This is a genomic window from Roseovarius tolerans, from assembly GCF_900109855.1.
Classification (GTDB): domain Bacteria; phylum Pseudomonadota; class Alphaproteobacteria; order Rhodobacterales; family Rhodobacteraceae; genus Roseovarius; species Roseovarius tolerans.
Genome location: NZ_FOBO01000018.1, coordinates 1 through 55,258 on the forward strand (window position 1 = coordinate 1; position 55,258 = coordinate 55,258).

Genomic DNA, 55,258 nt, shown 5'->3' on the forward strand with positions numbered 1-55,258 from the left:
TGTGGTCGACGCCTTGACCGACCTGTTCATCCTGCGCGGTCCGCCGGAATACATAAGATCCGACAATGGCGCGGAATTTATCGCCAAAAAGGTACGCGCTTGGATCGGCGCGGTGGGCGCCAAGACGGCCTTTATTGCGCCAGGATCTCCGTGGGAGAACGGCTACTGCGAAAGCTTCAATGCCAGGTTCCGGGATGAGCTTCTGAACGGTGAGGTCTTCTACTCGCTACGCGAGGCCCAGATTCTGATCGAGAAGTGGCGCCGCCACTACAACACAGTCAGACCGCACAGCGCTCTGGGATACCGCCCACCAGCGCCCGAAAGCATCGTTCCGATAGACCAAAGGCCGACCATGCACTAACATTTAAAACGGACCACTCAGTGGGGGCAGACCACCCGCCCGAGCCCGAGGCAGAGCCGAACCGCATCCTGATCGACGGCTCCAACGTCATGCACTGGAAGGACAACACCCCGCAGATCGCGACGCTGCGCGAGGTCATCGGGCATCTGCGCGGCCTGGGCTTTGCCCCCGGCGTCGTTTTTGACGCCAATGCGGGCTATCTGTTGAAAGGCAAGTACAAGCACGATGACGCCATGGCCGGGTATCTGGGGCTGGCCGAGGATTGGGTGATGGTCGTGCCCAAGGGCACGATTGCCGACAGCTATCTGCTGACCGTCGCGCGCGACGTGGATGCCCCCATCGTCACCAATGACCGCTACCGCGATTGGGCCGGGGAGTATCCCGAGATCGCCAAACCGGGGCGGCTCATCCGGGGCGGCTATCGCGACGGCGTGCTCTGGCTCGACGAAATCGCCGCGCCGGTGCCCGCCTGAGGGCAATTTAGGCCTCGTTTTTCGACACCGACGCAATACCGACAGAATACCGACGTGATACAGCCCGGGCGGAAAGCGCTTTTCTCTCCCCCCGTTTCACGCGAGGAAGGAGGCATGCCGATTCTCGCCTTCCTCCGCGACAACGCGCCCTGGCTCACCGCCGGGGTGCTGCTGACCTTCCTCAGCAGTTTCGGGCAGACCTATTTCATCTCGGTCTTCGCCGGGGAAATCCGCGAAGGATTCGGGCTAAGTCACGGAGAATGGGGCGGAATTTACACCCTCGGCACCACCGCCTCGGCGCTTGTCATGGTCTGGGCCGGGGGCCTCACCGACCATTTCCGCGTCCGCGTGCTCGCCCCCATCGTGCTCCTCCTGATGACCGCCGCCTGCCTGTCGATGGCCCTCAACCCGGTCTGGTGGCTATTACCGCTGGTCATCTTCGCCCTCCGCTTCACAGGCCAAGGCATGATGAGCCACCTGGCCGTAGTCGCCATGGCCCGCTGGTTCATCGCCAGCCGGGGAAAAGCCTTATCTATCGCGACCTTAGGCAACTCGGTGGGGGAGTCTTTGCTGCCCCTGATCTTCGTTTCACTGCTGATTTTCCATGACTGGCGGGTGCTGTGGGTGGCCGCTGCGGTGATGGCCCTGATCGGCATTCCGCTCCTCCTCCTCCTCCTGCGCCGCGAACGCACACCGCAAAGCTGGGCCCAGACCAGCCAGTCGCTCGGCATGGACGGGCGGCACTGGACGCGTTCCCAGACCCTTCGGCATTTCCTGTTCTGGTTCATGATCCCGGCGCTTCTGGGGCCCTCGGCCTTCAACACCGCGTTCTTCTTTCATCAGGTGCATATCGCTGAAATCAAAGCGATTTCCCACGTCGAACTGGTGGCGATGTTCCCGCTTTATACGGTGGTGGGGATCGGGGCGATGGTGCTGTCGGGCTGGGCGCTTGACCGATTGGGCACGGCGCGACTCTTGCCGTTCATGCAACTGCCGATGGTCGTGGCCTTCACCCTCTTTGCGTTTTCCGAGGGGCCAGTGATGCTGATCCTCGGCTTCGTGTTTCTCGCACTCACAACCGGGGCGAACAGCACCCTGCCCAACGCGTTCTGGGCAGAATTCTACGGCACCGCCCATATGGGCAGCATCAAGGCGATGGCGGCGGCGATCATGGTCTTCGGCTCGGCTATCGGGCCAGGGCTGACCGGGCTCGGCATCGATCTCGGCCTCGCGATCGAGGCGCAGTTCCTGCTGATCGCGAGTTATTTCGTCTTTACCAGCGTGATGATGGCCATCGGTGTGACCCGCGCGCGCCCACAGCTATCGCTGACGTCTTAGGTAGACGTAATAGGCCCCGCCGCCGCCATGTTTCAGATGCGCTTCGCTGATCTGGAGGACCAGCGGGGCGAGTGGCATCATCTTGAGCCATTGCGGCACATTATGCCGCAGCACCCCGTGACGGACCGGGATCGGTCCGCCCGGATCACGATGCTTACCCTTGCCGGTCACCACCAGCACAAGCCTGAGGCCAGCGGCATGCGACCGCTGGATGAAATTGTTCAGAGCGGGATGCGCCTGATCAAGGGTCATGCCGTGCAGATCGAGCTTGGCCTCGGGCATCAGCTTGCCACGTTTCAGGCGGGCATGGGCCTTCTTGTCCATCTTCACCGGCGCGTTGCCAACGCGCTCGGCAATGCCGGGCAACACGTCATGGCCGCGCGGCTGCCCATTGGCGGATTGACCGACGCTGAATGGCTCGATCGGGGCAGGGCGCGGTGTGACAGGCTTGGGTTTGCGCGGCGCGGTGTCGGTCAGAGTGCCCGGTTGCGGCTTGCGTTCGGGTGCGAGCGGTGTCGCCTTGCGTGCCACTTCTTCCCAGAGCGCTAGCTCATCCGGGCGTAAGCGCCGACGGCTCATGGCTCTTGTTCCGTGAGCATGGCGTAAGCGCGCTGAATAGGCATCAGCACAATCATGCGCCCCGGGTCGCGCAGCTTTCCAGCGGCGCGCCCCGCTGCATCGCCGGTGCCAAAGAAAATATCAGCGCGTTGGGCCCCCTTGATCGCAGATCCGGTATCCTGCGCAATCATCAGGCGGTGCATTGGGTTTGCGCCTGCCTTCTCGATCCAGACCGGTGCGCCGAGCGGCACAAACGCAGGATCGACCGCCACTGTCCGTCCGGTGGTAACGGAGCGGTTCATAGCGCCCAAGGGCCCTCGTTCGGCAGGCACCTGATCAATCCGACGAAAGAACACGTAGGACGGATTGTGCATCAAAAGCTCGTGCCCTTCGACCGGGTTGCGCCGCACCCAGTTCTTGATCACCTCGGCGCTGACTTGGTGTACATCGTAGACTCCGCGTCGCACCAGCTCGACCCCGATAGAGCGATATTCGTGTCCGTTCGCCCCGCCATAACCCACGCGGATCACACGGCCATCGGGCAGCCTGATCCGGCCCGATCCTTGGATTTGAAGGAAGAACAGCTCTACCGGATCGTCGACCCAGGCGATTTCAAGTCCCCGATCGCGCATCACGTCTGTCCCAAGTATCTGCCGCCGCGTCAGCCAAGGATTGCTGCGCTTGGCTTCGGGCGGTTGACGATAGACAGGATAGCGATATCGCGGATTGGGGCGCAGGGCACCGTTGAGTTCCGGCTCGAAATAGCCGGTAAATAGGGCAGGCTTGCCGTCGTTGATCACGACCGGTCGAAAGAACAACTCGAAGAACGCACGCGCATCGGGGCGCTGCCCAGCCAAGGCACAAAGCGCTGTCCAGTCGGGATCATCGAGATCAGCACAGGTGTTGAGAAACACCTCAAGGGCGGCGGCGTGATCATCAGCCTCCCACCCCTGTAAATCCGAGAAATCCAGGATGTCGTGGCGGATCTCCTGCGCACTTGCGGGCGGGACCAGCCCCGAGAGGACCAGCGCCAATATGACCGCCTGCAGCGCGCCCGTCATTCGCCAGTGGCAACAAGCCGCCAGTTTGGATCGTCCGAGCCCATGACGCGCTCGTAGGTCCAGATATCTTTCTGACGCTTGCTTTGTCCCGGCGCGCCCTCGATGATCTCGCCATTGGCGTCACGCACGACCGAGATCAACTCGCCCACACAGCGAACATCAATCTCGGCACTCTTGGTGTCGGAATTGAACCTCGCATCGACAAGGGAAAGATCACGGACACCGAGAAATTCCGCCTCGATGGTCAGGCCCTGTTTTTCACGATCATCGACGACCTGCGCAAATGCCTCGTAGACATCGCGATCCATGAACGGCATCACCTCGTCAAGCTTTCCCCGCTCAAAGGCCATGAGTATCATCTCATAAGCACCTCGCGCGCCCTGCAAGAAGCCTGTTACGCTGAAATCGGGCTCAATGCGCTTCATCTCCGCCAAGGCTGCGGCGGCATCGGAATCTTCAGGCACATGATCGATGATGTCATGATCAGGGCCGCCCTCGATCACCTCAAACTCCCGGCGGGGGGCCTGCCCGGTCCGGGGCTGGGTGCGTGGCGGGCCTTCATAGCCATCCCTTGTGCCCAGAACACTCTTCAGCCGCAAGATCAGGAAAATGGCAATACCGGCGAGCACCAGTAACTGCAGAATGGGCGAATTCATGGGCACCTCATGTTGTGCGGGGCATGGTAAGCTCTGTCACTCGTTCTTATGTAGGGGACGCGATGGACCAAGTCCACCGTGAGGACCAGAAAACGAAGGAGGGTCGCGCATGTGGCTGTTGCTTGCATTCATCGTTGTCCCGTTGATCGAGATTGCATTGTTCATTCAGGTGGGCGGCATGATCGGACTTTGGCCAACATTGGCTATCGTAATCCTGACCGCACTGCTGGGGACCTGGCTGCTGCGTATGCAGGGCGCCGCGGCATTGACCGATCTGCGGCGCAGCTTCTCGGAAGTCGAAGACCCGTCAGAGCCGCTGGCCCATGGCGCGATGATCCTGTTTGCCGGGGCGCTCTTGCTGACACCGGGGTTCTTTACCGATGCCGTGGGCTTTGCGCTACTGACACCGCCGGTGCGCAGGCGGATCTTCATCGAACTGCGCAAACGGGTTCATGTCGCCCGGTTCGAGGCGGGATCGCAGCCGCGGCCCGATCCACAGCCCGACATCATCGACGCAGATTATGAGGATCTTGATGCCTCAAAAACCAGTTCGGGCAAGCCCTCTGGCTGGACTAGGCATTGAGGCACCGCCAACCGCCTGCTATGGAACACGCGATATTCATTTGAGTCATCCATCAGGAGAGTCCCATGGCAGACCAGGAAAACGGGGCAGCCGCCCAGGAAACCCCGCAGGTGCGCATGCACATCATGACGCAATTTGTGCGTGACCTGTCCTTTGAAAACGTGCTTGCGCAACGCGGCACAGGCGGCGAGGTTCAGCCTGACGTTGAAGTCGCCGTGAATCTCGACGCCAAGAAGCGCTCGACAGAGCATCAGTACGAGGTGGCGACCAAGCTCAACATCACCTCGCGGAACAAGGAAAGCGAAGAGACGCTTTTTGTACTAGAAATGGATTATGTCGGCGTGTTTCACGTCGAGAACGTGCCGGAAGAGCAACTTCATCCCTTCCTGCTGATCGAATGTCCCCGGATGATCTTTCCCTTCATCCGCCGTATCGTCAGCGACGTAACCCGCGACGGAGGCTTCCCGCCGCTTAACCTTGAAAACATCGACTTTGTTCAGCTTTATCGCAACGAGATCGCGCGTCGTCAAACAGAAGCAGGAACCCAGACCGCCGACGCCTGATCTAACGTGACCAAAGTGCAGCGTCGCCCATCTGCTCGACAAATGCGGAATGGGCGGCGCTTTCCTCTTCACTGAGACGCGAGCGCAGGGGTTCTGGACGTGGTCCGGGACGCCAGCTTGGCTCTGAACCTCCCCCGACATGATGCGTCTCTTGCCTCTGTGACAAAACAAGATCGGGCTGCCGGCCGCCGATCAATTCCAGATAGACCTCTGCCAGAATTTCTGAATCGAGCAACGCGCCGTGTAGAGTGCGCGCGGTGTTATCGATCGCAAAACGCCGGCAAAGCGCGTCGAGCGATGCGGGCGATCCAGGGAATTTCTGCCGCGCCATGGTCAACGTGTCGATGGCCTGCGCCCATGGCAGTTGCGGCAGGCTGAGCCAGTCCAGCTCCGCGTTAAGGAATTTCATATCGAACGCAGCATTGTGGATGATCAGCTTGGCATCGCCTATAAACTCGATAAAGGCCTGAGCCACGTCACGGAACATCGGCTTGTCCTTCAGTGTCACCTCACCGGGGCGCGGCGGTCGCGGGGCGTCAAGAAGATCAGGGCCAATACCGTGCACGCCAAAGGCTTCATCAGGCATGCCGCGTTCGGGATTGATATACTGGTGATAGGTTCGCCCGGTCGGCATGTGATTGTAAAGTTCGATCGCCCCGATCTCGACAATCCGGTCGCCACTTTCGGGATCAAATCCTGTCGTTTCCGTATCGAGAACGATTTCACGCATGGAGTCGGGTCCTTTTGATATGGCCGAGCACGTCTCGCACCTGGGAGCGGGCGTGATCAAGACTGTCGGTTTCGATCACATAATCTGCGCGTGTGCGTTTTTCAGCATCCGGAAGCTGTTTTTGGATGATCGCCTTGAGTTGTCCGGCATCCATGGTGCCACGCGCCATGACGCGTGCCTGTTGCTCTTCAGGCGTCGTTGAGACGACCACGGTCGAATCAAGATACCGCTCTGCACCGGTCTCGAACAAGAGCGGGATATCAAGCACGGTGATCGGTGCCGTTTGCGCGTCGATAAACACTTGTCGATCCTGCGCTACGAGGGGATGCACGATGGCCTCGATCTTGTGCAAGGCTCCTGGATCACGGCGAATGATCTGTTTGAGCGCCTCGCGACAGACAACGCCTTCGCGCACCACATCGGGAAAGGCGCGCTCCATCAGGGCAACTGCAGGCCCACCTTGGGAATAAAGCCGGTGCACAGCGGCATCGGCATCCCAAACAGGACACCCCTCATCAGCGAACATGGCGGCCGTCGTGGATTTGCCCATCCCGATGGACCCTGTAAGACCAAGGCGAAACGTCATCGCAGGGCTGCAGCGCGGGTCGCACTATCTACCGTCGGGCGCGTCCCGAACCAGCGCTCGAAGGCAGGAACAGCCTGATGCAACAGCATACCGAGCCCGTCGACGGTGATACAGCCCATCTTTTCAGCCTCTATCAAGAGGTGTGTTTTGAGGGGCGCATAAACCAGATCAGTGACGACCGTCCCCTTGCGCAAACCATCGAGCGGCACACGCAGTGGAGGGCTCCCGATCATGCCGAGCGACGTGGTGTTCACGACCGTCGAGGCGTCATCCATCATGTTCCCGGCCTGAACCCAGTCAATCACCGTCAAACGACGCCCGAATTCCTGCTGTAAAGCCTCGGCGCGCACCCGAGTCCGGTTGGAAATCAGGATTTCCGGTACCCCAACATCGAGGAGAGATGCAACAACCGCTCGCGCCGCACCTCCGGCACCAAGGATTGCCGCCGGTCCCGCCTCGGGATGCCAATCGGGCGCGTTCTGGCGAAGGTTCTGGATGAATCCATAACCATCTGTATTATCCGCGTGGATTTTACCATCTTTTCGAAAAATAAGCGTGTTCGCAGCGCCAATCAGTGTTGCGCGATCGGTGACCAGGTCAGCAATTTCAAGAGCGCGCTCCTTATGGGGAACTGTGATATTTACACCCACGAACCCTGCCTTCGGCAAACTGTGAAGGATTTCCTCAAGATCAATGGCCTCGACATGCATAGGCACGTAATAACCAGATATGCCCAGTGACTTGAGCCAATGGCGGTGCAATTGCGGAGATTTTGAATGGGCAATCGGGCACCCGATGACCCCGGCCAAGGGAATTTTGGCATGGCTCATGTCGGCAAATCTCCTCGCAGGGTCAGAAAAGACAAAAGATCGAGCAGGGGAAGCCCCAATACGGTGAAATAATCCCCTTCTATACGAGAAAACAAGCGCACACCTTCAGCCTCTAGCTGATAGGCACCGACACTCTCGCCGATTTCGGGCCAATTTCTTTCAAGATACCCCTCAAGCCAGTCTTCGGAAAATGTGCGCATGGTCATGCGCGCAACGCCGACATGTCGCCAGACAGGCTTGCCCGCCTCGCACAGCACGGCGGCAGACAAAAGATCATGGCGTTTCCCGCTCATATGAAGGAGCTGACTGCGGGCTTCTTCGAGGCTGCGGGGTTTCGATAACAGTTGACCGTCTAGATTGAGGACCTGATCACACCCTAGGACAAGCGCGTTCGGCTTTTTTGAGCTGACGCGAAGGGCTTTGAGTTCGGCGAGGGCATCGGCAATGTCGCGGGTCGGTGTTTGCTCTGCCAACAGGCTTTGACGCAGGGCCGATTCGTCCACTCTGGGTCGCACAACATCAATCTTGAGCCCCGCGTTTTCCAGAAGATGACGTCGGATTTCAGACCCGGAAGCTAGCGTGAGGGTGAATGTCATGTGGATAACCTTAAGTAAATGTTAAGGGTTTCGTTCGGAGATACCGGACGAGTTTCCATAACCGGCCGACTATCACGATCGTACGGATAGTTTCGACGATAGTGTGGCCTTGATATCCCGCTCTGACAAGGATGACTCTGATCATGTTGAAACCCCGTAAGCGGGTAAGTTGTCAACAGGCCTGACATATGTCGGCACCGTGTATCTAAATGATCAAGATATTGATATTGTTGTTTTAATTCCAGTTCAGTCAGGATTTATTTCCTGCGTCACAAAACCATACACAGCGTTACCAACAAGGGGATAACTCAATGCGTAAGTATTTGATCCACAGGTATCGCTGTGCCTACAACAAACTACATATCTTTTTTCTCTTATATTTATTAATAAGGTAAGGCGAGCGTCTATGCTTTCATGTGGCATATCGGAAAGATTGACCTCCGACGCCAACACGCTTAAGAGAAAACCCAAGCGCCCGTCCGGGCGCCGTGACCTTCCCATATCACCAAAGACATGCCCGTTGCCGGTATGACTATAGGATGTATCATGTCTGACGACCGTCTGAATCTGTCCGATCTTAAAGCGCTGAGTGCCAAGGAATTACTTTCGATTGCCGAGGAACTCGAAATCGAGAACGCCTCGACAATGCGAAAGGGCGAGATGATGTTCTCGATCCTTAAGGAACGTGCCGATGAAGGCTGGGTCGTGTTCGGCGATGGTGTTCTAGAGGTGCTGCAGGATGGGTTTGGTTTCCTGCGTTCGCCGGAGGCGAATTATCTTCCTGGTCCGGATGATATTTATGTATCACCGGACATGATACGCCAATACTCCCTGCGCACCGGCGACACCATAGAAGGGGAGATGCGTCAACCGGATGATAATGAGCGGTATTTTGCACTTACGTCGGTTACCCAGATCAACTTCCAAGAGCCCGAACGCGCCAAGCACAAGATCGCTTTCGATAACCTTACCCCGCTTTACCCCGACGAGCGTTTGACTATGGAAGTCGAGGATCCAACGATCAAGGATCGATCCGCTCGTTTGATAGATCTGGTGGCTCCAATAGGTAAAGGGCAACGCTCGCTGATTGTTGCGCCACCGCGGACGGGTAAGACAGTTTTGTTGCAGAACATCGCCAATAGCATCGAGAAAAACCATCCCGAATGCTATCTGATCGTTTTGTTGATCGATGAGCGTCCTGAAGAAGTCACGGATATGCAGCGGTCTGTGAAAGGCGAGGTTGTCAGCTCGACCTTTGATGAACCGGCAACGCGGCACGTTGCCGTGTCCGAAATGGTAATCGAAAAGGCAAAGCGGTTGGTTGAACATAAGCGGGACGTCGTCATCCTGCTCGATTCGATCACGCGTCTCGGTCGAGCCTTCAACACGGTCGTTCCCAGTTCTGGCAAAGTTCTGACGGGTGGTGTCGATGCTAACGCCTTACAAAGACCCAAGAGGTTCTTTGGTGCGGCGCGGAATATCGAGGAAGGTGGATCACTTACGATCATCGCAACGGCGCTCATCGATACTGGTAGCCGGATGGACGAGGTGATCTTCGAGGAATTCAAAGGGACCGGGAACTCCGAGATCGTGTTGGATCGTAAAGTTGCGGATAAGCGTGTGTTCCCAGCGATCGACATTCTCAAATCCGGCACTCGGAAAGAGGACTTACTGATCGACAAGATCGACCTTCAGAAGACCTTCGTTCTGCGGCGTATTCTCAATCCTATGGGTACGACGGATGCGGTAGAGTTCTTGCTTTCCAAACTGAAGCAGACCAAGACGAATGCGGAATTCTTCGATTCTATGAACACCTAAGCCGATCTACGGGGTCGTGTGATGGATACGATCTATGCTGTTTCGACGGCCAGGGGAAAGGCCGGAGTGGCCGTGATCCGAGTGTCTGGACCGGATGTGGAGCATGTGGCAAAAGTGATTTGCGGCGGCGTACCGCTGCCCAGAAAAGCCACGTTGCGTGTCTTGCAGAATCAAAAGGGTGAGCGCCTTGATGAGGCGATTGTTATTCATTTTCCAGGGTCAGCGAGCTTTACCGGGGAGCCGGTTCTTGAACTGCAAGTCCATGGAAGTATGGCGGTCGTATCTGTGGTGCTTGAATGTCTGAGCCGTTTGGATCGTCTGCGGCCAGCGGAGCAAGGTGAGTTCACGCGGCGAGCACTTACGAATGAACGGTTGGACTTGACGCAGGTCGAGGCGCTCGCCGATTTGATCGACTCTGAAACCGAGTCGCAAAGGCGGCAAGCGATGCGCGTTTTGTCCGGGGATCTCGGGCGGAAGGCGGGAAGGTGGCGTCAGGCCTTGATACGTGCGGTCGCCCTTTTGGAGGCCACGATTGATTTTGCTGACGAGGACGTGCCCGAGGATGTATCAGCCGATGTGTTGGCCTTGGTCGATCAAGTCAGTCACGACCTGTCTACGCAGATCGCGGGCGTAGGCGTCGCAGAGCGTATCCGAGATGGATTCGAGGTCGCGATTGTTGGTCCGCCCAATATCGGGAAATCTACGTTGCTCAATGCCTTGGCCGGTCGTGATGCGGCGATCACATCGGAGTATGCAGGAACGACGCGTGATGTCATCGAGGTGCGAATGGATTTGTATGGACTGCCGGTTACTCTACTGGATACGGCAGGTCTGCGTGCAACGGAGGATGCCGTTGAAAGCATCGGCATTGCCCGGGCACGGGATAGGGCGAGCGCGGCAGATATTCGGGTGTTTTTGACGTCGGATGGCGTAGCTCCGGGTGATCTTTTTCGGGACGAGGACATCGTATTAAGAGGTAAGGGTGATCTGCTTGATGAAGTTGGACAATCCATTTCAGGCCTGACTGGAAAGGGAGTTGATGCGCTTGTCCAACAAATCGGGGCCTCTCTTGAAGAGCGCGCGGCAGGCGCTGGTATCGCGACCCGTGCGCGGCATGAGGATGCCATGCGGCGCGGCGCTTCTTCACTGCAGAACGTGAGGCTGATGGTTTCAGAGGCAGAGCCAAACGTCGATCTTGTGGCAGAAGAGTTGCACACCGCTATTCGCGCCCTTGATTCTCTGGTAGGACGGGTCGACATTGAGGCGGTTCTAGATGAGATATTCGCAAGCTTCTGCCTTGGTAAATGAGGAGTGTTTCACGTGAAACATTTTGACGTCATTGTAATCGGCGGTGGTCATGCGGGTGCGGAGGCGGCCCACGCGGCGTCACGCGTGGGCGTGTCTACGGGCCTTGTAACGCTGTCCAGCCGCGATATCGGCGTAATGTCCTGTAATCCGGCGATTGGTGGTTTGGGAAAGGGCCATCTCGTTCGTGAGATAGACGCCCTGGATGGCGTCATGGGCCGGGTTGCCGATCAGGCCGGAATCCAGTTCCGCCTTCTCAATCGTCGTAAAGGGCCTGCCGTTCAAGGGCCCCGTGCGCAGGCCGACCGCAGGCTTTATCGAGAGGCGATGGGGCATGAAATGGACGGGCAGCCAAACCTCACACTGATAGAAGGAGAGGTTGCAGATTTCCTGATGGCATCGGGAAGCGTAACTGGAGTTTTGCTCGCAGATGGAAGTAAGATTCCAGCAAAGGCGGTAATCTTGACCACCGGTACGTTTCTTCGTGGGGTCATTCATATCGGTGATGTGTCGCGGCCGGGCGGGCGCATGGGTGCGCCACCCAGCGTTCGGCTTGCCGCCAGGATTGATAGCTTTGGCTTACCGCTCGGGCGACTTAAAACCGGGACGCCCCCGCGGCTTGATGGCAAAACGATCAACTGGGACGGGCTGGACTTACAGCCACCGGATGATGATCCGGTGATGTTTTCTTTTCTCTCAAAAGCGCCGACTGTGCGCCAGATTTCTTGTGGAATTACCCATACAAATGACCGTACGCATGACATCATTCGCGAAAACCTTGGTCGATCCGCAATGTATGGGGGTCACATAGATGGTGTCGGACCACGCTATTGCCCGTCCATCGAGGACAAGATCGTTCGGTTCGCCGACAAAAGCTCTCACCAGATCTTTTTGGAGCCGGAGAGTCTTTATGATGATGTGGTCTATCCGAACGGAATTTCGACGTCTTTGCCTGAATGTGTGCAGGCCGATTATGTTCGTTCAATAGCAGGGCTTGAGGCCGCGAAAATACTGCAGCCAGGATACGCAATCGAGTATGACTATGTAGACCCCCGAGCTTTGACGCAGAACCTTTCACTGAAGGATGTTTCAGGTCTTTATCTTGCGGGACAGATCAATGGTACAACCGGATACGAAGAAGCCGCAGCGCAAGGGCTGGTTGCTGGGCTCAACGCGGCCCGGTTCGCACGGGATGAGGATCCTGTCCGGTTCAGCCGTACGGATAGCTATATAGGCGTCATGATAGATGATCTGACCACGCGCGGAGTGTCTGAGCCGTATCGGATGTTTACCTCACGTGCAGAGTTTCGCCTCTCGTTGAGGGCCGACAATGCGGATCAACGCCTGACCCCGCTCGCTATAGCTCTGGGCTGCGTCAGCAAGAACCGTGAGCGCTTGTTTCAAGCGAAGATTGATCGCCTGACGAAGGGAAGGTCGCGCCTTGAAAGTCAAAGCTATACACCAAAAGACCTCCAATCTGCTGGACTTGTTGTCAATCAGGACGGAACCCGTCGCAATGGAATTCAGGTATTGGCGTTTCCCAATACAAAGTTTGACGATTTGATTTCGCTTGATCCAGGATTGGCAGGGATCGATGAGGAGATTAGGACGCAGTTAAAGAACGACGCAACCTATGCCAACTACATTGCGAGACAAGCGCGGGATGTTGAGATGTTGCGCCGTGACGAGTCGCAGGCGATCCCGCCCGATTTTGATTTCGGCATTATCCAAGGCTTGTCCAACGAGCTTAAAACAAAGCTAGCGGCGACAAGACCTCAGGACCTAGCACAAGCGGCACGCATCGACGGGATGACTCCTGCAGGATTAACGCTTATTCTCGCGCGGCTGCGGCAAGATCGGCGGTCACGATCCGCATGAACGCCCTAGACAGTGTTTCACGTGAAACAAGTGAGCGTCTCAACACCTACGCCGCGCTACTGAAGAAATGGAATCCGCGCATCAATCTCGTGGCGCGGTCTACTATCGACAGCTTGTGGTCCCGCCATTTTGTTGATTCCGCTCAAGTTTACAGCCTGGCTCCTTCGTATGTCACCCATTGGGTCGATCTTGGATCGGGGGGCGGCTTCCCTGGCCTCGTCGCGGCCATTCTTGGGGCTGAGCGTGCCAATGGATTTCGGACGACGCTTATAGAAAGTGATGCCCGCAAATCCGCCTTCCTTCGCTCGGTCATCCGCGAAACGGCTATAAACGCCACCGTGATCACCGAAAGAATCGAGGTCGCACCGCGTCAGAACGCTGACGTATTGTCCGCGCGTGCTCTAGCAGACCTCACTACGCTTTTATCCTTTGCTGAACTTCACATGAATCCCGACGGGAGTGCGATCTTTCCGAAAGGACAAAACTGGCGCAAAGAACTTCCCGAGGCGCAATCCAAGTGGCAATTCGATTACCAAATTGATAATAGTAAGACAGAAATCGGCCCCGTTATCATGAGTGTCACAGGAGTGCTTCGTGCTTGATCCGCAGAGTCAGACCAACCCGAGAATCATCGCTGTCGCAAATCAGAAAGGTGGCGTTGGCAAGACGACGACCACGATCAATCTTGGGGCAGCGCTCGCCGAAGCCGGGTTGCGCGTACTCATTGTCGATCTTGATCCCCAGGGCAATGCCTCCACAGGCCTTGGCGTCGAACCGGAGGCCCGTGATTTCACGACTTATGACCTTCTGCTTGATGACGTACCGCTTGATCAGATCGTGCAAGCCACGCCCCATGATAATCTGAGCATAATTCCTGCAACAGTTGATCTTTCGTCGGCGGATATCGAGCTGATGTCCAACGAAAAGCGCAGCTTTCTCTTACACGATGCTCTGCGCCAGCACGCAATGAGTGCGCTGGCGCTTGATATAATTCTTATTGACTGCCCTCCGTCCCTCAGCCTTCTGACCGTGAACGCGATGGTCGCCGCGCATTCTGTCCTCATTCCTTTGCAAAGCGAGTTTTTTGCCTTGGAGGGACTCTCGCAGCTGATGCTCACAATACGTGAAGTGCGCCAGACCGCTAATCCCAAACTTCGCATCGAGGGCATTGTGCTCACCATGGTGGATGCACGGAATAACCTGTCGGCACAGGTTGAAAAGGATGCGCGAGATAATCTGGGCGACCTCGTGTTCCAAACCCGCATCCCGAGGAACGTCCGGGTGAGCGAAGCGCCATCCTACGCGCTCTCGGTATTGAGCTATGATCCAAACTCAAAAGGCGCGCAGGCATATCGCGATCTTGCGCGTGAAGTGATGCGGAAACACACCCGGGCTGCGGCCTGATAGAAAGAGGAAGTCGGCGATGAGCAGCAAGAAAGTTCAGAATCGTGGTCTCGGGCGGGGGCTATCTGCGCTTATGGCCGATGTTAACGAAGCGAGTCCCAGCCGGGAGGAGAGCTCCGCAGCACAACCTGACATGATGGTCCCGGTGGAAAAGGTTCATCCAAATCCGAACCAGCCCCGGCGCCACTTCGACGCGGACTCGTTGGCAGATCTTTCACGATCAATCGGGGAAAAAGGTATTATTCAGCCCCTTATCGTGCGTCGTAATCCCAATAGGGAGGGCGAATTCGAGATTGTTGCCGGCGAACGCCGCTGGCGTGCCGCCCAGATGGCAAAACTTCACGAGATTCCTGTCATTCTTCGCGATTTCAACGATACTGAGGTGCTTGAAGTCGCGATTATCGAAAATATCCAGCGTGCCGACCTCAACCCGGTTGAAGAGGCGACGGGCTACAGCCAGCTGATGACAAAATTCGGTCACACTCAAGAGAAACTAGCCGACGTTCTGGGCAAAAGCCGTAGTCATATCGCCAATGCCGTCCGCTTGCTCAACCTGCCGGACGAGGTACTCACCTATCTGCGTGACGGCCGCCTATCTTCAGGTCACGCTCGGGCCCTGATCACCGCAGAAGACCCGGCTGCCTTGGCACGTCAGGTCATCCAGAAATCCCTTTCGGTTCGTGAGACCGAGAAGCTTGCCAAATCCGGCGAAACAGAAGGAAAAAGCCAGAAGAAATCTGGCACATCATCTAGTCACGCAGGCTCAAAGGACGCCGATACAAAGGCGCTGGAAGACGACCTTTCGGCCAATCTTACCATGGCGGTGACCATCGATCATCGTCCTGGGCAGGAGCATGGCCAGATGACAATCCGTTACACCTCGCTCGAACAACTTGATCGCCTGATCGGTATGCTCAGCATCTGATATGGCTTCTACGGTAGCAGTTCCGTGATCACGGCATTCAGTACGGCGCGACCCCTCCGCGTCGCTCTCAGGCGTGTGCCCTCCATCTCAGTCATCCCGATCTCGCGCAAATGTTCAAGCGCTCTGTGATCAAGCGGAGTTCCGTTCAGCGCCGTGAAGCGCTGTGTATCGATACCTTCGGACACCCGCAACCCCATCAACAGGTACTCACCCGCTTGCGCTGGACCAGAGAGAGCGGTGCGTTGCGCTTCCGCTTCACCGCGCTCTGCCTCACGTAGCCAACGGTCGGGTTGAAGCCAGGTTTCCGTCGCATGGCGCTGACCTGCGCAGGTAATTCGCCCATGTGCTCCAGGGCCAATGCCAATATAATCGCCATATCTCCAATAGATTAGGTTGTGCCTCGATTCTGACCCTGATCTGGCGTGGTTCGAGACTTCGTAGGCCGACATGCCTGCAGCATCACAGATTTCTTGAGTGATATGATACATGTCCGCTGCAAGATCGTCCTCTGGCAGCCCACGTAGCTTGCCTGCAGCATATCGATCACCGAAAGCCGTACCTCCCTCGATGGTCAATTGGTAAAGCGAGAGATGATCCACGGCCATTTCCAAGGCGCGGTTCAGCTCCTCGCGCCACGACTCAAGGTCCTGGTCCTGTCGCGCATAGATCAGGTCAAAGCTGACGCGATTGAAGTTTTCCTTTGCAATATCATAGGCTTGTATTGCTTCTGCAACGGAATGGATCCGTCCTAGCCGCCGCAAGTCTTGGTCATTCAGCGCCTGAACACCCAATGAGACACGCGATACGCCAGCGTCCGCATAGGCTCTAAAACGCCCAGCTTCGACCGACCCTGGATTGGCTTCCAGTGTTACCTCGAGATCGTTTGCCATTGGCCAGGCGCGATACACGGCTTGTAAAACCTCGGCTACCGTCTCGGGCTCCATCAGGCTAGGCGTGCCGCCACCAAAGAATACGCTGTTTACGACGCGCCCCGGCAATTCAGCCGCATAGCGCTCGATCTCCCGCAAGTACGCCGCACGCCAACGAGATTGGTCAATCGCGCGCGTAACGTGGCTGTTAAAATCGCAGTAAGGACATTTCGCCTCACAAAATGGCCAGTGAAGATAAAGACCAAATCCACCGTTTTGCCAGTCTTCAGCCAAAACAACCTGCGACAAATTTCTCGAACGCATCCGCCCTGTGACTAATCCGGTTCTTTTCCCAACGATCCATCTCACCAAAGGTTAGCTCATGACCTATCGGTTGAAAAATCGGGTCATAGCCATGCCCTTGGTTTCCGCGCATCGGCCACACGATCCAGCCCTCGACCGTACCATCGAACACGTCGTCTCTCCCATCAGGCCAGGCCAGCACCAGCGTACAGCAAAACCGTGCTGTCCAGGGTTGCGGATGTTTGCTTGCAGCAAGCATGTCATGCGCCCGGGTCATGGCCATGGTGAAGTCACGACCAGTCTCTGTTTGGGCCCAATCGGCTGTGTAAACCCCTGGCGCGCCGTCGAGTGCGTCGATCACGATCCCCGAGTCATCCGACAACGCAGGCAAACCCGTCGCTTTTGCGGCGGCATGCGCCTTGATGCGAGCGTTTCCAACAAAGGTTGTTTCGGTTTCTTCGGGCTCAGGAAGCCGTTTTTCCGCGGCTCCGATCACTGTCACACCATAAGGTGCTAAAAGCGTCGAGATTTCTTCCAGCTTGCCGGCATTGTGCGTCGCCACCAACAGCGTATCACCGGTAAACTTACGCACCGGTGGCCTCGCGTTGTTTGGCAACAAGCTCGCCCACGCCCTTTTCGGCAAGGTCGAGTAGCGTATTCATCTGTTCCCGGTTATATGTTGCGCCTTCTGCGCTCATCTGCACCTCGATCAGCTGTTTCGATGCTGTCATGATGAAATTACCGTCCACTCCGGCCTCGCTATCTTCGGGATAATCGAGATCAAGGACCGGTTGCCCGGCATAGATGCCACAGGAGACCGCTGCGACCGGATCGACCATTGGATCGCTGATCACGTCACCAGCTTTCATCAGCTTCGCGACGGCCAGCCGCAATGCGACCCAACCGCCGGTGATCGAGGCGCAGCGCGTGCCACCGTCGGCTTGGATCACGTCGCAATCCACCGTAATCTGACGCTCTCCCAATGCAACGCGATCCACCCCGGCACGGAGTGACCTTCCGATCAACCGTTGAATTTCCACCGTGCGCCCGCCTTGCCTGCCGACGGTCGCCTCGCGCCGCATTCGGCTGCCTGTGGACCGCGGCAGCATCCCGTACTCGGCCGTAACCCACCCCAGCCCGGAGCCCTTCACAAATGGGGGGACCCGGTCCTCTATCGTTGCAGAACAAAGAACATGCGTGTCGCCGATCTTGATCAGGCAAGAGCCCTCGGCATGTTTCAGCACGCCGGTTTCGATTGAAACTGACCGCATATTACTTAAGTCTCTACCCGAAGGCCGCATTTCTTTCCCCTTTTCAATCTGGCTTGGGGATACATGCGCCGGGCCCCGAATGGCAAGCCCGATTGACCTTTGCCGCCGCCCGTCTTTAATGGCGGGCCAGACAGGAACCGTGCCGAATGAATGACGCCAGCAAAATCCTGGACCAGCTCAACGATCGCTCACGCGAGGTGTTTCGCCGCGTCGTCGAGAGCTACCTGGTCAACGGTGACCCCGTCGGATCGCGCACACTCACCCGCGATTTCAGCGAAAAGGTCAGCGCGGCGACGATTCGGAACGTCATGCAGGACCTCGAATATATGGGTCTTCTCGGAAGCCCCCATATCAGCGCCGGGCGCATTCCCACCCAAGACGGGTTGCGCATGTTCGTCGATGGGTTGCTAGAGGTGTCCGATGTTGAATTGACCGATCGCCGGATGATCGACGCGACCGTGACTAGTAATTCTCAGGATGTGGGCGGTATCTTGGATCGTATCGGATCGGCGCTCTCGGGCGTCACGCGCGGTGCGTCGCTTGTGCTGGCGCCCAAGCATGAGGCCCCGATCAAACATATCGAATTCGTCAGCCTCGCGCAGGATCGGGCACTTGTGGTGCTGGTATTTTCCGATGGGCATGTCGAGAACCGCATCTTCACGCCACCGCCTGGCCAGACACCCAGTTCGATGCGCGAGGCCGCAAATTTCCTCAATGCGTTGATCGAGGGGCGCACACTCTCGGATGTGCAGCGGGTGATCGCCTCCGAGATCGACAAGCGTCGACAAGAGATTGACAGCCTGTCCCAAGCGCTGGTCGAAAGTGGCCTTGCCGTGTGGCAGGGCGAAGGCGACACCTACGAGCGCCTGATCGTACGCGGCCGTGCGAATCTGCTGGATTCTGGGGCTGAGGATGAAGACCTCGACCGCATTCGCATCCTGTTTGACGACCTTGAGCGCAAACGCGACATCGCAGAGTTCCTCGAATTGGCCGAAGATGGCGAAGGTGTGCGCATTTTTATTGGCTCTGAGAACAAACTTTTCTCACTTTCGGGTTCCTCTTTGGTCGTCTCTCCATATATGAACGCTGACCGTAAGATCATTGGCGCGGTCGGGGTCATCGGCCCGACGCGCTTGAATTATGGGCGGATCGTGCCGATCGTGGACTACACCGCGCAACTGGTAGGCAAACTGATCTCCGACCGGAGTTAGAGGTGAAAAATGGCAGAGCCGAGAGAAGACAGCTTCCTTGACGATATCGAAGAGGCAGCGGCAGAAGAGCAGGAGTATTCCGGGGGTGAAATCTCGGGCGAAGCGGCCGAAATCGACGCGCTGCGTGCAGAACGTGATGCCCTTCAGGATAAATTCATGCGCGCCCTCGCCGACGCTGAGAACGCGCGTAAACGCTCCGACAAGGACCGGCGCGAGGCCGAGAATTACGGTGGCTCCAAACTGGCCCGCGACATGCTGCCGGTGCATGACAACCTCAAGCGTGCCCTCGACACGGTGACCGAGGATCAGCGCGCGGGTTCCGCTGCGCTGTTCGAGGGGATTGAGCTCACCCTGCGCGAGTTACGCAATGTCTTTGCCAAGCACGGCATCACCGTGATTGACCCTCAGGTCGGCGACCGGTTCGACCCGCAGCATCACGAGGCGATGTTCGAGGCCCCGCTGCCCGGCACCAAGGCGGGGGAGATCATTCAGGTCTCCGCTCAGGGCTTCATGCTGCACGATCGCATCCTGCGCCCGGCGCAGGTCGGCGTCTCGTCGAATCGCGACTGACGACAGGGCGGGGACCTACCCCGCCTTGTTCGCCAACCCCTTCAATTCATAAAGCAGATCCAACGCCTCACGCGGGCTGAGCGTGTCGGGCAGAACATCTTCCAGCCGCGCCTCCACCTCAGACTGGCGCATCGGCGCCGGGGCAGGGGGCGGTATCGCGGCAAAGAGGGGCAGATCGTCGATCAGCGCTTTTTGCGCTCCGCCACCCTCACGCCCGCCTTTCTCAAGCGCGTCGAGCACCACCCGCGCCCGTGAAACCACACCCTCAGGCAGCCCGGCGAGTTTCGCCACTTGAACCCCGTAACTGCGATCCGCCGCACCGCGCCGCACCTCGTGAAGGAAAATCACGTCGCCGTCATGTTCCTTGACCGCCACCGTCGCGTTGTCCACTCGGTCTAATTTGTCGCTGAGATTGGTCAGTTCATGATAATGCGTCGCGAATAGCGCGCGACAGCCATTCACATCGTGCAGATGCTCCAGTGTCGCCCAAGCGATGCTCAGCCCGTCATAGGTCGCCGTACCACGCCCGATCTCGTCGAGGATCACCAACGCATGATCGTCCGCCTGATTGAGAATCGCTGCCGTCTCAACCATTTCCACCATGAATGTCGAGCGCCCGCGCGCCAGATCGTCCGATGCGCCCACCCGGCTGAAAAGTTGGCTCACCATCCCGATATGTGCCGAGCGCGCGGGCACGTAACTACCGATTTGCGCCAAGAGGGCGATCAGCGCGTTCTGTCGAAGAAATGTCGATTTGCCAGCCATGTTGGGGCCAGTCAGAAGCCAGATATCGTTTTCACCTCCGAGATCGCAATCGTTGGCGATGAAGGGTGCGCCACCCTGAGCGCGCAAGGCACGCTCCACCACCGGGTGCCGCCCGCCTTCAATCCTGAGGGCGCGGCTTCCATCCACATTTGGGCGGCACCACTGCTCGCCCTTGGCCAAATCAGCCAACGCCGTAGCAAGGTCAAACTCTGACAGGCCCTGCGCGATCTGTCCGACTTGTGCTGACAGCGCCAAGATTGAGCCTTTCAGGCTGTCATAGAGCCGCTTCTCAATCTCCAGCGCCCGCCCCCCGGCGTTCAGGATACGGGTTTCCATCTCGCTCAGCGGTACCGTTGTAAACCGCACCTGATTCGCGGTCGTCTGTCGGTGTTTGAAAGTCTCGTTCAGCGGCGCTGCCAGCATCTTCTCTGCATGGATTGCGGTCACCTCGACAAAATAGCCCAGCACGTTGTTGTGCTTGATCTTGAGCGAGTTGATCCCGGTTTCTCGGCTATAGTCGCCCTGCATCGCCGCAATCACGCCGCGTCCCTCGTCACGCAGCTTGCGCGCCTCATCGAGATCTGCATCATATCCTGGAGCAATGAATCCGCCATCGCGTGCCAGCAAGGGCGGTTCGGCGACCAATGCCTGGTCCAGCAGGTCCAGCAGGTCCTGCTGCTGCGTCATACCTGAGACTGGCTCGGCGAGCAGGGGCGGAAGGCGGACCCCCTTCAGGCGTTCCGCAATCTCACCCGCCTGCGCTAGGCCGTTTCGCACCGCCGCCAGGTCGCGTGGCCCCCCTCTGTCCAGCCCCAGTCGCGACAGGGCGCGATCCAGATCCGGCACCCGGCGCAACAGATCGCGCAAGTCGGTAGATACACGGCTCTGTTCCATCGCAAAACTTACCGCGTCAAGCCGGTCCTGCACGACCTCCAAAACCCGGCTTGGGCTTGACAGGCGCCGCTCCAGTAGCCGCCCGCCGCCCGCCGTCACCGTCCGGTCTATGGTGGACAGCAGCGACCCGACACGTTTGCCATCCAATGCGTGGGTCAATTCGAGATTGCGCCGCGTCGCGGCATCAATCTGCATCACCCGTGCCTGCATCTCGCGCACCGGCGGGCGCAGCAAGGGCAACTTGCCTTTCTGCGTGATCTCCAGCCATTCGACAATCGCCGCCATTGCCGCGATCTCGGTTCGCTTGAATTGTCCAAAGGCCTCCAACGTACCTACGCCAAACAGCGCGCAAAGTCGCTTTTCGCCGCCCGCGCTGTCAAACGCTGCCTGTCCGAGTTCTGTCAGAGAGGCGCCGGAATCAGAGATTATATCGGCCAAATCCGCCTCATTTCTTTCCGATACGACCACTTCCCGTGGTGCCAATCGCGCCAGTTCCGGCCCCAGCCGCGCGGCAGAGAGCGGCATGACATGAAACGCACCGGTCGAAATATCCACCCAGGCCAGCGCGCCCTCGCCACGGACCTGCGCAAAGGCCGCAAGATAATTGTGCCGCCTCGCGTCGAGCAAGCTTTCCTCGGTCAGCGTGCCCGGGGTGACCAGCCGTACAACCTCACGCCGCACCACCGATTTCGATCCGCGCTTCTTGGCTTCGGCGGGGTCTTCCATCTGCTCGCAGACGGCGACCCGAAACCCCTTGCGAATAAGCGTAAGCAGATAGCCCTCGGCGGAATGCACCGGCACCCCGCACATCGCGATATCCTCGCCCTGATGCTTGCCCCGCTTGGTCAGCGCGATATCCAGCGCCTCGGCCGCCGCCGCTGCGTCGTCAAAGAACAACTCGTAGAAATCGCCCATCCGGTAGAACAGCAACGCCCCAGGATACTCGGCCTTGATCTCCAGATATTGCGCCATCATCGGCGTCACGGTCGCGGCTGCGCTCGTCACTTGTGCCCCCTGATCTGATTGCCGCTGACCTTACAAATCCGCAGCGAGGCGCGAAAGCCCAAACCGTGTTTCAGTTGAGGCTGGTGCAAAGCCCCGCTATGCAGGGCAAAATATACACATGCACGGGCCCGATCATGGCAAACAGCAAATACACACGCGAAGAGGCTCTCGCCTTTCACCTCGAACCGACTCCCGGGAAGTTCGAGATACAGGCCACCGTGCCGATGACAACGCAACGCGACCTCAGCCTTGCCTATTCCCCGGGCGTGGCGGTGCCCTGCGAGGAAATCGCCGCCAATCCCGAACTGGCCTACGATTATACAAACAAGGGCAATCTCGTGGCCGTCATCTCCAACGGCACCGCCGTTCTCGGGCTCGGCAACCTCGGGGCACTGGGCAGTAAGCCGGTGATGGAGGGCAAGGCGGTGCTTTTCAAACGCTTTGCCGACGTCAATTCGATCGACATCGAACTTGATACCGAGGACCCTGAGGCGTTCATCAACGCGGTCCACCTGATGGGGCCCACCTTCGGTGGCATCAACCTCGAGGATATCAAGGCCCCCGAATGTTTCATCATCGAGCAGCAGCTCAAGGAGGTGATGGATATTCCCGTTTTTCATGATGATCAGCACGGCACGGCGGTCATCTGCGCTGCGGGCCTCATCAACGCGCTGCACCTTTCAGCCAAGAAAATCGAGGATGTGCGCATCGTACTCAACGGGGCAGGGGCGGCAGGTATCGCCTGTCTGGAATTGCTCAAATCAATGGGCGCGCGGCACGAGAATTGCCTGATGTGCGATACCAAGGGCGTGATATTCCAAGGCCGCACCGAGGGCATGAACCAATGGAAATCCGCCCATGCGGTCAAGACCGAGCTGCGCTCGCTGGAAGAGGCGATGCGGGGTGCGGATGTGTTTCTTGGGGTTTCGGCTAAAGGGGCCGTCACCCAGGAGATGGTCGCCTCGATGGCCGACAACCCGGTGATTTTCGCAATGGCCAACCCCGACCCTGAGATCACGCCCGAGGACGCTCATGCCGTGCGCCCGGATGCGATCGTCGCCACCGGTCGTTCGGATTATCCCAATCAGGTCAACAACGTTCTGGGCTTTCCCTATCTTTTTCGTGGGGCGCTTGACGTGCATGCGCGTGCGATCAATGACGAGATGAAGATCGCCTGCGCCGAGGCTCTGGCCAAGCTCGCTCGGCTCGATGTGCCTGACGAGGTGGCGATGGCCTATGGCCGCAAGCTGACCTTTGGGCGTGACTACATCATTCCAACACCGTTTGATCCGCGCCTCATCCATGTGATTCCCCCTGCGGTAGCCCGGGCGGGGATGGAAACCGGGGCAGCCCGGCGGCCCATCGTCGACATGGACGTTTATGAACTGTCGCTCAAGTCCCGGATGGACCCGACTGCGAGCATCCTGCGCGGCCTAAATGCCCGCGCCCGCAACGCACAGGCACGGATGATATTCGCCGAAGGCGACGATATACGCGTGTTGCGCGCAGCAGTGCAATATCAGCGCACCGGATTGGGCAAAGCTTTGGTTGTCGGGCGTGACGAGGACGTCAAAGCCAAGCTCGAGGGGATCGGCATGGGTGATGCCGTGCGCGAACTTGAGGTGGTGAATGCCGCCAAGACCGACAAACTCGATGAATACAAGGCGTTTCTCTACCGCCGCCTGCAGCGCAAAGGCTTTGATCGGCATGACATTAACCGCCTCGCGGCGCGTGACCGGCACGTCTATTCCGCGCTGATGCTGGCGCATGGCCATGGTGACGGTCTGGTCACCGGCGCGACCCGCAAATCGGCCCATGTGATGGAGCTTATCAACCATGTCTTTGATGTCGATGCCGAGCATGGGGCGGTTGGGATCACGGCGCTTTTGCACAAGGGGCGGATCGTGCTGATCGCTGACACGCTAGTGCATGAATGGCCCGACGAAGAGGACCTCGCCAATATCGCCATGCGCGGTGCAGGTGTCGCGCGACACTTGGGATTGGAGCCGCGCGTTGCCTTTGTCAGCTTTTCCACTTTCGGCTATCCGCGCTCGGAGCGGGCGGAGAAGATGCACCGCGCGCCGAAGGTTCTGGAGCGGCGCGGTGTTGATTTCGAATTCGAGGGCGAGATGACCGTCGATGTGGCTCTCAACGCTCGTGCGCAGGAAAGCTACCCGTTTCAGCGCCTGACCGGACCGGCCAATGTGCTTGTTGTGCCCGCGCGCCATTCTGCCTCGATCTCGGTTAAACTGATGCAGGAAATGGCCGGGGCGACGGTGATCGGTCCAATTCTCTCGGGCGTCGATGCCTCGATCCAGATTTGCTCGTCCAACTTCACGACCAGTGATATCCTGAACATGGCCGTTCTCGCGGCGTGCAAAGTGGGATGATGGCAGCGTGGTGCTCACCGTTGCCATGGATATTTATGGCAAGATGAAGCAGGGGACGGCATGATCTATTCCCTCGGTTCAATAAATGCCGACCATTTCTATCGCCTGTCGCACCTGCCCACGCCGGGGGAGACGTTAGCGGTCGAGACCTGTACACGCATGCTGGGCGGTAAGGGGGCCAATCAGTCCATTGCCGCCGTTCGGGCCGGGGCGCGCGTCGTTCATATCGGGGCGCTCGGGCCTGATGGCAACTGGATGCGTGACGCGCTGGCCGATGCCGGGGTTGATGTGACCCATGTGACAGAGGCGGGGACCGCCTCCGGACATGCCATTGTGATGGTGGATGCGTCAGGAGAAAATACAATCGTCATTCACCCTGGGGCCAATCGCGCCCTGAACCCCAGCCAAATCGAGGATGCGTTGCGTGACGCCCGACCGGGTGACTGGCTGTTGATGCAAAATGAAACCAACTGTCAGGGCGAGGCGGCGCGCATCGCCCGGTCGCAGGGTCTGCAAGTTGCCTATTCCGCGGCTCCTTTTGACGTGGATACAGTGCGCGCGGTGATGCCCTTTGTCTCGCTCCTCATCCTCAACGCAGTCGAGGACGCTCAGCTTTTACAGGAGCTGAGCGTAGTGGATGTGCCCATCCGGCTGGTGACCCGTGGGGCCAAGGGTGCCGAGTGGGTTGATGAAAAATCGGGCAAGGCCGTCCTTGTTCCGGCCTTTCGCGTGCCGGCGATTGATACGACCGGAGCCGGAGACTGTTTTGCCGGATATGCGGTGGCGGGCTTGGCCACGGGTTTTGCCCCTGCGCAGGCCCTGCGGCGCGCCTCCGCCGCAGCGGCCCTTCAGGTTCAGCGCCCGGGCGCGTCAGAGGCGATTCCGACCGCCGCAGAGGTTGATGCGTTTCTCAACGCTCACGATTGACCAGCAAAAGGCGCGTCTTCACCCCAGAGTGCTCTGACGCGGGCATCGCGTCCGCAGGAGTCCCGATACAGCTTGTAGGCGCTGGCTTTGGTCCGAGGGCCAAAGCGGGTCAGGATGATATCACCACTCTTGTAATAATCCTGATGATAAGCTTCGGCTGGCCAAAACCGGTCCAACGGCAGAATCGGCGTCACGATCGCCTGGCCCAGTGCTTTGGCCGCATCTTCCTTGACGGCCTTCGCAAGCGTATTTTCGGCGTCATCAGAGACGAAAATTCCTGTCTGATAGCTCTGTCCGCGATCACAGAATTGCCCGCCCGCGTCAGTCGGATCGACCGAGCGAAAGAATAGGTGCAGCAATTGCTCGCGCGTGACCTGCGCGGGGTCGAAGGTGATTTGCACTGCCTCCAGATGCCCGGTGCCGCCACGTGTGACCTGTTTGTAGGTCGGGTTATCAACCGCGCCGCCAGCAAAACCCGATTCGGCCTCGATCACGCCTTTGACCTTCTCGAAATCGGCCTCCACGCACCAGAAGCAGCCGCCTGCGACCACCAGCGTATCCGCCTCTGCTGCATTCGCCTCTTTCGCCTGCATGCACAGCCCCACTATGATCAGTGCTGCCAAGGTCACCGCCTTGAGTTCCCTAAGATATGCCACCATCGTCATGCCCTCCTGTTCATTGTCAGTCTGACGTAAAACCAGCGTCGCACCAACTTACGACGCCGTGATGTCACGCGCTGTTGAGAGATATTTCGCCCTTGGCACCGGATTTCGCCAGACATACGCTGCACCGAAAACACGCGAGGGGACAATGATGATCGACCAGCAAACCACCCATGCCGCGCAAGAGGATGCGCGCAATGAGCAGATCCTGATCTGGCTCAACGGGCGCATCGTGCCCAAGGCGGAGGCGCTGGTCAGTGTTTATGACAGTGGTTTCATGCTGGGTGACGGCGTGTGGGAGGGGCTGCGCCTCTATAATGGCACGTGGGCCTTTGCAGCGGAACATCTTGACCGCTTGTTCGAGGCCGCCCGTGCCATCGACCTTGATATCGGTATGACCCGGAGCGAGGTGCTTCAGGCCATAACAGAGACACAACAGGCCAATGGCATGACCACCGATGCGCATGCCCGGTTGATGGTGACACGGGGCATCAAGACCCGGCCCTTTCAGCACCCTTCTCTAAGTCAGCAGGGGCCGACGGTAACCATCATCATGGAACACTCGCAGCCGAAGATTGCCCGGCCCATTCGTCTCGCCACCGTGCCGCATATCCGTGGCCTGCCGATGACCCAGGACCCGAAACTCAATTCACACTCCAAGTTGAACTGCATTCTCGCCTGTATCGCGGCGGAAAAGGCTGGGGCCGACGAGGCATTGATGCTCGATATCCATGGTTTCGTGAACACCACCAATGCTTGTAACTTCTTCATCGTTCGCAAGGGCGCGGTCTGGACCTCGACCGGGGATTACTGCATGAACGGCATCACGCGCCAAAAGGTCATTGATCTCTACCGCGCGAACGCCATTCCTGTTTTTGAGAAGAACTTTTCTCTGGTCGAGGCCTACGGCGCGGATGAGGCGTTTCTCACTGGCACGTTCGGGGCGCAAACCCCGGTGAGTGAAATCGACGGTCGGCAGATCGGTGATGGCGCGCAAGGGCCTTTTACCACGCGGATTCAAGACCTTTATAAGGCACTGATTCAGCGTGAAACGACTTAGACAGGGCGTAAAAGAAGCGCTTTTTCGCGCGCTGCGACCACACTCTTCAGCCCTCCTGGCACGTCCTGATCCGTCAGAACATTAATCGTGAAGCGCTCACCATGACAGCGCGCCACCTCTTGCTCGGGGATCGAAAACGGCGGACCTGCCATCGCGCTTTGGTCGTATTCGAAGGTCACTAAAAGCTGCGGCGCGTACTCCGTGATGTCGGCCAGATGCACTGCATACCGTGCGCGCATATCCTCCGGTAGGGCCACCAGCGCGGCGCGGTCATAGACCGCATCCACTCGGCCAAGGACGCTGGCGCTCAGATCAAAGATATCTCCGACGAAGATATCGACACATTCCGCAGCATAGCGGCGATGCCGCCCTGTATCTGTGACCTCTGGTGTGACGGCCATTTCGGAAAATAGATCATGCACGGCGATCTCGCTCAATTCAGCCCCAACCACAGAATAGCCTTTTGATAAAAGCCATGGAATATCAATAGCCTTCCCACAGAGCGGCAGGAAAACGCGTTGCCCTTGAGTCAGCCCAAGTGCATGAAAATGCGCCTCCAGCATCCGGTTCACCTTGCCTTCGTGGAACCCGAGTCGCCCCTCTTGCCAGCGATCGTGCCAAAACTTCGCGTCCATTGCCTGCCTCTTACCTTGCATCCGTGATTCGACGATCCTAGACATGATTAACATCTCGTACACACAAAGGGCGGGTCATTGATGATAGCGTCATATCAAATGACCGGGCGAGTCTGAAATGCACATCGCCATGTGGTCCGGGCCGCGCAATCTCTCTACCGCGATGATGTACAGCTTTGCGGCGCGGGGCGATTGCGCTGTGGTGGATGAGCCATTCTATGCCGCTTATCTGGCCGTAACCGGCCTCCAGCACCCGATGCGAGACGCGATCATGGCCGCGCAATCGCAGGATCCCACACGCGTAGTGGGACAACTCCTAGGCCCTGTTCCGGCTCAAAAACCGCATTTCTATCAGAAACACATGGCCCAGCACATGATCCCCGGCGTGCCGCGCGACTGGGTCAACGAACTGACCAACGTTTTTCTCATCCGCCACCCTGCGCGCGTCGCCGCCAGTTTTTCGGCCAAGTATGACAATCCGACGCTCGCCGATATCGGCTTTGTCCAACAGGTCGAGCTTTACGAGCAATTGGTGGCCGTGGGGCAATCGCCCGTCGTCATCGATTCCGCCGATATCCGCCGGAACCCCGAGGCCATGCTGCGTCGGCTCTGCGCTGCCATCGGGCTCGATTGGACGCCTGCCATGCTGTCTTGGCCGCGCGGCGGCCACGTCGATGACGGGGTCTGGGCGGCGCATTGGTACGCGGCGGTGCATGACAGTACCGGCTTTGCCCCCGCCGAAGGGCCGCTGCCCGAACTGGAAGGTGCGCGTGCCGCTCTGGCCGAGGTGGCGATGCCCGCCTATGAGCGGTTGCGCGCCGTCAAGCTGCGGCTTGCCTGATGAGTTGCCGCCGGAAAAATCCGGCCAACTTGAAACTATCTCCACTCGACTCCGTGTCTTGTGCTGTGCCGGGTAAAAGCCCGGTCGAAGCCATGACAAAGGAGTTCACTATGAAGACGACTGTTCTTGCAACGACTTTCGCCCTCACCGCTGGTGTCGCGATGGCGGATGATCACGGAATGCACCCGATGGTGATGGCCGAAGACCAAAGCGTCGCCAACGGTATCGTGAGCGCCGAGAAAGTGGTCGCCGATAAAAACGGTTGGCTGGTTGTGCATCGCACGGGCGAAGACATGAAACCTGGTCCGGTTGTCGGCTATGCCCCCCTTCGCAAGGGCGAGACGAATGATGTCGCCGCGATCCTGCAAGAAGATGTTGCCGCAGGCGACATGCTCATGCTGATGGTTCACGCAGAAGACGGCGGGATGCAGACCGGCGTATTTGAATACACCCTGGGGGCCAAGGAAGACGGCCCGATCAAGATGGACGGGAACCTCGTGATGACGGTTGTCACCGCGAAGTGATTGGATACGAAAAAGGCGGCCCATCGCAGGGCCGCCTTTTTCTTCATTCATATATAGAGGGCTTAACCCTTCAGGCGCCGGTTCCGCGCCGCGAGCAGCTTCAGACGCAGGGCGTTCAGTTGAATGAAACCTGCCGCGTCCTTCTGATCATAGGCCCCGGCATCCTCCTCAAAGGTCACATGCGCCTCGGAATAGAGGCTGTGATCGGACCAGCGCCCGACGGTCGTCGCCGCCCCCTTGTAGAGCTTGAGCCGCACCGTGCCGCTGACATGTTCTTGGCTCTTGTCGATGGCCGCCTGCAACATCTCGCGTTCCGGGCTGAACCAGAAGCCGTTGTAAATCAGCTCCGCATAGCGCGGCATCAGCGAATCCTTGAGATGCCCCGCACCGCTGTCGAGCGTGATCTGCTCGATCCCGCGATGCGCCTCGAGAAGGACAGTGCCGCCAGGGGTCTCGTAAATACCGCGTGACTTCATGCCCACGAACCGGTTTTCCACGAAGTCGAGCCGCCCAATGCCGTGCTTGCCGCCCAATTCGTTGAGCTTTGTGAGGATCGTGGCCGGGCTCATCACCTTGCCATTGATCGCCGCCGCGTCACCCTTGTCGAACGTCACCTCGATGAATTCGGGGGTATCGGGGGCCGCCTCGGGGCTGACAGTGCGCTGATAGACATAGTCGGGCGCGGGTTCTGCCGGGTCTTCCAGCACCTTGCCCTCGCTTGAGGTGTGCAACAGGTTCGCATCGACCGAGAACGGCGCTTCACCACGCTTGTCCTTGGCGATCGGGATCTGGTTCTTCTCCGCAAACTCAAGCAGTCGCGTACGGCTGGTCAGATCCCATTCGCGCCAGGGCGCGATCACTTTGATATCGGGGTTGAGCGCATAGGCCGCCAGCTCGAACCGCACCTGATCGTTGCCCTTGCCGGTCGCGCCATGCGCCACGGCATCCGCCCCGGTTTCGGCGGCGATCTCGACCAGACGCTTGGAAATCAGCGGCCGGGCAATCGAGGTGCCCAGCAGATAGAGCCCCTCATAGAGCGCATTGGCGCGGAACATCGGAAATACGAAATCGCGCACGAATTCCTCGCGCACATCCTCAATATAGATGTTTTCCTCTTTGATCCCGAGCAGTTTCGCCTTTTCCCGCGCCGGTTCCAGTTCCTCGCCCTGCCCCAGATCGGCGGTAAACGTCACCACCTCGCAGTCATATTCGGTCTGTAGCCATTTCAGGATGATCGAGGTATCGAGACCCCCGGAATAGGCCAGAACAACTTTCTTGGGCGCGGACATGTGTTTCCCCTCTCTCGCGGATATCGCAGCGCGCTTAGCCGGTTTTCCGTGCCGGGGCAAGGTGCGCCCCTTGCCAGCACGCCCCGATTGCGGCACTGAAACGGGATGACCGAGTTTCAGGATAACGCCCGCACCGCCGAGGTCGCCATGCGCGCCGTGTTCGAGCCGACGCCGCTGCAACGCAACGATCACCTGTCGGAACGTCACGGGGCCGAGATCCTGCTCAAGCGCGAGGACCTTAGCCCGGTGCGCTCCTACAAGCTGCGCGGCGCGTTCAACGCCATGCGCAAGGCTCTGGCGTCGCGGCCCGAAACCACGCAATTCGTCTGCGCCAGTGCCGGCAATCACGCCCAGGGCGTGGCCTTTATGTGCCGGCATTTCGGGGTGAAGGGCGTGATCTTCATGCCGGTGACGACACCGCAGCAAAAGATCGGCAAGACCGAGAAATTCGGTGGGGATGCCGTGTCGATCCGCCTGACCGGCGATTATTTCGACGATACGTTGCATGCCGCCCAAGCCTATTGTGCCGAGGTTGGCGGGCATTTCCTGTCGCCGTTTGACGACGAGGACGTGATTGAGGGGCAGGCCAGCGTCGCGGTTGAGATCGAGGCGCAATTGGGCGGCATGCCCGATCACCTGATCCTGCCGGTGGGCGGCGGCGGCCTATCTGCCGGGGTGCGCAGCTACATGGGCGATGCCGTTAACCTGACACTGGTCGAGCCCGCGGGTGGGGCCTGCCTTGCGGCGGCCCTTGCCGCCGGGAAACCGGTGCGCCTGCGCCATGTCGAGAATTTCGCCGACGGCGCCGCCGTGGCGCAGATCGGTGCGCGCACCTTTGCGCGCCTTGCCGATCTTGATCCGGCCCAGGCCCGCGTGATCGACGAGGACCGGCTGTGCACCACGATGCTGGAAATGCTCAACATCGAGGGCATCGTGCTGGAACCGGCGGGCGCGCTCGCCGTTGACGCGCTCAAGGATATGGGTGACGCGATCCGGGGCAAGACCGTGGTTTGCGTCACCTCGGGTGGCAATTTCGATTTCGAACGCCTGCCCGAGGTCAAGGAGCGCGCGCAGCGCTACTCGGGGGTCAAAAAATACTTTATCCTGCGAATGCCACAGCGACCCGGGGCGTTGCGTGACTTCCTTGATATCCTCGGACCGGAGGACGATATCGCCCGGTTTGAATATCTCAAGAAATCGGCACGCAATTTCGGCTCCGTCCTAATTGGGATCGAAACGACGCGACCCGAAAATTTCGTTCATATCCAGCGCAAGCTGGACGATGCCGGGTTTGATTACCGCGACATCACCCGCGATGAGGTGTTGGCGGAGTTCTTGATCTAGGCGGCCATTACCGCTGCTGTGAGCCCGGCGAGAAACGCTGCCTTGGACTGCTCGAAACAGCACAGAATTTCCGTCAGATCAACGCGCCCGCCTTGTCCTGCCGCCGCGGCTGCCTCACCCACATGGCACAGGTCCGAAAACGCGATAAACCCGAGATTGAGTGCGCTGCCCTTGAGGAAATGCAACTGCCCTTCGATGTCGAGTGCCTCGCGTGGCGCGCGCAACCTGTCAATTTCCGTCTGGACCTCTTCGAGAAACAAATCGACGACCTCTTCGAACGCGTCCGCGCCAATCTCATCCCTGAGGTTTCGAACGCGGTCCCAAACGATCATGTTCCTCCCTCCTTCGACAGGACCAGGCTGGTCTCCAAACCCTTAGAAATCGTTAATGACCTTGCTGATATCCGTGAAATTTTAGCATTCACCCCGCGTTAAGGCGGCAGGCGCTATCGCAAGGATGAACAGACCAAGGGAATGATCGGTGCGTGCCCAAAGACCAGAAAGTGGACGGGTGGATGCGGGTGATGATGTCATCCGCCGTGTTCTGGTTGTCGATGACAGCCGGGCACAGCGTCGTATCCTGACGGCGTCGCTCACACGATGGGGTTTTGATGTCCGCGAGGCGGAGTCTGGTGATGATGCGCTTGGGATATGTGCTGATTACGCGCCTGATCTGGTACTTAGTGACTGGATGATGCCCGGCATGACCGGGCTAGAGTTCTGTCGTGCGTTCCGTGACATGCCGCGCGACACTTACGGTTATTTCATCCTTCTGACGTCCAAGAGTGACAAGGACGAGGTGGCGCTTGGCCTCGATGCCGGGGCCGATGATTTCCTGACCAAGCCGGTCAACGCCGCCGAATTGCGCGCCCGAATTGCCGCCGGGGCGCGCATCCTGCAGATGGAAAGGGAGTTGACCGAGAAGAACCGTCTGATCACCTCCACGCTCGATGAATTGCAATCGCTCTATGATTCGCTCGACAGCGACCTGATAGAGGCCAAGAAGCTGCAGCAATCGCTGGTCAGCGAACGCTATCGCGATTTCGGCACCGCCGAGGTCTCGTTGCTTTTGCAATCGGCGGGGCATGTAGGTGGCGATCTGGTGGGCATGTTCCCGATTTCCGAGGGCCGGATCGGTCTCTATGGCATCGATGTGTCCGGGCATGGTATCAGTTCCGCTCTGATGACGGCGCGGCTGGCCGGGTATCTGTCATCCTCGGTGCCCGAACAGAACCTTGCCTTGCAGAAAACGCGTGTCGGTGGCTTTGCCCCCCGCCCCCCTGCCGAGGCGATTGCCATGCTCAACCGCGTCATCATGTCCGAGATGGAGACTGAACATTACTTCACCATCGCGCTTGCCGATGTCGATCTGCAGAGTGGTCAGGTCATCATCGCACAGGCCGGTCATCCCTATCCGGCGTTGCAGCGCGCGACGGGTGCGGTGGAATTTATCGGCCAGGGGGGACTGCCCGTTGGCTTGATCGACGCCGCCGAGCTCCAACAATTCGAGGTCACGATGGCCCCGGGCGACAGGCTCTTGATCCATTCCGACGGCGTTACCGAATGCGCGGCGCGCGACGGCGCGCTGCTTGATGAGGACGGGCTTTCCCGCATCCTGCGAGATCTGCGCCAGACGCGCGGTCGGGCCTTTCTGGAATCATTGATCTGGAGACTGTCGGATTTCGCCGGGGACGCGGATTTTCAGGATGATATTTCTGCTGTCCTGCTGGAATTCAGACCAGACCCAATGCCCGGCTGACGAAATGCCGGTCCCCTGAATTGCCAAGCCGCATTGCGGCCTGATCCGGCGTGACCCAGACCGCGCGATGCCCGGGCTCTGTCGCCGCGCCGAGGGCACGCACCGGATCGGCACGGTAAATCATGCACAGCTTTTCAGCCCAGAACCCGTATTCCGGCATGTACGTAAACCGCCGAAATGCCCCGATCCGTCTTGGCCCTGCGATGATCCAACCGGTTTCTTCATAAACTTCTCGGTGCAGCGCACGCAGTGGATGCTCGCCTGGGTCGATGCCGCCGCCTGGCAGTTGCAGTTCCGGTACCGGCTCTGCCTGATGCGTGACCAGCAGATGCCGCCCCTGCGGCAGGATCGCATAGACCCCGGGGCGCAACCGATAACGCACATCTTGGCGCGGTGCTTCGCCGAATCTCCGGATCATGGCGTGCCCCCTTGGTGCCCCGTCTTGTCCTGCCTACATACACGCGATATGCCGAACCAAGGCGCATAAGGAAACCCCATGACTCTTGGACAGAAAATCGCCTGGGACGATACGATCCTGCCGTTCCAGCTTGATCACGCCGATATCCGGGGCCGCGTGGCGCGGCTTGACGGGGTGCTTGATGGTATCCTGAAACAACATAATTATCCCCCGCAGGTCGAGGCGCTGATCGCCGAAATGGCGCTTTTGACGGCCCTCATCGGTCAGACGATCAAGCTGCGCTGGAAGCTGTCGCTTCAGGTCCAGACCAAGGGTGCGGTGCGGATGATCGCCACTGATTATTACGGTCCCACCGACGAGGGCGAATCGGCGCGCATGCGCGCCTATGCCAGCTTTGATCCCGACCGCCTTGATGATGGTCCGCCGTTTGGGCAGTTGGGAGAGGGATATTTTGCCGTGCTGCTCGATCAGGGCCAGGGCACGACACCCTATCAAGGCATCACCCCGATCGCCGGAAATGCGTTGCGCAACTGCGCCGAGGCCTATTTCGCCCAATCCGAACAATTGCCCACGCGCTTTTCCCTCAGCTTCGGTAGATCGCACGAAACGGGCGGGGTGGAGCATTGGCGTGCCGGTGGTGTTATGCTGCAACACATGCCCAAGGCCTCGCCCTTTGCCAGTGGCGGTGGATCGGGGGATGAGGGACTCTTGCAGGCACGTGATATCGTCGATGGTGATGATGCCGAGAACTGGAACCGGGCCAACATGCTGCTCGACACGGTTGAGGATCTCGAGCTGATCGGGCCGTCTGTGGCACCCACGGATCTTCTTGTGCGGCTGTTTCACGAAGAGGCCCCGCGCGTCTTCGACCTGCAGCCAGTGCGCTTTGGCTGTACTTGTTCTGAGGAACGGGTCCGAAACAGCCTGTCGATCTATTCGGCCAAGGACATTGAAAAGATGACCACCGAAGACGGCATTGTGACCGCCGATTGCCAGTTCTGCGGCGCGCATTACCGGCTCAATCCGGAAACCCTCGGGTTCGACGCGCCAAAAGGGTCCGATGACGGTGCGTGATCCGCTCGAACCGATTCTCGCGGCGCTTGGAGCGGTGCGCGCAGGATCGTCGGATTATGACTTGAACCCCGAGGTGAGCCTGCCGCCGGGGCGCAAGCTGCGCGCGGCGGGGGTGCTCGTGCCGGTGCTTTGCAGCGGGGGCGCGCCGCGTGTGATCCTGACCAAGCGGTCCTCCGCGCTCAAGCATCACCCCGGACAGATCGCCTTTCCCGGTGGCAAGCAGGATGCGGGCGATCCTGATATCACCGCCACCGCCCTGCGTGAGGCGCAAGAGGAAATCGGCCTCGATCCGGCCGATGTTGAAACGCTCGGCTTTCTGCCCCGGCACGAGACGGTGACCGGCTTTGACGTGACCCCGGTTCTGGCCCGGATCTCCGTACCCTTCACGCCTGTGCCAGAGGTCGGAGAGGTCGAGGAAGTGTTCGAGGTACCGCTCGCGCACTTATTGGCGTTAAGCAGGTTTAGGGTCGAGAAACGCCGTTGGCGCGGGGATTGGCGGCACTATTATGCAGTGCCGTTCGGCCCTTATTATATCTGGGGTGCCACCGCGCGTATTTTGCGCAACATGGCTGAGATGGTGGAACCGCGATGAAGGTTTCTGGCGATTGGATCACAGCACCTGTCACGCAGTCGGTCTGTGCCGCACTGACTGAGGCCGGGCATCAGGCGTTGTTCGTTGGCGGCTGCGTGCGTAACGCACTTTTGCGCGTGCCGGTTGGCGATATCGACATCGCCACCGACGCGTTGCCGCCGGATGTGATCCGGCTGGCCACCGATGCCGGGCTGAAACCTGTGCCCACCGGGATCGACCACGGTACCATCACCGTGGTTTCGGGCGGTAAGCCGCATGAGGTCACCACATTCCGCGAGGACGTGGATACCTTCGGGCGACATGCGCAGGTGGTCTTTGGCACCGATCTTCACGCCGATGCCCGCCGCCGCGATTTCACCATGAATGCGCTCTATGCGCGCCCCGACGGCTCGGTGATCGACCCTTTGGGCGGCATTGACGATCTGACCGCACGGCGCGTGCGCTTCATCGGCAATGAAGCAACGCGGATCAAGGAAGATTATCTGCGTATCCTCCGCTTTTTCCGCTTTCATGCCTGCTATGGTGACGCCGAGGCGGGCCTTGACCCCGACGCACTTGCCGCTTGCGCAGCCCACCTTGATGGTCTGGCCGGGCTCTCGCGCGAGCGGGTCGGGGCCGAGATGCGCAAACTGCTTGCCGCGCCCGATCCCGCGCCGTCGGTTGCCGCGATGCAGATGACCGGCGTGCTGACCGCGATCCTGCCGGGGGCGGATGCGCGGGGGCTCGTGCCGCTTGTGCATCTCGAGTCAGAGACAAACACGGCCCCAAACGCCCTGCGCCGTCTTGCTGCACTGGGCGGAGAGGATATCCCCGACCGCCTGCGCCTGTCGCGCGCCGAGACCAAGCGGCTCGCGCTCTTGCGCGACGGCGCGTCCGCCACCATGCCGCTCGCCGAGATTGGCTATCGTTGCGGCGCGACGGATGGTATGGATATGCTGCTCCTGCGCGCTGCCCTTCTCGATGCTCCGCTTGATCCGAACGCGCCGGACGATCTCGAACGCGGTGCTAGTGCCGCGTTTCCGGTCAAGTCTGCCGATCTCATGCCGGATTACACCGGCCCCGCTCTCGGCCAAAAGCTGCAAGATCTGGAGAATCGCTGGATCGCCTCGGGTTTCAGGCTCGGTCGGGAGGATCTGTTGTGACGACCCACCACATCACCCGCCTCGGTCATCAGGGTGACGGGATCGCCGAGGGTCCGCTTTTCGCACCGCTCACCCTGCCGGGTGAGGACGTCACCGGCACGCCCGACGGCCAAGCCCTGTGTGATATCCGCATCATCACCCCCTCGCCCGATCGCGTGACCCCGCCTTGTCGGCATTTCAAATCCTGTGGCGGCTGTCAGTTGCAGCACGCCTCGGATGATTTCACTGCCCGGTGGAAACGCAAGGTCGTCGAGGCCGCACTCGCCGCTCATGGTATTTTTGCCGAGATCGGGCCTGTTCATACCTCACCCCCGAATTCCCGCCGCCGTGCGGTGCTGGCCGCACGGCGCACGAAAAAGGGCGCGATGGCGGGCTTTCACGCTCGCGGCAGCGACACGATCATCGAAATTCCTGACTGCCACCTGCTGCATCCCGATCTGATGGCGGCCCTGCCGTTGGCCGAGGATTTGGCCATCGAAGGCACAAGCCGCAAGGCCGCGCTCGCGGTGAGTGTCACGCTCTCGCTCGGGGGTCTTGATGTTGCGGTGCGCGGTGGAAAGCTCCTTGATGGTCCGCTACGCATCATGCTGGCAGGGCTTTCGGAGAAGCATGACCTTGCGCGGCTGGCCTGGGATGGTGAGATGGTGGTCACCCGTCGCCCGCCACAGCAGCATTTCGGCCCGGCCGTCGTGACGCCACCGCCGGGGGCCTTTCTGCAAGCCACGGCAGAGGGCGAAGCCGCCCTTTTGGCTGAAACAGAGTCTATTTTGCGGGACGCGTCCTGCATCGTCGATCTCTTTGCCGGATGCGGTACCTTTGCGCTGCCGCTGGCGCGTCGCGCGCCCGTTCATGCCGTTGAGGGCGATGCCGCCATGACCGAGGCGCTCGACGCGGGCTGGCGGCACTCGCAGGGGCTCAAACCCGTCACCACCGAGGCGCGAGATCTCTTTCGCCGCCCGCTCCTGCCGGATGAGTTGGCCTGCTTTGACGGGGCGGTGATCGACCCTCCGCGCGCCGGATCCGAGGCGCAGATCGCAGAGATCGCGCGGGCGCGGTTGCCGCGCTTGGCCTATGTATCCTGTAACCCGGTCACCTTCGCCCGCGATGCGCGGCATCTGCTGCCACAGGGCTACGTCATGGGGCCAGTGCGCGTGGTTGATCAGTTCCGCTGGTCAGCCCATGTCGAACTGGTTGCCGGGTTTACCTTGACCAAGACATAATTCGTGAAAAAACCGCTACCCTGAGCCTGCAGAACCGTAGTAAAACACCTGCAAAACAACCGGGCAGTAGACGGTGACAGGCATGATATTCACACGACGTTTTGCATTGCTTGCAGGGGCAGCCGCCCTTGCGGGATGTGCGCAAAAATCTAAGTTCCGCAGCTATTACGGCCCCGAAGTGACCCGCGTGATCGTCAACAAGGGCGAGCGCGACATGTTCCTCCTGCACCACCGCAAGGTGCTTAAGCGCTACAAAGTCGACTTGGGCTTTGCTCCCGAGGGGCACAAACAGTTCGAGGGAGATGGCCGAACGCCTGAGGGCGAATACCTGATCGATCGGCGTAATCCTAATAGCTCGTTTCACTTGTCGCTCGGGATTTCATACCCCAACGAGGCCGATATCGCCTTCGCCAAGGTGCTTGGAAAGTCGCCAGGGGGTGACATCTTTATCCATGGTGAGCCGAACGCGCTCGCGTTCCTTAGCCCGGATTGGACAGCGGGCTGCATCTCGGTCAAGAATCGCGAGATGGAAGATGCTTATGCCATGATTCGCAATGGCACGCCGATCACGCTGAATGCGTGATCAAGAGCCGAGGATCATCGTCCACCAGATTTTGCCACCTGGCTCTTGCAGCCAGTCAAAGCCCATACGCTCGGCTTCGGGGTTGAGGATCACGCGTTTCGTGGTCTCTTCCTGCATCCAGGCAGCTAGGGTTTCGAGTTCCGTCTCATAAGTCTCGGATATGGTCTCGCCCACCAGTTCACCCTCGTATCCGACCCGTCGGATGCGATCGACTGGCGACGACCCGTCAGAGCCGAAATGCCATGGCCGGTTCTGCACAGACATGTCGCGTGAATGGGTGGCGGCCGCCGCAGTCAGCTTTTCGTCGAGGATAAGCGGCCCGGCCCCGGCGGCCTGACGCAGAGAGTTCACCGAATCCAGCATGCGGAATCTGATCTCGCGTTCCTGACCTGTGCGAATGGGATAGACCCGCGGCAACGGTTTGCCATCCGCTCCAATCTGCGGTGATGGCGGTGGTGGTGCGGCACAGGCCGACAATGCCAACAAAGCCGACAGACAAAGGATCAAGAGACGCGCCATGATGTCAAACCAATCTTTCTTGTTCTACAACTCGCTTTAGCCCGCCTTGCGATGCAGTTCAAACGCGCATCGGCGGAACCGTGCGGCCCAAGGGCGGTTTGAATTGCGACTGCGGCCTTTACGCCATATATTAAAGTCTGATCAGACAGGTATGTGTGGAGACCCAAAGATGACCTCTGATATCCGGGACACGTGGAACCGCCGGGCCTTTCTGGCCGGAAGCTGCGCGATGGTCGGCGCGTCTGCGATCGCTCAGGGTGTGGATGGCCCAGATACGGTCGAGAATGAACGCGACGTCACCACCACTGTGCGCCGCAATATTTCGGCCTTCCGCAAACTGGATTGGCAGCCTTATTTCTCGAACCTGCGCAACGGAGCAATCCTTGTCGATATCGATTCGCGTGCGGTGCATTTCTGGAGCGAGGATCAAAGCGTTTACAAACTCTACCCCTCCTCTGTGCCGCTGACCGAGGACCTCACACGCCGGGGTCGTACTTCCGTAGTGCGCAAGGTTGAAGGGCCAAGCTGGCGCCCGACCCCTTCGATGCTAAAGCGTAATCCCGAATGGCCACCCTATGTCGGCCCCGGCCCGGATAACCCGCTTGGCACCCACGCGCTCTATCTCAGCTGGACCTATTACCGTATTCACGGCACGCATGACACGCGCAAGATTGGGAGGCGCTCGTCGAACGGTTGTGTTGGACTCTATAACGAACATATCGCGCAACTCTTCGCTTTGACCAAAGTCGGCACTCAAGTGTTGCTTATTTGACGAAAAAGCGACCGGAGATGCCGTCAAGGCCTCAAGATACGTTTGCATTCCTGACATTTTACTGCTTAGAAAAAGCTACGAGGTAAATCTTGGGTGCCTGTTGCTGCGCTGTTGCAGCGTCACACCTGTATCTGGAGGATAATTATGAAGAAAATCGTTCTCGCGGCCGCTCTGTCTGCTGCTGCTTCGACCGGTTTTGCCGGCAACCTGTCCGAGCCCGTTATTGAGGCTCCGGTCATCGTTGAAGAAACCAACGCAAGCTCTTCGGCAGCCGCCGTCTGGGTTCCGCTGGTTATTCTGGCGATCGTCGCTGCCGCAGTTGCAGCCGACTGATCGGATTACAGATCCAAAGAGAAAGGGCAGCGGGACCCGCTGCCTTTTTTCGTTCAGTGTCTCGCGTTGAGGTGCCTCAGTCGAGCCAACCCATGAGGTTGCTCTCGACGATCGAAGACAGCGCCTTGATATGCGCATCGTCATCATTCAGGCATGGGATATAGGTGAATTCCTCACCACCGGCCTCCTCAAAGCTTTCCCGGATTTCCTCGTTGATCTCTTCCAGCGTCTCGATGCAGTCGGCAGAAAAGGCCGGAGCCATCACCGCGATGCGTTTCTTGCCATCCTCGCGCGCCAACCGCGCCACTTCGTCGACAGTGTAGGGCTTGAGCCACTCCTCGGGGCCGAAGACCGACTGGAACGTGGTGGTGATCTCGGTATCCTCCCAGCCCAGCCTCTCCTTGAGCAGGCGCGTGGTTTTCTGGCAATGGCAATGATACGGGTCACCCTGCATCAGATAGCGCTTCGGCATGCCGTGATAGGACACGACGAGGATCTCGGGCCGCTTGTCGATATCGGCGTAGGCGCGCTCGACCGATTCGGCGAGGGCCTCGATGTAGAGCGGGTTTTCGAAATAGGGCTCCACCACGCGGGCAATCGGCTGCCATGTTTCGTCCATCAGCGCGCGAAAGAACTGGTCATTCGCGGTGGCTGAGGTGGCGCCAGCGTAATGTGGATAGAGCGGAAAGAACAGGATGCGCGTGCAGCCCGCCTCGACCATCGCCCTCACCTTAGATTTCGTGGACGGATTGCCGTAGCGCATGCAGAAATCTACCATCACCTGATCGCCGTAGCGCTCTTCCATCGCCTTGGCCATCTTGGCGGTCTGATCGCGGGTGATGGTCATCAGGGGGCTTTCGCCCTTGTCTTCGTTCCAGATGGATTTATACGCCTCGCCGCTCGTAAACGGTCGCTTGGTCAGGATGATGAGCTGCAACAGCGGCTGCCATTTCCAAGGGCTGTAGTCGATCACCCGCCGGTCCGAGAGGAACTCGTTGAGATAGCGGCGCATCGGCCAATAGCTGTAATGATCCGGCGTCCCGAGATTGGCCAGCAGCACGCCGGTCTTGGCCCTCGGCACCTTGGGATGATCGGCGGGGGCGTGGGCGGGGCGTGCGGCGTCACGGCTGGCGTCGAGCATGGCTTTGGTCAATCCTGTCAGTCTCGGGTCAGGGGTGACATATAGGTTAGCGCCGCAAGGTCAATCTTTCAGAGGTTTTTCCTCTGAGCCGAGCGCGTCCGCCAGCCGTGCCTTGGCCGATCCGGGGCGCAAGGGTTGTGGCTGGCTTTCGTCAGGCGACCAGCCTGTCAGGAAAATCATCTCGAAGGTCGCGGGAATGCTGCCTGTGCCCTTCCCGAATTCACGCGCGTATATGTCGCAGGCCCGATTCAGGACCGCGCGCCGCATCATGCGCCTGGGTCTAGTGCTCATCGCGTTGGCCTCGCCCATGGCGCGCAGGTCGTGCATCAGGTGCCAGGGATCGCGATACTCGACGCTCAGCGGCAGCCGGTCCGCCACCGGCAGGGTATAGCCCGCCCGCTGCAACAGCGCGCCGAGATCGCGGATTTCCCCCATCGGCAGAATACGCGGCGAAAGGCCCCCGGTGACATCGGCCTCCGCTTGCGCCAACGCCGCACGTAACTCCTGCAACGTGCCGCCGCCCAGAAGCGCCCCCAGCATCAGCCCATCAGGCCGCAACGCGCGCCGCATCTGAATGAGCTGCCCCACCGGGTCGCTTGCCCAATGCAGACTCATCGTATGGATTACCAGATCATGCGCGCCCGGCTCCAGCGCCAGCGTCTCGTCATCTGCGACCACCCGCGCCTGCGGCAAGCGCGCCTGCCAGAATTCGGGAAAACCCGTCACCACCGCGGGCGCGGTAAAGGATTTGTTAACCACCGCCAGACGATCCTCGATCTCATCCGCCGCCACTTCGTGCAGGAACAGCACAGGCGCGCGCGCCGCGCGCAGTCGGTTGCGGAAAAGGGCGGTTCGGTCGGTGAGCGGTGTCTGGGTCATGGCAAGGAGATTAGGGTGCACAGAGCGGCATTTCAAACAGCGGTCCGGTTGATCTATCCGTCGCGTTGTACGCTCTGTGGCACCACTGTCGATAGCGATTTCGGCCTTTGTGGTCCCTGCTGGCGCGACACCCCGTTCGTTTCCGGTCTGGTCTGCGACGCCTGCGGCGTGCCGCTGCCGGGCGAGTCGGGCGCGCAGGCCGAGTTCTGTGATGAATGCCTAGTCAATGCCCGGCCCTGGTCGCGCGGGCGCTCGGCGCTGCGATATCACGAGAACGGTCGCCGCCTCGTTCTTGCGCTCAAGCATGGTGACCGGCATGATGTCATCCGCCCGGCGGCGAAATGGCTCGCGCGTGCTGCTGCGCCGCTCTTGCAACCCGACACCCTGCTTGCGCCGGTGCCGCTGCACTGGACCCGAATGCTCCGCCGTCGCTATAATCAGTCGGCGCTGCTCGTGCAGGCATTGGCCCACGAGATCGGTCAACCTCATTGTCTGGACCTCTTGCATCGCTCCAAGCGCACACAGAGCCTCAACGGACTCGACCGAGCCGCCCGCCACGCCATGCTCAGCGACGCGATCCGCATTAACCCGGCGCGCGGCCCGCTGATCACAGATCGCCCGGTGCTGATCGTCGATGATGTGATGACTTCCGGTGCAACGCTCTCGGCATGCGCGCAGGCCGCATATGCCGCTGGCGCGCAGGATGTGTGTATTCTGACACTGGCACGCGTCGCCAAGGATGCTTAGGTTCCTGTCAAACAGAACAGGAAACCGCGCATGCAACCCGTCGAAATCTACTCCTCGCCGCTCTGCGGCTTTTGCCATGCGGCCAAACGCCTGCTGAAACAGAAGGGCGTCAACTTCTCCGAGATCAACGTGCTCGCTCAGCCCAAGCGCAAGACCGAGATGATGAGCCGCGCCAATGGCCGCCACACCGTGCCGCAGATCTTCATCGGTGAGACGCATGTCGGCGGCTGCGACGAGCTTTATGCGCTGGAACGCGCGGGAAAGCTCGATCCGATGCTACAGGGCTGATTCGATGCGCGCGGCCCTCCTGCAACTGACCAGCAGCGACCAGCCAGAGGATAATCTGGCCACCGTCCGCGCGATGATGGAGAGGGCGGTCGCACAGGGCGCGGAGTTCATCCTCACTCCGGAAGTGACGAATTGCGTCTCGACCAGCCGCAGCCATCAAAATGAGGTGCTGCACCCCGAGGAAACAGACCCTGTTCTGGCCGGATTGCGCCAAGAGGCCGCCCGCCATGGCGTCTGGCTTCTGATCGGCTCGCTCGCGCTCAAGACCGACGATCCCGACGGGCGCTTTGCCAACCGGTCCTTCCTGATCGACCCGCCGGGCGAGGTGAAGGCGCGCTATGACAAGATCCACATGTTCGACGTCGATGTGACGCCCGAGGAAACCTATCGCGAATCCGATGGTTTTCGGCCCGGCACCCGCGCGGTGCTGGCGCAGATGGCCTGGGGCAAGCTTGGCCTGACGATTTGTTACGACATCCGCTTTCCCGCCCTGCATCGCCGCCTCGCCCATGCCGGGGCCGATATCCTGACCGTGCCCGCCGCCTTTTCCCCCGTGACCGGGGCGGCGCATTGGGAAACCCTGCTGCGCGCGCGGGCCATCGAGACGGGTTGTTTCGTGCTGGCCCCCGCACAAACCGGCACCCATGCCGCCACAAGGGGACGGGCCCGCACAACGCATGGCCACAGCATGGCAATCGCACCCTGGGGCGAGGTTCTGGCCGATGGCGGCACCGATCACGGGATCGTGATGGTTGATCTTGACCCCTCTGAGGTGGCACAAGCACGCAGGCGCGTGCCTTCGCTGCGCCATGACCGCGTGTTTGATGGCCCCTGAATGGACGAGACAACCAGTAATTCCCTTGCGGTGGCGCTCTTTAGCGAGATCCTCACCAACGAGCAGCTGATCCGCAACCGGCTGAGCCGCGTGCTGCCGAAGGGTATGGAAATCTCGCACTTCTCGGTCCTGAACCATCTTGCCCGGATCGGAGATGAGCGTAGCCCGGCGCAGCTGGCCAAAAGCTTTCACGTCACTCGCGGGGCGATGACCAACACGCTCTCGAAACTTGAATGGGCGGGCTACGTGCATATCCGCCCCGATTGGGACGATGCCCGCCGCAAGATGGTGGCGATCAGCCCCTCGGGCCGTCAGGCGCGCGATGCGGCGATGGCGGCGATCACGCCGATGGTCTCGGATCTGATCCGTGATCTTGGCGAGGACCGCGTGCGCGCCAGCCTGCCGGTGCTGCGCGAATTGCGCATCAGGCTGGAGATTTGACGCTCGTTGTCACGTAATTCACGCTCAGGTCGCGATCCGACAGGCGCCATTGCCATGTGACCGGGTTGAAAACAAATCCCTTGCGATCCACCGGTGTCAGCCCGGCTTGAGCAATCAGGCCGTATAGCTCATCCGGGGTGATGAATTTAGACCATTCATGCGTGCCCTTGGGCAACCAGCGCATCACGTATTCCGCCCCCACGATAGCCATGGCGAAACTTTTGGGATTGCGGTTGATCGTGGAGCAGACCATCAACCCGCCGGGTTTGAGCAATTGCTGGCAGGCGGTCAGATAGGCCAACGGATCAGCCACATGCTCGACCACCTCCATGTTGAGCACCACGTCAAACTGCTCGCCCTCTGCGGCCATATCCTCGGCCGTGGTGTGGCGATAGTCGATCTTCAGACCCGATTGCTCGGCATGCACTTGTGCCACGGGGATATTGCGCGGGGCGGCATCCGCTCCCACCACATCCGCCCCAAGCCGCGCCATCGGTTCGCTCAGCAGACCACCGCCACAGCCGATATCGAGTATGCGCAGACCCTCGAATGGCGCTTTTAGCCCTTGATCACGCTCGAATTCCGCTGCGATCTGCGACGTGATATAGTCCAGCCTGCAGGGGTTCAGCATGTGAAGTGGCTTGAATTTGCCGTTCGGATCCCACCACTCGGCGGCCATCGCTTCGAATTTGGCGACCTCGGTGGCATCTATCGTGCTCTGCGCGGCTTGCATTCGGGTCTCCCTATGGCTCAATTAGTCCCGTGCGATATATAGGACATTCATGGATAAAGTCTCGGGCCATAAAACCGCAGTTCAATATCTCTTTCCTCCGGTCGAGCCGTTCGATCGGCGCATGCTCGACGTGGGCGATGGTCACACGATCTATGTCGAGCAATCGGGCCGGGCGGATGGCCTGCCGGTGGTTGTTCTGCATGGCGGGCCCGGCGGCGGCTGCAGCCCCGCGATGCGCCGCTATTTTGACCCCGAGATCTACCGAATCATCCTCTTCGATCAACGCGGCTGTGGCCGCTCTCGCCCTCATGCCAGCGTCGAGGCGAATACCACTTGGCATCTGGTGCGCGATATCGAGCAAATTCGCGACACCCTCGGCATCGACCGCTGGATCGTCTTTGGCGGCAGTTGGGGCGCGACGCTGGCGCTGATCTATGGCCAGACCCATCCCGACCGCGCGCTGCATCTGGTGCTGCGCGGTGTATTTACCATGACGGAAGGCGAACTCGATTGGTTCTACGGCGGTGGCGCCGGGGCGTTTTGGCCGGAAACATGGGCACGCTTTGTCGCACTCATCCCCGAGGAGGAGCGCGACGACCTGATCACTGCCTATCACAAGCGGCTCTTTTCCGGCGATCTGGCGCAGGAAATCACCCACGCCAAGGCGTGGTCGGCTTGGGAAAACGCGCTCGCCACGGTGCAGTCCACCGGCGTCGGCGGTGATAGTCCGGCGGACTACGCCCGCGCCTTTGCGCGGCTGGAAAACCACTATTTCACGCATCGCGGCTTTCTCGAGGAGGACGGGCATATCCTTGCCCGCATGGAGCGCCTGCGCGACGTGCCCGGCACCATCGTACAGGGCCGCTATGACATGATCTGCCCGCCAATCACTGCGCATAAGGTTGCTGCCCTCTGGCCGAAATGCGATTTGCGGATGATCCCCGTCGCCGGTCACGCCCTGTCAGAGCCGGGGATCAGCGCCGATCTGGTGGGTGTCATGCAGAAACTAGCCCGCCGCGCCTGAGCATTCGCGCTTTTCCCGAGACCCGCATCACGGTATTCGGAACGCTATGGAAACGCTGCCCTACCTCTATGATCGCCTTGTCGCCGAAGGCGAGCTGACCCGTGATGACGCGCAAGAGGCGGTTCTGCCCGAATTCGAGCGCATCCGCGCCGCGCTCGCTGACACCCCGCGCAAGGGTTGGTTTCGCCGCGCGCCTGAGCTGCCCAAGGGGCTCTATCTCTGGGGAGGGGTCGGGCGTGGCAAGTCCATGTTGATGGACATGTTCGTGCAAACCCTCGACGTGCCCAACCGGCGGGTGCATTTCCACGCGTTCATGCAGGAAATCCACGCTGGTCTGCACGCCGCCCGCGCTCGCAACGAGACTGACGCGCTTGCCCCGGTGGCTGCCGAGGTGGCCAAATCCGTGCGGCTGCTCGCCTTTGACGAAATGCAGATTACCGATATCACCGATGCGATGATCGTGGGTCGGTTGTTCGAGGCGCTTTTCGCGGCCGGGGTGGTGGTGGTCACCACGTCCAACCGGGTGCCGGATGACCTCTACAAGAACGGGCTCAATCGGCAGTTATTCGTGCCATTCATCGCGCTGGTCAAGGAGCGCATGGTCGTGCACGAAATGGTCGGTCCAACGGATTACAGGCAGGATCGCCTCGCCGGTAGCCAAACCTATTTCTCGCCTCTCAATTCCGAGAACCGCGCCGAGATAGAGACGATATGGCAGGATCTGACCGGTGGTCAGGGCGGCCCGCACGACATCATCGTCAACAAGCGTGCTGTTGAAATTCCAGCGTTTCACAACGGGGCCGCACGCGCCACGTTCTACGATCTCTGCGGGCGCCCACTCGGCCCTGCCGACTATCTCGCTCTGGCAGAGGCAGCGCGCGTCCTGATCCTGGAAAACATCCCGCAACTGGGGCGAAGCAATTTCAACGAGGCCAAGCGCTTCGTCACCCTGATCGACGCGCTATACGAGGCGCGCGTACGCCTCATCTGCTCGGCAGCGGCAGAGCCGGAATACCTCTATCTCGAGGGTGAAGGCTCATTCGAATTCGAACGCACCGCCAGCCGGCTACGCGAAATGCAATCCGATGGCTGGGGTGAAGATGCCTAGCGGCTGCGTGTCAGATCCAGGAACACATCCTGCAAATCCGCCTGCTCTGTCTTGACGTCCCGGATGGAGATCCCTGCTTTGTGCACGGCGGCCAGCACCGCCTCTGCAGGGGTCTCGGCCGAATGATAGGTGATTTCCAACGCCCCGCCGTCGCGTCGCGACACGGTCAAGCCCGGTGCCTCCGGCAAGATCTGCACCGGCCCGTCAGGTTGAATGATCATCGTCTTGGCATCAAGCCGCCCCAACAGGTTCGCGGTCGAGTCCCGCGCGACCACTTCGCCCAGATTGATGATCGCGATCTCGTCGCACATCTCTTCGGCCTCTTCGAGGTAATGCGTGGTCAGGATGATCGTCATCCCCTCGCGATTGAGCTTTCGCACATTCTCCCACAGCATCTGACGCAACTCGATATCGACGCCCGCCGTCGGCTCGTCGAGCACCAGGATATGCGGGTGATGCACCAGTGCTTTGCCCAGCAATAGCCGCCGCCGCATTCCGCCCGAAAGGGTGCGCGCATAGGCCTCGGCCTTGTCCTCCAGACCGATCAGCCGCAGGATTTCATCGCTGCGTCGCTGCGCGCGCGGCACACCATAGAGCCCGGCCTGCACCTCCAGCGCGCCGCGCGGGGTGAAGAATGGATCAAGGTTCAACTCCTGTGGCATCACCCCGATTGAGGCGCGGCTCTGACGCGGGTTTCGATCCTGATCAAAGCCCCAGATTGTCACCTGCCCGGCGGTCTTTACCACAAGCCCGGCCAGGATGTTGATCAGCGTCGATTTCCCCGCCCCGTTCGGCCCCAGAAGGCCAAAGACCGATCCCTGTGGAATATCCAGATCAACGCCCGCGAGCGCCTGTTTTGCAGGGCTTTTACCCTGACTGCCGTAGGTTTTTGTCAATCCCCGGATTTCAATGGCATTTGCCGCCATGCTGCTCTTGCCCCTCGGCTTGGCTTCACTCATATTCGCACCTAGTGGAAAGCACGGCAAAAGGAAACGCCCTCATGGTAACCGAAGCCCCGGAAACCCGTATCGTGGACAACTACCGTGTCGCCTGCGACGGGGGCGAGGGCGCATTGGGCCATCCCCGTGTCTGGCTGCAAATCCCTCGGGAAACGGGCTATGTCGAATGTCCTTACTGCGATGCCAAGCACATTCACCGCGATTTCGAAGGCAAAGTCTGAGGGCCTCATATGCCGACCCGGCGTGCGGCCCTGTTGATGGCCGGTTCTGGCGTGGCGGCAACCGCTTTCGGTCTTCCGCGCCTGGCCGCCTATTTCGAACCAGAGCTGACCTTCAAGCCCCTTCCCGGAAATGATGGGTTTCGCCAGTTATCCGGTGGGCCGGTTTCCGGAGGGAATCCCGCTCTCGTAGGGGTTGATCAACCTGATTTGCGGCCCGCTGAGACCTCCGTTTGTGCGCATCTCTTCACAGGTCCGAGGCAGCCCGGTCACGTGCCCGTCGCCTATTTCTCGGATGCGCGTTGTGTCTACTGCCGGGTAATTTCGCCGCTCCTCCATGATTTGGAACGCCGCGAGCCGATCACCATCACGTGGCACGAGTTGCCTTTGCTTGGTCCTGCGTCTCGGCGCGCCGCCAAGGCCGCCTTGGCTGCCAGGCGTCAGGGGGCGTATGCGATTTTTCATGACCGCTTGATGGGCACGCCATTTATGCCGAACACGGCCTATATCAGGCAAATTGCCTTGGACGCGGGTATTGATGCCGCGCAGCTGCTAAGGGACATGCAGGGTGCCGAACTCGCTGATACCATCGCGAGAACCGCCGGCCTTGCCCGTAGATTTGGCTTTTATGGCACCCCGGCGCTTGTCGTGGGCAGAACGGCGGTGCTTGGCAATATTGACGAGCGCAAACTGCGCCGATTGATCGAAATTGAGGCGAACATGACCGATCCCGGTCCCTGCTCCTGAGCTTTACGACATGCGCCAGATACAAAAGCTGAATCAATCGAGACAATTCAGAGTCCAGATCCCGCTGCTAAAGTCAGATCATTGCAAAATCGTTGAATTGTTGCCGTGACACGATAATTGGCCTGTCCTTGCGCGGTGTGCGTGGTTGTTCGTCTTCTGTGTGTTCTGTCTTGGGAGGGTCTTCGCTTTTACGCGCCATCTGTCTTCTCCGTTTTGAAGCAGACCGGCCGAAACGCGCCGACCGGCGCTGCGGGTTGGTTTCGTACAGAGCGGCCAGCCTGAATTCGAACTAGGATTGGACGGTCATAAAAAATAAGCTGACCACTCTGCAGTACCAACGTGCCAAAAGGTTTAGCTTTGATCTACGGGTCAGTTGGAAAAACTGTGTCTCGAATTTGGACAAAATGCGGCCAAATAATGGCGAAGCCTCCTCTGCCATGAAGCCGCTGGCACCTTGGGCGGCTTCGTGGCAAACAGACCCGGCAGGGCCAAAAGCGGGGGTAAGACATGAGCACCGGATTCGGAAAAGGCTGTCATCTTCATCTGATCGACGGCTCGGCCTTCATCTTCCGCGCTTATCACGCCCTGCCGCCGCTGACGCGGAAATCCGACGGGTTGCCGATCGGGGCGGTCTCGGGGTTTTGCAACATGCTGCAACGCTATGTCGAGGGCAACAATGGTCACGACGCCCCGACCCATGTGGCGGTGATCTTCGACAAGGGCAGTCACACATTTCGCAACGACCTCTATGACGCCTACAAGGCCAATCGTGACGCGATGCCCGAGGATCTGCGCCCGCAAATCCCGCTGACTCGCGACGCCACCCGCGCCTTTAACATCGCCTGTGAGGAAATCGAGGGCTATGAGGCTGATGACATCATTGCCACGCTTGCCTGTCAGGCGCGGGATCTGGGTGGAAGGGTGACAATCATCAGTTCCGACAAGGACCTCATGCAGCTTGTGGGCGACGGCGTCGAGATGCTCGACGCGATGAAGAACCGCCGCATCGATGTTGACGGCGTGCGCGAGAAATTCGGGGTGGATCCGGGCCGCGTGGTCGATGTGCAGGCTCTGGCCGGTGACAGTGTCGACAACATCCCCGGAGCGCCCGGCATCGGGATAAAGACGGCTGCCCTTCTGATCAACGAATTCGGCTCTCTCGAAGAGCTCCTCGACCGCGCCGAAGAGATCACGCAGCCGAAGCGTCGCGAGACCCTGATCGAGAAGCGCGAACAGATCGAAATGTCGAAACGTCTGGTGCAGCTTGACTGCAACACGCCGCTCGATTTCAAGCTGGATGATCTGGAAGTGCGCGACCCCGATCCCGATACGCTGCTCGGGTTTCTTGCCGAGATGGAGTTCCGTACGCTTTCCAAGCGGATCGCCGACGCACTTGGCAAGGATGCGCCGGTGATCCCCGAATCCACTGCACAGGCAGCAGAGGACGCGCCAAAAGCCCCCGATTGGCCTGGAATAGAGCCTGAAGCCTACACGCGCGTCAGCGACATGGCGACGCTCGATGGTTGGATCGCCAACATCCGCGCGCAGGGTTTTGTCGCCATCGACACCGAGACCACCTCGCTCAATGAAATGCAGGCCGATCTGGTGGGTATCTCGCTCGCCACGGCACCTGGCACCGCCTGCTACATCCCGCTTGGACACAAGGACGGGGCGTCGGATGATCTTTTCGGCTCCGATACGCTGGCCGAGGGGCAGTTGCCGATGCAGGACGTGCTAGATGCGCTCAAGCCGGTGCTGGAGGATGATGCGATCCTCAAGATCGGGCAGAACATGAAATACGATGCCAAGATCTTCGCGGGCCACGGCCTCAAAATTGCGCCCATCGACGACACCATGCTGATGTCCTACGCGCTGCATGCGGGCGAACATGGGCATGGCATGGACACCCTGTCGGAACGGTATCTCAGCCATGATCCGATCCCGATAAAATCGCTTCTGGGCTCGGGTAAGTCCGCCATCACGTTCGACCGCGTGCCGCTTGACGAGGCGGTGAAGTATGCCGCCGAGGATGCCGACATCACGCTGCGCCTTTGGCACATCTTCAAGCCGCAGCTGCACCGCGCCCGCGTCACCACGGTCTATGAAACGCTCGAACGTCCGCTTGTTCCGGTCCTAGCCCGAATGGAGCGCCACGGAGTCAAGGTCGACCGCGAGACGTTGCGCGCCATGTCGGGCAAGTTTGCGCAGAAAATGGCTGGATTGGAGTCTGAAATCCACGAACTGGCCGGGCGCAGCTTTAATGTCGGCTCGCCCAAGCAACTGGGCGAGATCCTCTTTGATGAGATGGGCCTCGACGGCGGCAAGAAGGGCAAGACCGGAGCATATGCCACCGGTGCCGATGTGCTTGAGGATCTGGCGACCGAACACGAATTGCCCGCCCGCGTTCTCGACTGGCGGCAATTGTCGAAACTAAAATCGACCTACACGGACGCGTTGCAGGATCACATCGACCCTGACACTGGCCGGGTGCATACATCTTACGTGCAGACCGGGGCCAATACCGGGCGTCTCGCCTCGACCGACCCGAATCTGCAGAATATCCCGGTGCGCTCCGAGGAGGGCCGCCGTATTCGCGAGGCCTTTGTCGCAGAGCCGGGTAATCGCCTTGTCAGTCTCGATTACAGCCAGATCGAGCTGCGCATCCTCGCCCATGTGGCGCAAATCGACTCGCTCAAACAGGCGTTCCGTGACGGCCAAGACATCCACGCCATGACTGCAAGCGAGATGTTCAATGTGCCGACGGAAGAGATGACACCCGAGGTGCGGCGGCAGGCCAAGGCGATCAATTTCGGGGTGATCTACGGCATTTCCGGCTTTGGCCTCGCCCGCAACCTGCGCATCCCGAGGTCCGAGGCGCAGGGCTTCATTGATCGGTATTTCGAACGCTTTCCAGGCATCAAGGATTACATGGACGCGACCGTTTCATTCGCCAAGGAACACGGCCACGTTCAGACCCTGTTTGGCCGCAAGATCCACACACCCGAGATTTCTGCCAAGGGCCCGCGCGCCGGCTTTGCCCGCCGCGCGGCGATCAACGCGCCCATTCAGGGCACCGCCGCCGACATCATCCGCCGCGCCATGATCCGCATGCCCGCCGCGATTGAGGGCCTGCCCTGCAAGATGTTGCTACAGGTGCATGACGAACTGATCTTCGAGGTCGCCGAGGACAGCATCGACCGCCTGATCGAAGTGGCCCGCGACGTCATGCAGGGTGCTGCCGACCCGGCGGTGCATCTCGACGTGCCGCTGTTGGTGGATGCCGGGCAGGGGGCCAACTGGGCCAAGGCACATTAAGGCAGGCTCATGGCCGCGTGCCGTCCGACTGCGCCCAGTCCCAATACATCTCGCGCACGCGTTCGGTCAGCGGGCCGGGCTGATACTGCCGCTCCTCAAAGGCCGAGACCGGTGTGACCTTCATCATGTTGCCCGACAAGAACACCTCGTCCGCCGCCTCGAAGTCGGCAAAGCTCATCACGCATTCATGCACCGCTATGCCCTCGGCGCGCATGTTTGCGATATGCCGCGCCCGGGTGATCCCGGCCAGAAACGTGCCGTTCGGCACCGGCGTGAACACCTCGCCATCGCGCACGGCAAACACATTCGCCGTCGCCGCCTCGGCCACATTGCCCAGGGCATCGGCCACCAGCGCATTGCCAAACCCGCGCGCCCGCGCCTCGGCCAGCATGCGGGCGTTGTTCGGGTAAAGACAGGCCGCCTTGGCATTGACCACGGCATCCTCCATCACGGGGCGGCGAAACCGGGTGCGGCTCAGCGTCGTGGTAAAGCCCGTGGGCGCCATCGGAATTTCCTCGAGACTGATGGCAAAGCCGGTATCGCCGCCCTCTTTGGGCACGATCGCGGCCATGCCGCCGTCGATCCCCCAATACATCGGACGGATATAGACGGCGGCGTCTTCGGGATAGGCGCGCAGGCCATCATGTACGATCGCGACCATCTCCTCGGGGCTCACCGTCGGTGTCACCATCAGCGCCGCCGCCGAGGCATTGACCCGCGCGCAATGCTTGTCGAGATCGGGGGTCAGGCCGTGGGCATAGCGCGCGCCGTCGAACACGTTGCTGCCCAGCCACATGCCGTGATCGGCGGCCTTCATCACGGCGATATCGCCATCATGCCACTGGCCGTCGAAATAGGTGCGGATGTTTGTCCCGGTTGGCATGTCGTTCCTCCCTGCCTCGTCCGGGTCAGACCCTAGGCCGGACTTGCCAGAGGGTCCAGAGCGATCAGCCCCGCGCCGGGGCCGCGGCCAGCAGGGTTTCCAGATTGAGTGGCCTGTTCACCATGGCCAAGTTGCCACTCGCATCGCGCGGCCACTCCTGTTCGGGTTTGTCGACGTAAAGCTCCACGCCGTTAAGGTCCGGGTCCGACAGGTAAATCGCCTCGCTCACGCCGTGATCGGCTGCGCCTTCGACAGGAATGCCCGCCTCGACCACGCGCCGCAGCGCATCGGCGAGCGCGGCACGGTCGGGGTAGAGGAACGCGGTATGAAACAGGCCGGTATGCCCTTTCGGCGGTGGTGTGGCCCCGAGGTTCTCCCATGTGTTGAGCCCGATATGGTGATGATAGCCCCCTGCCGACAGGAACGCCGCCTGCCCGCCGGAATAATATTGCGTGAGCTCGAAGCCGAGCACGCCGGAATAGAAGCCGATGGCGCGCTCCAGATCCGAGACCTTGAGATGCACATGGCCGATACGGGTTGCGGGATGAATAGGGGTCATGGGTGTCGTCCTTTGCTTGGTCGACACCAAGTTGACCCCTGCGCGCTGAACGCTCAATTCCCCGAATCTGCCCAGCTTATGTGCGTGAATGCAGATTAATTGATCCACCCCGTTCACGTGCTCAACTCGATAACCGACGCACTTACACAGCTGTTTTGCGACTCTCATCGAGGTAAATCTCCCGCAGCCGTGTGGCCACGCGCCCAGGTGTGCCATCGCCCAGGGTGACCCCGTCGATCTCCACCACGGGCATCACAAAGGCGCTTGCCGAGGTGACGAATGCCTCGTCCGCCTCGCGCGCCTCTTCGATGGTGAAACTGCGCTCTTCCACCTCCATCTGCGCCTCTCGGGCAAAGCGCAGCACGGCGGCGCGGGTGATCCCGTGCAGGATGTCATTGCTCAGATGCCGGGTGACGATCTTGTTGCCCTTGACGATATAGGCATTGTTCGACGTGCCTTCCGTCACATGCCCATCCTCGATCATCCAGGCATCGTCACAGCCGGCTTTCTTGGCCATCATCTTGCCCATAGACGGATAGAGCAGCTGCACCGTCTTGATATCGCGTCGGCCCCAGCGGATATCTTCTACGCTGATGACCTTAATGCCTTTTTTCGCCGCCGGATTGTCCGCCAGCCCGGGCTTGGATTGGGTGAACAGCACGAGCGTCGGCTCTGTCGTTTCGGCGTCTGGAAAGACGAAATCGCGGTCACCATCGCTGCCGCGGGTGACTTGCAGATAGACCAG

General features: G+C 59.8%; 60 protein-coding genes (1 of these 60 cut by a window edge). 36 read left to right on the forward strand and 24 right to left on the reverse strand.

The window, feature by feature from the left end:
- The 3 genes from BMX04_RS15435 to BMX04_RS15445 all read left to right on the forward strand — a co-directional run.
- Positions 1 to 361: integrase core domain-containing protein (locus BMX04_RS15435; RefSeq protein WP_139194580.1), on the forward strand; the 361-nt coding region annotated here is incomplete at its 5' end.
- A gap of 20 nt (positions 362 to 381) precedes the next feature.
- Positions 382 to 834, forward strand: a complete 453-nt coding sequence (locus tag BMX04_RS15440; RefSeq protein WP_244888569.1) for an NYN domain-containing protein — start codon at positions 382 to 384, stop codon at positions 832 to 834.
- 114 nt (positions 835 to 948) lie between these two features.
- Positions 949 to 2,172, forward strand: coding sequence for an MFS transporter (locus BMX04_RS15445; RefSeq protein ID WP_074787801.1), 1,224 nt, complete (start codon positions 949 to 951; stop codon positions 2,170 to 2,172).
- Here the strand turns inward: BMX04_RS15445 and BMX04_RS15450 are convergent.
- From BMX04_RS15450 to BMX04_RS15460, 3 genes are read right to left on the reverse strand one after another with little or no spacing between them, the layout of a single operon-like run.
- Complete coding sequence (locus BMX04_RS15450; protein ID WP_074787802.1) at positions 2,155 to 2,751, reverse strand: Smr/MutS family protein; 597 nt, start codon at positions 2,749 to 2,751, stop codon at positions 2,155 to 2,157. The two genes, BMX04_RS15445 and BMX04_RS15450, sit on opposite strands and share 18 nt — an antisense overlap.
- Positions 2,748 to 3,791 (reverse strand): murein transglycosylase A, encoded by a 1,044-nt coding sequence (mltA, locus tag BMX04_RS15455; protein WP_074787803.1) that lies wholly within the window; start codon positions 3,789 to 3,791, stop codon positions 2,748 to 2,750. The genes BMX04_RS15450 and mltA overlap by 4 nt, the downstream gene beginning before the upstream one ends.
- A complete protein-coding gene (locus BMX04_RS15460) occupies positions 3,788 to 4,447 on the reverse strand; it encodes a Tim44/TimA family putative adaptor protein (protein ID WP_074787804.1) in 660 nt (219 codons plus the stop codon). Before BMX04_RS15460 ends, mltA begins: the two co-directional genes overlap by 4 nt.
- Before the next feature lie 109 nt (positions 4,448 to 4,556).
- Here BMX04_RS15460 and BMX04_RS15465 point away from each other — a divergent pair, with 109 nt between their 5' ends.
- Positions 4,557 to 5,030 carry an FxsA family protein gene (locus BMX04_RS15465; RefSeq protein ID WP_074787805.1) on the forward strand — a complete coding sequence of 158 codons (474 nt, stop codon included), beginning with the start codon at positions 4,557 to 4,559 and terminating at the stop codon, positions 5,028 to 5,030.
- Between the two features lie 65 nt (positions 5,031 to 5,095).
- Positions 5,096 to 5,593, forward strand: coding sequence for a protein-export chaperone SecB (gene secB, locus BMX04_RS15470; RefSeq protein WP_074787806.1), 498 nt, complete (start codon positions 5,096 to 5,098; stop codon positions 5,591 to 5,593).
- Position 5,594: 1 nt separating this feature from the next.
- Here the strand turns inward: secB and dnaQ are convergent, their stop codons facing one another.
- Genes dnaQ through BMX04_RS15490 form a run of 4 tightly spaced genes read right to left on the reverse strand, consistent with a single transcriptional unit; the run spans position 5,595 to position 8,335 of the window.
- The gene (gene dnaQ / locus BMX04_RS15475; RefSeq protein WP_074787807.1) at positions 5,595 to 6,323 is read right to left on the reverse strand and encodes a DNA polymerase III subunit epsilon; all 729 of its coding nucleotides are present in this window, start codon (positions 6,321 to 6,323) and stop codon (positions 5,595 to 5,597) included.
- Positions 6,316 to 6,909 (reverse strand): dephospho-CoA kinase, encoded by a 594-nt coding sequence (coaE, locus tag BMX04_RS15480; RefSeq protein WP_074787808.1) that lies wholly within the window; start codon positions 6,907 to 6,909, stop codon positions 6,316 to 6,318. Before coaE ends, dnaQ begins: the two co-directional genes overlap by 8 nt.
- Positions 6,906 to 7,739 carry a shikimate dehydrogenase gene (locus BMX04_RS15485; protein WP_074787809.1) on the reverse strand — a complete coding sequence of 278 codons (834 nt, stop codon included), beginning with the start codon at positions 7,737 to 7,739 and terminating at the stop codon, positions 6,906 to 6,908. Before BMX04_RS15485 ends, coaE begins: the two co-directional genes overlap by 4 nt.
- A complete protein-coding gene (locus tag BMX04_RS15490; RefSeq protein WP_074787810.1) occupies positions 7,736 to 8,335 on the reverse strand; it encodes a Maf family nucleotide pyrophosphatase in 600 nt (199 codons plus the stop codon). Before BMX04_RS15490 ends, BMX04_RS15485 begins: the two co-directional genes overlap by 4 nt.
- 546 nt (positions 8,336 to 8,881) lie before the next feature.
- Here BMX04_RS15490 and rho point away from each other — a divergent pair.
- Genes rho through BMX04_RS15520 form a run of 6 tightly spaced genes read left to right on the forward strand, consistent with a single transcriptional unit; the run spans position 8,882 to position 15,665 of the window.
- Positions 8,882 to 10,153, forward strand: coding sequence for a transcription termination factor Rho (gene rho, locus BMX04_RS15495; RefSeq protein ID WP_175477386.1), 1,272 nt, complete (start codon positions 8,882 to 8,884; stop codon positions 10,151 to 10,153).
- A 21-nt stretch (positions 10,154 to 10,174) separates the two neighbouring features.
- A complete protein-coding gene (gene mnmE / locus BMX04_RS15500) occupies positions 10,175 to 11,461 on the forward strand; it encodes a tRNA uridine-5-carboxymethylaminomethyl(34) synthesis GTPase MnmE (protein ID WP_074787811.1) in 1,287 nt (428 codons plus the stop codon).
- A gap of 3 nt (positions 11,462 to 11,464) precedes the next feature.
- Complete coding sequence (gene mnmG, locus BMX04_RS15505) at positions 11,465 to 13,336, forward strand: tRNA uridine-5-carboxymethylaminomethyl(34) synthesis enzyme MnmG (protein WP_074787812.1); 1,872 nt, start codon at positions 11,465 to 11,467, stop codon at positions 13,334 to 13,336.
- Positions 13,333 to 13,938 carry a 16S rRNA (guanine(527)-N(7))-methyltransferase RsmG gene (rsmG, locus tag BMX04_RS15510; RefSeq protein ID WP_074787813.1) on the forward strand — a complete coding sequence of 202 codons (606 nt, stop codon included), beginning with the start codon at positions 13,333 to 13,335 and terminating at the stop codon, positions 13,936 to 13,938. The genes mnmG and rsmG overlap by 4 nt, the downstream gene beginning before the upstream one ends.
- Positions 13,931 to 14,740, forward strand: coding sequence for a ParA family protein (locus BMX04_RS15515; protein WP_050664386.1), 810 nt, complete (start codon positions 13,931 to 13,933; stop codon positions 14,738 to 14,740). Before rsmG ends, BMX04_RS15515 begins: the two co-directional genes overlap by 8 nt.
- A gap of 19 nt (positions 14,741 to 14,759) precedes the next feature.
- A complete protein-coding gene (locus BMX04_RS15520) occupies positions 14,760 to 15,665 on the forward strand; it encodes a ParB/RepB/Spo0J family partition protein (protein ID WP_050664387.1) in 906 nt (301 codons plus the stop codon).
- Positions 15,666 to 15,673: 8 nt separating this feature from the next.
- On the opposite strand, the gene hemW is transcribed toward BMX04_RS15520, so the two are convergent.
- The 3 genes from hemW to rph are packed head-to-tail and all read right to left on the reverse strand — an operon-like array spanning position 15,674 to position 18,138.
- Positions 15,674 to 16,858, reverse strand: coding sequence for a radical SAM family heme chaperone HemW (gene hemW / locus BMX04_RS15525; protein WP_074787814.1), 1,185 nt, complete (start codon positions 16,856 to 16,858; stop codon positions 15,674 to 15,676).
- Entirely contained in the window at positions 16,821 to 17,429 is a 609-nt protein-coding gene (gene rdgB / locus BMX04_RS15530) for an RdgB/HAM1 family non-canonical purine NTP pyrophosphatase (RefSeq protein WP_074787815.1), read from the reverse strand. The genes hemW and rdgB overlap by 38 nt, the downstream gene beginning before the upstream one ends.
- Positions 17,422 to 18,138, reverse strand: coding sequence for a ribonuclease PH (gene rph, locus BMX04_RS15535; RefSeq protein WP_074787816.1), 717 nt, complete (start codon positions 18,136 to 18,138; stop codon positions 17,422 to 17,424). The genes rdgB and rph overlap by 8 nt, the downstream gene beginning before the upstream one ends.
- A gap of 116 nt (positions 18,139 to 18,254) precedes the next feature.
- Between rph and hrcA the strand changes: the two genes are divergently transcribed.
- Together hrcA and BMX04_RS15545 are read left to right on the forward strand one after the other, a co-directional pair.
- The gene (gene hrcA / locus BMX04_RS15540) at positions 18,255 to 19,319 is read left to right on the forward strand and encodes a heat-inducible transcriptional repressor HrcA (RefSeq protein ID WP_050664454.1); all 1,065 of its coding nucleotides are present in this window, start codon (positions 18,255 to 18,257) and stop codon (positions 19,317 to 19,319) included.
- Between the two features lie 9 nt (positions 19,320 to 19,328).
- A complete protein-coding gene (locus BMX04_RS15545; RefSeq protein ID WP_050664453.1) occupies positions 19,329 to 19,889 on the forward strand; it encodes a nucleotide exchange factor GrpE in 561 nt (186 codons plus the stop codon).
- 15 nt (positions 19,890 to 19,904) lie between these two features.
- On the opposite strand, the gene mutS is transcribed toward BMX04_RS15545, so the two are convergent.
- Positions 19,905 to 22,523, reverse strand: coding sequence for a DNA mismatch repair protein MutS (gene mutS, locus BMX04_RS15550; RefSeq protein WP_074787865.1), 2,619 nt, complete (start codon positions 22,521 to 22,523; stop codon positions 19,905 to 19,907).
- A gap of 164 nt (positions 22,524 to 22,687) precedes the next feature.
- Between mutS and BMX04_RS15555 the strand changes: the two genes are divergently transcribed.
- Together BMX04_RS15555 and BMX04_RS15560 are read left to right on the forward strand one after the other, a co-directional pair.
- The gene (locus BMX04_RS15555) at positions 22,688 to 24,943 is read left to right on the forward strand and encodes an NADP-dependent malic enzyme (protein ID WP_074787866.1); all 2,256 of its coding nucleotides are present in this window, start codon (positions 22,688 to 22,690) and stop codon (positions 24,941 to 24,943) included.
- 60 nt (positions 24,944 to 25,003) lie between these two features.
- Complete coding sequence (locus BMX04_RS15560; protein WP_074787817.1) at positions 25,004 to 25,870, forward strand: ribokinase; 867 nt, start codon at positions 25,004 to 25,006, stop codon at positions 25,868 to 25,870.
- Here BMX04_RS15560 and msrA read toward each other — a convergent pair.
- Positions 25,861 to 26,535 (reverse strand): peptide-methionine (S)-S-oxide reductase MsrA, encoded by a 675-nt coding sequence (gene msrA / locus BMX04_RS15565; RefSeq protein ID WP_074787818.1) that lies wholly within the window; start codon positions 26,533 to 26,535, stop codon positions 25,861 to 25,863. The genes BMX04_RS15560 and msrA overlap by 10 nt on opposite strands.
- Positions 26,536 to 26,683: 148 nt before the next feature.
- On the opposite strand from msrA, the gene BMX04_RS15570 reads away from it, so the two are divergent.
- Positions 26,684 to 27,592, forward strand: coding sequence for a D-amino acid aminotransferase (locus tag BMX04_RS15570; RefSeq protein WP_074787867.1), 909 nt, complete (start codon positions 26,684 to 26,686; stop codon positions 27,590 to 27,592).
- Here the strand turns inward: BMX04_RS15570 and tmpT are convergent.
- The gene (tmpT, locus tag BMX04_RS15575) at positions 27,589 to 28,227 is read right to left on the reverse strand and encodes a thiopurine S-methyltransferase (RefSeq protein WP_074787819.1); all 639 of its coding nucleotides are present in this window, start codon (positions 28,225 to 28,227) and stop codon (positions 27,589 to 27,591) included. The two genes, BMX04_RS15570 and tmpT, sit on opposite strands and share 4 nt — an antisense overlap.
- Before the next feature lie 118 nt (positions 28,228 to 28,345).
- On the opposite strand from tmpT, the gene BMX04_RS15580 reads away from it, so the two are divergent.
- Positions 28,346 to 29,068: a sulfotransferase-like domain-containing protein gene (locus tag BMX04_RS15580; protein WP_074787820.1), complete on the forward strand. Its 723-nt coding sequence runs from the start codon at positions 28,346 to 28,348 to the stop codon at positions 29,066 to 29,068.
- 110 nt (positions 29,069 to 29,178) lie between these two features.
- Positions 29,179 to 29,592 (forward strand): DUF7282 domain-containing protein, encoded by a 414-nt coding sequence (locus tag BMX04_RS15585; RefSeq protein WP_139194581.1) that lies wholly within the window; start codon positions 29,179 to 29,181, stop codon positions 29,590 to 29,592.
- A 62-nt stretch (positions 29,593 to 29,654) separates the two neighbouring features.
- On the opposite strand, the gene BMX04_RS15590 is transcribed toward BMX04_RS15585, so the two are convergent.
- Positions 29,655 to 30,881: an argininosuccinate synthase gene (locus tag BMX04_RS15590; RefSeq protein WP_074787822.1), complete on the reverse strand. Its 1,227-nt coding sequence runs from the start codon at positions 30,879 to 30,881 to the stop codon at positions 29,655 to 29,657.
- Positions 30,882 to 30,986: 105 nt separating this feature from the next.
- Here BMX04_RS15590 and ilvA point away from each other — a divergent pair, with 105 nt between their 5' ends.
- Positions 30,987 to 32,225, forward strand: coding sequence for a threonine ammonia-lyase IlvA (gene ilvA / locus BMX04_RS15595; protein ID WP_074787823.1), 1,239 nt, complete (start codon positions 30,987 to 30,989; stop codon positions 32,223 to 32,225).
- Here the strand turns inward: ilvA and BMX04_RS15600 are convergent.
- Complete coding sequence (locus BMX04_RS15600; RefSeq protein WP_074787824.1) at positions 32,222 to 32,557, reverse strand: Hpt domain-containing protein; 336 nt, start codon at positions 32,555 to 32,557, stop codon at positions 32,222 to 32,224. The genes ilvA and BMX04_RS15600 overlap by 4 nt on opposite strands.
- A gap of 148 nt (positions 32,558 to 32,705) precedes the next feature.
- On the opposite strand from BMX04_RS15600, the gene BMX04_RS15605 reads away from it, so the two are divergent.
- Positions 32,706 to 33,983 carry a PP2C family protein-serine/threonine phosphatase gene (locus tag BMX04_RS15605; RefSeq protein ID WP_244888570.1) on the forward strand — a complete coding sequence of 426 codons (1,278 nt, stop codon included), beginning with the start codon at positions 32,706 to 32,708 and terminating at the stop codon, positions 33,981 to 33,983.
- Here BMX04_RS15605 and BMX04_RS15610 read toward each other — a convergent pair.
- Positions 33,958 to 34,401 (reverse strand): NUDIX domain-containing protein, encoded by a 444-nt coding sequence (locus BMX04_RS15610; protein WP_074787825.1) that lies wholly within the window; start codon positions 34,399 to 34,401, stop codon positions 33,958 to 33,960. The two genes, BMX04_RS15605 and BMX04_RS15610, sit on opposite strands and share 26 nt — an antisense overlap.
- Before the next feature lie 78 nt (positions 34,402 to 34,479).
- Between BMX04_RS15610 and hslO the strand changes: the two genes are divergently transcribed.
- The 5 genes from hslO (at position 34,480) to BMX04_RS15635 (ending at position 39,012) form a co-directional block, all read left to right on the forward strand.
- Complete coding sequence (hslO, locus tag BMX04_RS15615; protein ID WP_074787826.1) at positions 34,480 to 35,475, forward strand: Hsp33 family molecular chaperone HslO; 996 nt, start codon at positions 34,480 to 34,482, stop codon at positions 35,473 to 35,475.
- Positions 35,462 to 36,067, forward strand: coding sequence for a CoA pyrophosphatase (locus BMX04_RS15620; RefSeq protein ID WP_074787827.1), 606 nt, complete (start codon positions 35,462 to 35,464; stop codon positions 36,065 to 36,067). Before hslO ends, BMX04_RS15620 begins: the two co-directional genes overlap by 14 nt.
- Positions 36,064 to 37,209: a CCA tRNA nucleotidyltransferase gene (locus BMX04_RS15625; RefSeq protein ID WP_074787828.1), complete on the forward strand. Its 1,146-nt coding sequence runs from the start codon at positions 36,064 to 36,066 to the stop codon at positions 37,207 to 37,209. Before BMX04_RS15620 ends, BMX04_RS15625 begins: the two co-directional genes overlap by 4 nt.
- Positions 37,206 to 38,429: a class I SAM-dependent RNA methyltransferase gene (locus tag BMX04_RS15630; protein WP_074787829.1), complete on the forward strand. Its 1,224-nt coding sequence runs from the start codon at positions 37,206 to 37,208 to the stop codon at positions 38,427 to 38,429. The genes BMX04_RS15625 and BMX04_RS15630 overlap by 4 nt, the downstream gene beginning before the upstream one ends.
- An 82-nt stretch (positions 38,430 to 38,511) precedes the next feature.
- The gene (locus tag BMX04_RS15635) at positions 38,512 to 39,012 is read left to right on the forward strand and encodes a L,D-transpeptidase family protein (protein WP_074787830.1); all 501 of its coding nucleotides are present in this window, start codon (positions 38,512 to 38,514) and stop codon (positions 39,010 to 39,012) included.
- Here the strand turns inward: BMX04_RS15635 and dalA are convergent, their stop codons facing one another.
- Positions 39,013 to 39,531 (reverse strand): divisome-associated lipoprotein DalA, encoded by a 519-nt coding sequence (gene dalA, locus BMX04_RS15640; protein WP_074787831.1) that lies wholly within the window; start codon positions 39,529 to 39,531, stop codon positions 39,013 to 39,015.
- A 169-nt stretch (positions 39,532 to 39,700) separates the two neighbouring features.
- On the opposite strand from dalA, the gene BMX04_RS15645 reads away from it, so the two are divergent.
- Both BMX04_RS15645 and BMX04_RS15650 read left to right on the forward strand, forming a co-directional pair.
- Positions 39,701 to 40,303, forward strand: coding sequence for a L,D-transpeptidase (locus BMX04_RS15645; RefSeq protein ID WP_074787832.1), 603 nt, complete (start codon positions 39,701 to 39,703; stop codon positions 40,301 to 40,303).
- Positions 40,304 to 40,447: 144 nt separating this feature from the next.
- Positions 40,448 to 40,636, forward strand: a complete 189-nt coding sequence (locus tag BMX04_RS15650) for a hypothetical protein (RefSeq protein ID WP_074787833.1) — start codon at positions 40,448 to 40,450, stop codon at positions 40,634 to 40,636.
- Positions 40,637 to 40,712: 76 nt separating this feature from the next.
- Here BMX04_RS15650 and hemH read toward each other — a convergent pair whose 3' ends face one another.
- Positions 40,713 to 41,777 carry a ferrochelatase gene (gene hemH, locus BMX04_RS15655; RefSeq protein WP_074787834.1) on the reverse strand — a complete coding sequence of 355 codons (1,065 nt, stop codon included), beginning with the start codon at positions 41,775 to 41,777 and terminating at the stop codon, positions 40,713 to 40,715.
- 60 nt (positions 41,778 to 41,837) lie between these two features.
- Positions 41,838 to 42,656 (reverse strand): methyltransferase domain-containing protein, encoded by an 819-nt coding sequence (locus BMX04_RS15660; RefSeq protein WP_074787835.1) that lies wholly within the window; start codon positions 42,654 to 42,656, stop codon positions 41,838 to 41,840.
- A 48-nt stretch (positions 42,657 to 42,704) separates the two neighbouring features.
- On the opposite strand from BMX04_RS15660, the gene BMX04_RS15665 reads away from it, so the two are divergent.
- From BMX04_RS15665 to BMX04_RS15680, 4 genes are read left to right on the forward strand one after another with little or no spacing between them, the layout of a single operon-like run.
- Entirely contained in the window at positions 42,705 to 43,403 is a 699-nt protein-coding gene (locus BMX04_RS15665; protein ID WP_083398212.1) for a ComF family protein, read from the forward strand.
- A gap of 30 nt (positions 43,404 to 43,433) precedes the next feature.
- Positions 43,434 to 43,691, forward strand: a complete 258-nt coding sequence (gene grxC / locus BMX04_RS15670; RefSeq protein WP_050663807.1) for a glutaredoxin 3 — start codon at positions 43,434 to 43,436, stop codon at positions 43,689 to 43,691.
- A 4-nt stretch (positions 43,692 to 43,695) separates the two neighbouring features.
- Positions 43,696 to 44,526 carry a carbon-nitrogen hydrolase family protein gene (locus BMX04_RS15675; protein WP_074787837.1) on the forward strand — a complete coding sequence of 277 codons (831 nt, stop codon included), beginning with the start codon at positions 43,696 to 43,698 and terminating at the stop codon, positions 44,524 to 44,526.
- Positions 44,527 to 44,967 carry a MarR family winged helix-turn-helix transcriptional regulator gene (locus BMX04_RS15680; protein WP_050663809.1) on the forward strand — a complete coding sequence of 147 codons (441 nt, stop codon included), beginning with the start codon at positions 44,527 to 44,529 and terminating at the stop codon, positions 44,965 to 44,967.
- Here the strand turns inward: BMX04_RS15680 and ubiG are convergent.
- A complete protein-coding gene (gene ubiG / locus BMX04_RS15685; protein WP_074787838.1) occupies positions 44,951 to 45,700 on the reverse strand; it encodes a bifunctional 2-polyprenyl-6-hydroxyphenol methylase/3-demethylubiquinol 3-O-methyltransferase UbiG in 750 nt (249 codons plus the stop codon). The genes BMX04_RS15680 and ubiG overlap by 17 nt on opposite strands.
- A 49-nt stretch (positions 45,701 to 45,749) precedes the next feature.
- On the opposite strand from ubiG, the gene pip reads away from it, so the two are divergent.
- Positions 45,750 to 46,724: a prolyl aminopeptidase gene (pip, locus tag BMX04_RS15690; protein WP_074787839.1), complete on the forward strand. Its 975-nt coding sequence runs from the start codon at positions 45,750 to 45,752 to the stop codon at positions 46,722 to 46,724.
- Positions 46,725 to 46,770: 46 nt separating this feature from the next.
- Positions 46,771 to 47,832 (forward strand): cell division protein ZapE, encoded by a 1,062-nt coding sequence (gene zapE / locus BMX04_RS15695; RefSeq protein WP_074787840.1) that lies wholly within the window; start codon positions 46,771 to 46,773, stop codon positions 47,830 to 47,832.
- Here zapE and BMX04_RS15700 read toward each other — a convergent pair.
- Complete coding sequence (locus BMX04_RS15700) at positions 47,829 to 48,758, reverse strand: ABC transporter ATP-binding protein (RefSeq protein WP_074787841.1); 930 nt, start codon at positions 48,756 to 48,758, stop codon at positions 47,829 to 47,831. The genes zapE and BMX04_RS15700 overlap by 4 nt on opposite strands.
- Positions 48,759 to 48,832: 74 nt before the next feature.
- Between BMX04_RS15700 and BMX04_RS15705 the strand changes: the two genes are divergently transcribed.
- The 3 genes from BMX04_RS15705 (at position 48,833) to polA (ending at position 53,071) form a co-directional block, all read left to right on the forward strand.
- Complete coding sequence (locus BMX04_RS15705) at positions 48,833 to 49,012, forward strand: zinc-finger domain-containing protein (protein ID WP_074787842.1); 180 nt, start codon at positions 48,833 to 48,835, stop codon at positions 49,010 to 49,012.
- A gap of 9 nt (positions 49,013 to 49,021) precedes the next feature.
- On the forward strand, positions 49,022 to 49,756 hold the full coding sequence (locus BMX04_RS15710) for a DsbA family protein (RefSeq protein WP_074787843.1): 735 nt from the start codon (positions 49,022 to 49,024) through the stop codon (positions 49,754 to 49,756).
- A 507-nt stretch (positions 49,757 to 50,263) separates the two neighbouring features.
- On the forward strand, positions 50,264 to 53,071 hold the full coding sequence (gene polA, locus BMX04_RS15715; RefSeq protein ID WP_074787844.1) for a DNA polymerase I: 2,808 nt from the start codon (positions 50,264 to 50,266) through the stop codon (positions 53,069 to 53,071).
- Positions 53,072 to 53,078: 7 nt separating this feature from the next.
- Here polA and BMX04_RS15720 read toward each other — a convergent pair whose 3' ends face one another.
- The 3 genes from BMX04_RS15720 to BMX04_RS15730 form a co-directional block, all read right to left on the reverse strand.
- Complete coding sequence (locus BMX04_RS15720; RefSeq protein WP_074787845.1) at positions 53,079 to 53,954, reverse strand: branched-chain amino acid aminotransferase; 876 nt, start codon at positions 53,952 to 53,954, stop codon at positions 53,079 to 53,081.
- A 64-nt stretch (positions 53,955 to 54,018) separates the two neighbouring features.
- On the reverse strand, positions 54,019 to 54,513 hold the full coding sequence (locus BMX04_RS15725; RefSeq protein WP_074787846.1) for a VOC family protein: 495 nt from the start codon (positions 54,511 to 54,513) through the stop codon (positions 54,019 to 54,021).
- 142 nt (positions 54,514 to 54,655) lie between these two features.
- Positions 54,656 to 55,258 carry the 3' portion of a D-amino-acid transaminase gene (locus BMX04_RS15730; protein ID WP_074787847.1) on the reverse strand. The gene runs 258 nt beyond the window's last position, so only the last 603 of its 861 coding nucleotides appear in the window; the start codon falls outside the window, past its right edge; the stop codon is at positions 54,656 to 54,658.

Coding starts and splice junctions, on each gene's coding strand:
- BMX04_RS15445 (WP_074787801.1), top strand. CDS start 949: ATGCCGATTCTCGCCTTCCTCCGCGACAACGCGCCCTGGCTCACCGCC.
- mltA (WP_074787803.1), bottom strand. CDS start 3,791: ATGACGGGCGCGCTGCAGGCGGTCATATTGGCGCTGGTCCTCTCGGGG.
- BMX04_RS15610 (WP_074787825.1), bottom strand. CDS start 34,401: ATGATCCGGAGATTCGGCGAAGCACCGCGCCAAGATGTGCGTTATCGG.
- BMX04_RS15660 (WP_074787835.1), bottom strand. CDS start 42,656: ATGACCCAGACACCGCTCACCGACCGAACCGCCCTTTTCCGCAACCGA.
- BMX04_RS15560 (WP_074787817.1), top strand. CDS start 25,004: ATGATCTATTCCCTCGGTTCAATAAATGCCGACCATTTCTATCGCCTG.
- grxC (WP_050663807.1), top strand. CDS start 43,434: ATGCAACCCGTCGAAATCTACTCCTCGCCGCTCTGCGGCTTTTGCCAT.
- zapE (WP_074787840.1), top strand. CDS start 46,771: ATGGAAACGCTGCCCTACCTCTATGATCGCCTTGTCGCCGAAGGCGAG.
- BMX04_RS15700 (WP_074787841.1), bottom strand. CDS start 48,758: ATGGCGGCAAATGCCATTGAAATCCGGGGATTGACAAAAACCTACGGC.
- BMX04_RS15725 (WP_074787846.1), bottom strand. CDS start 54,513: ATGACCCCTATTCATCCCGCAACCCGTATCGGCCATGTGCATCTCAAG.
- BMX04_RS15450 (WP_074787802.1), bottom strand. CDS start 2,751: ATGAGCCGTCGGCGCTTACGCCCGGATGAGCTAGCGCTCTGGGAAGAA.
- ilvA (WP_074787823.1), top strand. CDS start 30,987: ATGACCGAGTTTCAGGATAACGCCCGCACCGCCGAGGTCGCCATGCGC.
- BMX04_RS15520 (WP_050664387.1), top strand. CDS start 14,760: ATGAGCAGCAAGAAAGTTCAGAATCGTGGTCTCGGGCGGGGGCTATCT.
- BMX04_RS15675 (WP_074787837.1), top strand. CDS start 43,696: ATGCGCGCGGCCCTCCTGCAACTGACCAGCAGCGACCAGCCAGAGGAT.
- hemW (WP_074787814.1), bottom strand. CDS start 16,858: ATGCGTTCGAGAAATTTGTCGCAGGTTGTTTTGGCTGAAGACTGGCAA.
- BMX04_RS15590 (WP_074787822.1), bottom strand. CDS start 30,881: ATGTCCGCGCCCAAGAAAGTTGTTCTGGCCTATTCCGGGGGTCTCGAT.
- tmpT (WP_074787819.1), bottom strand. CDS start 28,227: ATGGACGCGAAGTTTTGGCACGATCGCTGGCAAGAGGGGCGACTCGGG.
- dnaQ (WP_074787807.1), bottom strand. CDS start 6,323: ATGCGTGAAATCGTTCTCGATACGGAAACGACAGGATTTGATCCCGAA.
- polA (WP_074787844.1), top strand. CDS start 50,264: ATGAGCACCGGATTCGGAAAAGGCTGTCATCTTCATCTGATCGACGGC.
- BMX04_RS15465 (WP_074787805.1), top strand. CDS start 4,557: ATGTGGCTGTTGCTTGCATTCATCGTTGTCCCGTTGATCGAGATTGCA.
- BMX04_RS15490 (WP_074787810.1), bottom strand. CDS start 8,335: ATGACATTCACCCTCACGCTAGCTTCCGGGTCTGAAATCCGACGTCAT.
- BMX04_RS15570 (WP_074787867.1), top strand. CDS start 26,684: ATGATCGACCAGCAAACCACCCATGCCGCGCAAGAGGATGCGCGCAAT.
- BMX04_RS15460 (WP_074787804.1), bottom strand. CDS start 4,447: ATGAATTCGCCCATTCTGCAGTTACTGGTGCTCGCCGGTATTGCCATT.
- BMX04_RS15625 (WP_074787828.1), top strand. CDS start 36,064: ATGAAGGTTTCTGGCGATTGGATCACAGCACCTGTCACGCAGTCGGTC.
- BMX04_RS15580 (WP_074787820.1), top strand. CDS start 28,346: ATGCACATCGCCATGTGGTCCGGGCCGCGCAATCTCTCTACCGCGATG.
- hslO (WP_074787826.1), top strand. CDS start 34,480: ATGACTCTTGGACAGAAAATCGCCTGGGACGATACGATCCTGCCGTTC.
- BMX04_RS15680 (WP_050663809.1), top strand. CDS start 44,527: ATGGACGAGACAACCAGTAATTCCCTTGCGGTGGCGCTCTTTAGCGAG.
- BMX04_RS15720 (WP_074787845.1), bottom strand. CDS start 53,954: ATGCCAACCGGGACAAACATCCGCACCTATTTCGACGGCCAGTGGCAT.
- secB (WP_074787806.1), top strand. CDS start 5,096: ATGGCAGACCAGGAAAACGGGGCAGCCGCCCAGGAAACCCCGCAGGTG.
- hemH (WP_074787834.1), bottom strand. CDS start 41,777: ATGCTCGACGCCAGCCGTGACGCCGCACGCCCCGCCCACGCCCCCGCC.
- hrcA (WP_050664454.1), top strand. CDS start 18,255: ATGAATGACGCCAGCAAAATCCTGGACCAGCTCAACGATCGCTCACGC.
- BMX04_RS15555 (WP_074787866.1), top strand. CDS start 22,688: ATGGCAAACAGCAAATACACACGCGAAGAGGCTCTCGCCTTTCACCTC.
- rph (WP_074787816.1), bottom strand. CDS start 18,138: ATGCGGCCTTCGGGTAGAGACTTAAGTAATATGCGGTCAGTTTCAATC.
- BMX04_RS15600 (WP_074787824.1), bottom strand. CDS start 32,557: ATGATCGTTTGGGACCGCGTTCGAAACCTCAGGGATGAGATTGGCGCG.
- mnmE (WP_074787811.1), top strand. CDS start 10,175: ATGGATACGATCTATGCTGTTTCGACGGCCAGGGGAAAGGCCGGAGTG.
- BMX04_RS15545 (WP_050664453.1), top strand. CDS start 19,329: ATGGCAGAGCCGAGAGAAGACAGCTTCCTTGACGATATCGAAGAGGCA.
- BMX04_RS15710 (WP_074787843.1), top strand. CDS start 49,022: ATGCCGACCCGGCGTGCGGCCCTGTTGATGGCCGGTTCTGGCGTGGCG.
- BMX04_RS15620 (WP_074787827.1), top strand. CDS start 35,462: ATGACGGTGCGTGATCCGCTCGAACCGATTCTCGCGGCGCTTGGAGCG.
- BMX04_RS15705 (WP_074787842.1), top strand. CDS start 48,833: ATGGTAACCGAAGCCCCGGAAACCCGTATCGTGGACAACTACCGTGTC.
- ubiG (WP_074787838.1), bottom strand. CDS start 45,700: ATGCAAGCCGCGCAGAGCACGATAGATGCCACCGAGGTCGCCAAATTC.
- BMX04_RS15650 (WP_074787833.1), top strand. CDS start 40,448: ATGAAGAAAATCGTTCTCGCGGCCGCTCTGTCTGCTGCTGCTTCGACC.
- coaE (WP_074787808.1), bottom strand. CDS start 6,909: ATGACGTTTCGCCTTGGTCTTACAGGGTCCATCGGGATGGGCAAATCC.
- dalA (WP_074787831.1), bottom strand. CDS start 39,531: ATGGCGCGTCTCTTGATCCTTTGTCTGTCGGCTTTGTTGGCATTGTCG.
- BMX04_RS15635 (WP_074787830.1), top strand. CDS start 38,512: ATGATATTCACACGACGTTTTGCATTGCTTGCAGGGGCAGCCGCCCTT.
- pip (WP_074787839.1), top strand. CDS start 45,750: ATGGATAAAGTCTCGGGCCATAAAACCGCAGTTCAATATCTCTTTCCT.
- BMX04_RS15645 (WP_074787832.1), top strand. CDS start 39,701: ATGACCTCTGATATCCGGGACACGTGGAACCGCCGGGCCTTTCTGGCC.
- msrA (WP_074787818.1), bottom strand. CDS start 26,535: ATGACGATGGTGGCATATCTTAGGGAACTCAAGGCGGTGACCTTGGCA.
- rho (WP_175477386.1), top strand. CDS start 8,882: ATGTCTGACGACCGTCTGAATCTGTCCGATCTTAAAGCGCTGAGTGCC.
- rsmG (WP_074787813.1), top strand. CDS start 13,333: ATGAACGCCCTAGACAGTGTTTCACGTGAAACAAGTGAGCGTCTCAAC.
- mutS (WP_074787865.1), bottom strand. CDS start 22,523: ATGATGGCGCAATATCTGGAGATCAAGGCCGAGTATCCTGGGGCGTTG.
- BMX04_RS15585 (WP_139194581.1), top strand. CDS start 29,179: ATGAAGACGACTGTTCTTGCAACGACTTTCGCCCTCACCGCTGGTGTC.
- BMX04_RS15485 (WP_074787809.1), bottom strand. CDS start 7,739: ATGAGCCATGCCAAAATTCCCTTGGCCGGGGTCATCGGGTGCCCGATT.